This is a genomic window from Burkholderia sp. Ac-20353 (assembly GCF_017104785.1).
Classification (GTDB): domain Bacteria; phylum Pseudomonadota; class Gammaproteobacteria; order Burkholderiales; family Burkholderiaceae; genus Burkholderia.
Genome location: NZ_JAAGPL010000057.1, coordinates 1 through 47,715, shown reverse-complemented (window position 1 = coordinate 47,715; position 47,715 = coordinate 1). Strand labels below are relative to the sequence as shown.

At 59.5% G+C, this 47,715-nt stretch carries 37 protein-coding genes, 2 tRNA genes and 4 pseudogenes; 15 read left to right on the top strand and 28 right to left on the bottom strand.

Annotation, left to right across the window (positions count from 1 at the left end):
* Window positions 1-211, top strand: a 211-nt coding sequence (locus G3N94_RS18365) for a hypothetical protein (RefSeq protein ID WP_205794032.1), incomplete at its 5' end; no start/stop codon positions are given.
* A 239-nt stretch (window positions 212-450) separates the two neighbouring features.
* Here the strand turns inward: G3N94_RS18365 and G3N94_RS18360 are convergent.
* The 7 genes from G3N94_RS18360 to G3N94_RS18330 all read right to left on the bottom strand — a co-directional run bounded on the left by G3N94_RS18360 (window position 451) and on the right by G3N94_RS18330 (window position 7,209).
* The gene (locus G3N94_RS18360; RefSeq protein WP_205794031.1) at window positions 451-1,533 is read right to left on the bottom strand and encodes an IS630 family transposase; all 1,083 of its coding nucleotides are present in this window, start codon (window positions 1,531-1,533) and stop codon (window positions 451-453) included.
* A gap of 74 nt (window positions 1,534-1,607) precedes the next feature.
* Window positions 1,608-2,687 carry a porin gene (locus tag G3N94_RS18355; RefSeq protein ID WP_205794030.1) on the bottom strand — a complete coding sequence of 360 codons (1,080 nt, stop codon included), beginning with the start codon at window positions 2,685-2,687 and terminating at the stop codon, window positions 1,608-1,610.
* Between the two features lie 152 nt (window positions 2,688-2,839).
* Complete coding sequence (locus tag G3N94_RS18350) at window positions 2,840-3,304, bottom strand: nuclear transport factor 2 family protein (RefSeq protein WP_205794029.1); 465 nt, start codon at window positions 3,302-3,304, stop codon at window positions 2,840-2,842.
* A 165-nt stretch (window positions 3,305-3,469) separates the two neighbouring features.
* Complete coding sequence (locus G3N94_RS18345; RefSeq protein WP_205794028.1) at window positions 3,470-4,321, bottom strand: fumarylacetoacetate hydrolase family protein; 852 nt, start codon at window positions 4,319-4,321, stop codon at window positions 3,470-3,472.
* 151 nt (window positions 4,322-4,472) lie between these two features.
* Window positions 4,473-5,213: an SDR family NAD(P)-dependent oxidoreductase gene (locus tag G3N94_RS18340; protein ID WP_205794027.1), complete on the bottom strand. Its 741-nt coding sequence runs from the start codon at window positions 5,211-5,213 to the stop codon at window positions 4,473-4,475.
* Between the two features lie 139 nt (window positions 5,214-5,352).
* The gene (locus tag G3N94_RS18335) at window positions 5,353-6,300 is read right to left on the bottom strand and encodes a catechol 1,2-dioxygenase (RefSeq protein ID WP_205794026.1); all 948 of its coding nucleotides are present in this window, start codon (window positions 6,298-6,300) and stop codon (window positions 5,353-5,355) included.
* A gap of 30 nt (window positions 6,301-6,330) precedes the next feature.
* Entirely contained in the window at window positions 6,331-7,209 is an 879-nt protein-coding gene (locus tag G3N94_RS18330) for an alpha/beta hydrolase (protein WP_205794025.1), read from the bottom strand.
* Between the two features lie 286 nt (window positions 7,210-7,495).
* On the opposite strand from G3N94_RS18330, the pseudogene G3N94_RS18325 reads away from it, so the two are divergent.
* Window positions 7,496-7,867: pseudogene (locus tag G3N94_RS18325) on the top strand (IS5 family transposase); the annotation flags it as partial.
* Window positions 7,868-9,467: 1,600 nt separating this feature from the next.
* On the opposite strand, the gene G3N94_RS18320 reads toward G3N94_RS18325, so the two are convergent.
* Window positions 9,468-11,210 (bottom strand): FAD-dependent monooxygenase, encoded by a 1,743-nt coding sequence (locus tag G3N94_RS18320; RefSeq protein WP_241021927.1) that lies wholly within the window; start codon window positions 11,208-11,210, stop codon window positions 9,468-9,470.
* Window positions 11,211-11,444: 234 nt separating this feature from the next.
* Here G3N94_RS18320 and G3N94_RS18315 point away from each other — a divergent pair, with 234 nt between their 5' ends.
* Entirely contained in the window at window positions 11,445-12,179 is a 735-nt protein-coding gene (locus tag G3N94_RS18315; protein ID WP_205794023.1) for an FCD domain-containing protein, read from the top strand.
* A 180-nt stretch (window positions 12,180-12,359) separates the two neighbouring features.
* Here G3N94_RS18315 and G3N94_RS18310 read toward each other — a convergent pair.
* From G3N94_RS18310 to G3N94_RS18295, 4 genes and pseudogenes are all read right to left on the bottom strand, one after another.
* Window positions 12,360-12,713, bottom strand: a pseudogene (locus tag G3N94_RS18310) (DDE-type integrase/transposase/recombinase); the annotation flags it as partial.
* Between the two features lie 1,609 nt (window positions 12,714-14,322).
* Window positions 14,323-14,592, bottom strand: coding sequence for a hypothetical protein (locus G3N94_RS18305; protein ID WP_205794022.1), 270 nt, complete (start codon window positions 14,590-14,592; stop codon window positions 14,323-14,325).
* Between the two features lie 172 nt (window positions 14,593-14,764).
* A complete protein-coding gene (locus tag G3N94_RS18300; protein ID WP_205794021.1) occupies window positions 14,765-17,545 on the bottom strand; it encodes a hypothetical protein in 2,781 nt (926 codons plus the stop codon).
* A 214-nt stretch (window positions 17,546-17,759) separates the two neighbouring features.
* The gene (locus tag G3N94_RS18295) at window positions 17,760-18,542 is read right to left on the bottom strand and encodes a hypothetical protein (RefSeq protein ID WP_205794020.1); all 783 of its coding nucleotides are present in this window, start codon (window positions 18,540-18,542) and stop codon (window positions 17,760-17,762) included.
* 574 nt (window positions 18,543-19,116) lie between these two features.
* Here G3N94_RS18295 and G3N94_RS18290 point away from each other — a divergent pair.
* The 5 genes from G3N94_RS18290 to G3N94_RS18270 all read left to right on the top strand — a co-directional run bounded on the left by G3N94_RS18290 (window position 19,117) and on the right by G3N94_RS18270 (window position 29,682).
* Window positions 19,117-22,539, top strand: a complete 3,423-nt coding sequence (locus G3N94_RS18290; protein ID WP_205794019.1) for a HEAT repeat domain-containing protein — start codon at window positions 19,117-19,119, stop codon at window positions 22,537-22,539.
* A 472-nt stretch (window positions 22,540-23,011) separates the two neighbouring features.
* Window positions 23,012-26,275: a BTAD domain-containing putative transcriptional regulator gene (locus tag G3N94_RS43240; protein ID WP_205794018.1), complete on the top strand. Its 3,264-nt coding sequence runs from the start codon at window positions 23,012-23,014 to the stop codon at window positions 26,273-26,275.
* 153 nt (window positions 26,276-26,428) lie between these two features.
* Complete coding sequence (locus G3N94_RS18280; protein WP_205794017.1) at window positions 26,429-26,647, top strand: hypothetical protein; 219 nt, start codon at window positions 26,429-26,431, stop codon at window positions 26,645-26,647.
* Window positions 26,648-26,804: 157 nt separating this feature from the next.
* Complete coding sequence (locus tag G3N94_RS18275) at window positions 26,805-28,619, top strand: hypothetical protein (RefSeq protein ID WP_205794016.1); 1,815 nt, start codon at window positions 26,805-26,807, stop codon at window positions 28,617-28,619.
* A 286-nt stretch (window positions 28,620-28,905) separates the two neighbouring features.
* Window positions 28,906-29,682: a hypothetical protein gene (locus tag G3N94_RS18270; protein ID WP_205794015.1), complete on the top strand. Its 777-nt coding sequence runs from the start codon at window positions 28,906-28,908 to the stop codon at window positions 29,680-29,682.
* Window positions 29,683-30,428: 746 nt separating this feature from the next.
* On the opposite strand, the gene G3N94_RS18265 is transcribed toward G3N94_RS18270, so the two are convergent.
* The gene (locus G3N94_RS18265) at window positions 30,429-31,772 is read right to left on the bottom strand and encodes an IS4 family transposase (RefSeq protein ID WP_205794036.1); all 1,344 of its coding nucleotides are present in this window, start codon (window positions 31,770-31,772) and stop codon (window positions 30,429-30,431) included.
* A gap of 350 nt (window positions 31,773-32,122) precedes the next feature.
* Between G3N94_RS18265 and G3N94_RS18260 the strand changes: the two genes are divergently transcribed.
* Both G3N94_RS18260 and G3N94_RS18255 read left to right on the top strand, forming a co-directional pair.
* Entirely contained in the window at window positions 32,123-33,157 is a 1,035-nt protein-coding gene (locus G3N94_RS18260; RefSeq protein ID WP_205794014.1) for a type IV toxin-antitoxin system AbiEi family antitoxin, read from the top strand.
* Complete coding sequence (locus G3N94_RS18255; protein WP_205794013.1) at window positions 33,138-34,028, top strand: nucleotidyl transferase AbiEii/AbiGii toxin family protein; 891 nt, start codon at window positions 33,138-33,140, stop codon at window positions 34,026-34,028. Before G3N94_RS18260 ends, G3N94_RS18255 begins: the two co-directional genes overlap by 20 nt.
* Before the next feature lie 414 nt (window positions 34,029-34,442).
* On the opposite strand, the gene G3N94_RS43235 is transcribed toward G3N94_RS18255, so the two are convergent.
* From G3N94_RS43235 to G3N94_RS18215, 9 genes are all read right to left on the bottom strand, one after another.
* Window positions 34,443-34,949, bottom strand: coding sequence for a DUF6880 family protein (locus G3N94_RS43235; protein WP_346778712.1), 507 nt, complete (start codon window positions 34,947-34,949; stop codon window positions 34,443-34,445).
* Window positions 34,916-35,164, bottom strand: coding sequence for a hypothetical protein (locus tag G3N94_RS42455; RefSeq protein ID WP_241021926.1), 249 nt, complete (start codon window positions 35,162-35,164; stop codon window positions 34,916-34,918). The genes G3N94_RS43235 and G3N94_RS42455 overlap by 34 nt, the downstream gene beginning before the upstream one ends.
* A gap of 443 nt (window positions 35,165-35,607) precedes the next feature.
* The gene (locus G3N94_RS18245; protein WP_346778710.1) at window positions 35,608-38,133 is read right to left on the bottom strand and encodes a DEAD/DEAH box helicase family protein; all 2,526 of its coding nucleotides are present in this window, start codon (window positions 38,131-38,133) and stop codon (window positions 35,608-35,610) included.
* Window positions 38,134-38,313: 180 nt separating this feature from the next.
* On the bottom strand, window positions 38,314-38,667 hold the full coding sequence (locus tag G3N94_RS18240) for a hypothetical protein (RefSeq protein ID WP_205794012.1): 354 nt from the start codon (window positions 38,665-38,667) through the stop codon (window positions 38,314-38,316).
* Between the two features lie 188 nt (window positions 38,668-38,855).
* Window positions 38,856-39,590 carry a type IV toxin-antitoxin system AbiEi family antitoxin domain-containing protein gene (locus G3N94_RS18235; protein ID WP_205794011.1) on the bottom strand — a complete coding sequence of 245 codons (735 nt, stop codon included), beginning with the start codon at window positions 39,588-39,590 and terminating at the stop codon, window positions 38,856-38,858.
* 6 nt (window positions 39,591-39,596) lie between these two features.
* Window positions 39,597-40,055: a hypothetical protein gene (locus tag G3N94_RS18230; RefSeq protein ID WP_205794010.1), complete on the bottom strand. Its 459-nt coding sequence runs from the start codon at window positions 40,053-40,055 to the stop codon at window positions 39,597-39,599.
* Window positions 40,056-40,244: 189 nt separating this feature from the next.
* Window positions 40,245-40,314 (bottom strand) — tRNA-OTHER (locus G3N94_RS18225).
* 4 nt (window positions 40,315-40,318) lie between these two features.
* Window positions 40,319-40,392, bottom strand: a tRNA-Gly gene (locus G3N94_RS18220).
* Window positions 40,393-40,543: 151 nt separating this feature from the next.
* The gene (locus G3N94_RS18215; RefSeq protein WP_205794034.1) at window positions 40,544-40,870 is read right to left on the bottom strand and encodes an H-NS histone family protein; all 327 of its coding nucleotides are present in this window, start codon (window positions 40,868-40,870) and stop codon (window positions 40,544-40,546) included.
* A 377-nt stretch (window positions 40,871-41,247) separates the two neighbouring features.
* On the opposite strand from G3N94_RS18215, the gene G3N94_RS18210 reads away from it, so the two are divergent.
* Both G3N94_RS18210 and G3N94_RS18205 read left to right on the top strand, forming a co-directional pair.
* On the top strand, window positions 41,248-41,523 hold the full coding sequence (locus tag G3N94_RS18210) for an HU family DNA-binding protein (RefSeq protein WP_205794009.1): 276 nt from the start codon (window positions 41,248-41,250) through the stop codon (window positions 41,521-41,523).
* Between the two features lie 63 nt (window positions 41,524-41,586).
* Window positions 41,587-42,081 carry a hypothetical protein gene (locus tag G3N94_RS18205; protein WP_241021925.1) on the top strand — a complete coding sequence of 165 codons (495 nt, stop codon included), beginning with the start codon at window positions 41,587-41,589 and terminating at the stop codon, window positions 42,079-42,081.
* A gap of 127 nt (window positions 42,082-42,208) precedes the next feature.
* On the opposite strand, the gene G3N94_RS43230 is transcribed toward G3N94_RS18205, so the two are convergent.
* Window positions 42,209-42,460: a DUF3331 domain-containing protein gene (locus G3N94_RS43230; RefSeq protein WP_346778711.1), complete on the bottom strand. Its 252-nt coding sequence runs from the start codon at window positions 42,458-42,460 to the stop codon at window positions 42,209-42,211.
* Window positions 42,461-42,529: 69 nt separating this feature from the next.
* Window positions 42,530-43,024 (bottom strand): annotated as a pseudogene (locus G3N94_RS43225) (SET domain-containing protein-lysine N-methyltransferase); the annotation flags it as partial.
* Between the two features lie 37 nt (window positions 43,025-43,061).
* Here G3N94_RS43225 and G3N94_RS18195 point away from each other — a divergent pair.
* A complete protein-coding gene (locus G3N94_RS18195) occupies window positions 43,062-43,310 on the top strand; it encodes a hypothetical protein (RefSeq protein WP_205794007.1) in 249 nt (82 codons plus the stop codon).
* 229 nt (window positions 43,311-43,539) lie between these two features.
* Here the strand turns inward: G3N94_RS18195 and G3N94_RS42450 are convergent.
* Window positions 43,540-43,836: pseudogene (locus tag G3N94_RS42450) on the bottom strand (H-NS histone family protein); the annotation flags it as partial.
* 318 nt (window positions 43,837-44,154) lie between these two features.
* A complete protein-coding gene (locus G3N94_RS18185; RefSeq protein WP_205794005.1) occupies window positions 44,155-44,403 on the bottom strand; it encodes a C-terminal helicase domain-containing protein in 249 nt (82 codons plus the stop codon).
* Between the two features lie 23 nt (window positions 44,404-44,426).
* Between G3N94_RS18185 and G3N94_RS18180 the strand changes: the two genes are divergently transcribed.
* A complete protein-coding gene (locus tag G3N94_RS18180; protein ID WP_205794004.1) occupies window positions 44,427-45,446 on the top strand; it encodes a hypothetical protein in 1,020 nt (339 codons plus the stop codon).
* Window positions 45,443-45,583, top strand: coding sequence for a hypothetical protein (locus G3N94_RS18175; protein ID WP_205794003.1), 141 nt, complete (start codon window positions 45,443-45,445; stop codon window positions 45,581-45,583). The genes G3N94_RS18180 and G3N94_RS18175 overlap by 4 nt, the downstream gene beginning before the upstream one ends.
* A 717-nt stretch (window positions 45,584-46,300) precedes the next feature.
* Here G3N94_RS18175 and G3N94_RS18170 read toward each other — a convergent pair.
* Together G3N94_RS18170 and G3N94_RS18165 are read right to left on the bottom strand one after the other, a co-directional pair.
* Window positions 46,301-46,501 carry a hypothetical protein gene (locus tag G3N94_RS18170; protein ID WP_277398555.1) on the bottom strand — a complete coding sequence of 67 codons (201 nt, stop codon included), beginning with the start codon at window positions 46,499-46,501 and terminating at the stop codon, window positions 46,301-46,303.
* A 251-nt stretch (window positions 46,502-46,752) separates the two neighbouring features.
* Window positions 46,753-47,640: a porin gene (locus tag G3N94_RS18165; protein WP_241021929.1), complete on the bottom strand. Its 888-nt coding sequence runs from the start codon at window positions 47,638-47,640 to the stop codon at window positions 46,753-46,755.
* Between the last annotated feature and the right edge of the window lie 75 nt (window positions 47,641-47,715).

The following is a 47,715-nucleotide window of genomic DNA, read 5'->3' as shown; positions in this document are numbered from 1 at the left end:
TCATCGTGATCCGTTCTGTTGCAGTCATCGAAGCTCCCAGCGCCGGACAACCGGCGGCTGGATAGCTTACGCGGCACAAAAGCGGACATTTGAACTTAGCCAGAAGCGGACATTACAACTTAGCCGCTACATTTTTGACGTTGATAATTGGGGTTATGTAAAATTTATTTGGATGCCGAACTATGTATCAAGCACGGAGTCCCGCGCTTAGCGCTCTGTCCGTTCATCCCCTGACCACCGACCTGCAAGTCCAATCGACCTCACGGAGGTGGCGGTTGTCGATGTTGATTCCGGGCCGAACGGCAGCAATTGAGGTATTGGAAAGGGAAACGTGATCGTTACGGAATCCGTACCCGATGTTTGAACTACGAGTCGGCGTACCGTTAAAAGCAGCGCGCGCGCCCATCCTGCGAACGGAGATTCGCATGCGCTGCATCTCTTGTCACTGACCTAGTGTTCCGTCCCAGAAATAACTTTGCATAGCCTAGCCACTTTCTGAAGGATGGAATCGGCGGTTGCGGTCCACACGAAGGGCCGCTTGTGCTGGTTGTACTGCTCGATATAACGCTCGATGTCAGCAATGAGTTGGCGCACGTTCCTGAACGAGTCTCGACGGATCGCCTGCTGCGTAATCAGGCCAAACCAGCGTTCAACCTGATTCAGCCAGCTCGAGTAGGTCGGCGTGAAGTGCATTTGGTAGCGCGTATGCTTGGCCAACCACGCCCTGACCTTCGGATGCTTGTGTGTCGCGTAGTTGTCGACGATCAGATGCACATCGAGATCAGGCGGTACCGCTTGGTCAATATGCTTGAGAAACGCCAGGAATTCCTGATGCCGGTGGCGCGGCTTACATTGCGCAATGACTTCGCCTGTTGCTGCATTGAGCGGAGCAAACAGGGTCGTGGTGCCATGTCGGACGTAATCATGCGTCACCCCTTCGAGATAGCCCAGCCCCATCGGCAACATCGGCTGCGTGCGCTCCAGCGCCTGACATTGGCTCTTCTCGTCGACACACAGCACGAGGGCATTGGTCGGCGGGCTCAGGTACAGCCCGACGATATCGCGGACCTTCTCGACGAAGTACAGATCGTTAGACAGCTTGAAGCTCTTTGAACGATGGGGCTGCACACCGAACAGCGACAGATACCGGGCCACCGAACTCTTCGAAATCCCTGTCTGCGCGGCAGCAGAACGCACGCTCCAGTGCGTGGCCCCATCCGGTTTTTCATGCAGCACCCGCGCCAGCAGTTCCGCTACCGCTTCGTCGTCATGTGCCCGCGGCCGGCCTGGGCGGGCTTCATCATGTAGACCGGCAAGCCCATGCGCGACGAACCGCTTCTTCCAGTGCGTGATTGCTGGTGATGTCACTTCGCACTGCATCGCAATTTCCTGGTTTGTATGACCATCAGCAGCCATCAAGACAATCTTTGCCCGACGGACCAGAGAATGCGGCAGTGATCGCGAACGGCTCATTGACAGCAATTGTTCTCGCTCCAGTTCCGACACCACAACCTCGATTCCCTTGCGTCCCATGATCGCCTCCGATCTACCATGGCTCGATCATAAAGCAATACAAATTTACGTAAAGTTATTTCTGGGACGGAACACTAGAACATCTTTTTAATACCCAACACTCCACCGAACGTTGTCCCGCGCACTCCATTCAATGCACCAATAATTGACAACCCCGTATTCATTTCCCCGCGGTTATTTACCATGCCAAGCTGAGCATATATCGATGTAGATTTTGATAAAAAGTAGTCCGAACCAATTGCTATCATAATAGAATTATTGGCAGTGCGATTGCGATCACTGACTACCCAAACTCCACCATTCGCAGCGAAAGCAGGCGTGACTAGCCAACTCACACCACCGCTGTATACGTTGTTATTGAAAGAGCCGGCCACCTTGTAATTCACAAACGACATCTTCGCGGTTAGTGAGCCAAACTGATATGCGACGCCAAGCATGCGCCCGGTGAACTCGACGTCCGTCGGTACAGACGTACTCGTAACTCCACCACCGTTTGCACTAAACAGCGCAGCGTTCACCGTGAGCCCTCCCATGTGGTAACGAATGCTCGCGGAATATTGGCGTCCGGCACTGAAATCACCAGCCTTCCCACCAAACGAAAACAATGCACTTACTTTAAATCCATTAAATACCGGCGAGGAATAGGAAATCGAATTTGGCGTAAAAATGCCCGTTCCAAATACAGTCCCAACATAGGGGATTGCACCACTACCAAATAGCGAAAGATCGCGCGCATCAGAGTCGTATACTGCCAAGAAGAATGGCGAAAATTGTAAGCCAAGCTTGATGTCACCTCGCGGCCCAGATAACCCTACCCATGCCTCACAACCAAATAAATTCCCGTTGCAATGAACCAAATCACCATTGTTTGCGGTGAAGGCGCTCTGCAGTCGAAACTTCGCCGAAATCCCTTCCCCCAGATCTTCCGACCCAGTCAAACCGAACTGGGAGTATGAGCTCCCTCCGTCAATCATTGAAAATTGCTCTCCCTCATTTAGGCCAGTTTTCGAGTTTCGCGTCTTGCTTGTATAGAGGAAGGCGACATCAACGGCGCCGAACAGGGTTACGCTGCTTTGTGCATGCACCGGACTACAATAGGCGACCATCGCCACGCAGCAGGCAAGACCCACTGAGGTAATTCGTTTCGCTGACATTCGAATTGTCTCCATTACTCGCCACATTGTTTGCGGCGATATTTTTTATTATGGTGCGCAGAGATACTGCTGAAATCTCGAGCGCGGATAGGCTCTCATTCGGTTTTTGACTATCACGCGAAGAACGATCCGCCCGGATCGATCACGCTAGCTCATGGAAACGATTGACACTCCCGGCTAACGTGCTCACCCGTGAGCCAAGGGTAGCGACTCGTGTCCGCACCGGCATAGTCTGGATCCAGGTAGACGAAGCAACGTTGAATTTTGAAATTGCGAATCTCCAGGACATCACACCACCGTCCGGCCGATTCTGCGGAATATTTCCAATCAGCACCGCTCAACAACACGCCTCGAGACGTGCCTTCCACAACGACGAGATCCCCTTCCTGTATAAAATTCGCATAAGTCAGATCATGTGAAACGGATGCTAGAATTTTTCCGAGATCGGAATAAAGAGCCTGGATTTCGTGCTTCCCGCGAGCCACACCCCATTTTGGGAAAAACACCTCCGCATTATCGTCGAACAGATCAAACACGCTTTCGCCTCGATCGAACCTTCGGAGCAACTCGATCGCAATCGCTTTACGCTGTTCATCTGTCATTGATTCAGTCTTCATGTCTTCCTCCGGTTATTTCATTTATTTAGTGTCACTAAATTATAGGCAATGCTTTTTTCCTATTTCGATATCAATCCAGCCGCTCAAAATTCTCTCTAAGCCAAGCTCCAGAATGGCCGTGGTCGGCGCGGACTTCATCATCCGCGCCTTTCCTCAACTCCCCGCTTACATCTCTGTAATTAAACACTCGTCACGAATCACGTTGGTCAAGACACCTAAACCCTCAATCTCGACCTCACATACATCCCCATCGCGCATGTACAGCTTTGGCTCGCGTGCCCAGCCAATTCCGGCAGGCGTGCCAGTCACAATCACGTCACCCGGCTCCAACGTCACGGCTTCACTGATGATCGAAATAAGCGACGCCACGTCAAAGAGCATGTCGCTTGTATTGGCCGATTGAACGACCGTCCCGTTCAGGCGCGTCTCAAGCTTGAGTCCCGCACCGCCAGCCGGTAGATCGTCGGGGGTAACAAACGTCGGACCGAACGCACCGGTACCATCAAAGTTCTTGCCGATTGTCCACTGGGGAGTTTTGAACTGGTATTCCCGGACTGAGACGTCGTTGAAAACGGAGTAGCCTGCAACGTAGCCCAAAGCCTGATCCTTCCGGATATGCCGACCTCGGCGCCCTATGACGACCGCCATTTCCCCCTCGTAATCAAGGCTGTCCGACACGAGCGGCCGGACGACAGCCGACTTGTGACCGACGAGACTGGTCGAAAATCGGTTGAAGAGAGTTGGATAGTCGGGCTGCTTGTACGGGCTTTCCTTCGTGTGATCAGCGTAATTCAATCCCACGCAGATGATCTTTCCTGGCCGAATGAGGGGCGGCAGCCACTGAATGTCAGTGACGGAATATTCGGTTGATGCGTTCCGCTCAGCGAATGCGGACAGATCGGTATTCGTGGCCAGGAGTTCTTCCAAACTGACGGCACCCAATGACGTAACCGTCTTTCCATCGAGCACGCCCAAAAGGCGCTGATTACCATCTGGAGAGAAATGTACGAGCTTCATGTTACCTCACAAAATAACTGCTCAACCCAGAAACAAGCAGCCAAACATATTTCCGGACTCCGCATAATTCATTGATCCGGCTTCGACGCTTGCTTCAGCTCAGCGGTGAACCGCCACTACTATCAAAAAAAGCAGCCACGTCCAGCGGACTTCAGCAGATCTTCATCATGCCGCCGTCGACAACCAGCAGCTGTCCTGTAACGAATCCTGAATCTTCACTAGTCAGGAACAGCACCGGTCCGGCAATATCGTAGGGCTCTGCGATGCGCTTGATGGACTGCCACTGTATCGCCGCGTCGACACGGTCTTCCGCAAAGCTGTTTGTCCCGGGTGTTTTTGTGAGTGCCGGCGCAACGGCGTTCACGGTGATCCCGAACTTGCCGAGATCGTTCGCGAGACCTCTCGTGAACCCAATCGCCCCCATCTTGCTCGCCATGTAATGGCTCAGCCCCGCAGTAGGCGTTCCAATAGAATTGGACGCAATATTTACAATTCGCCCCCATTTCTGCTTTTTCATGAATGGAACAAATGCCTTTGCCCCAAGATATTGGCTATCCAAATTGATCCGCAAGACACGCGACCACTGCGCGTAATCGAGCTCATCAAATTCCGCCAGCGGATACACCCCAGCGTTATTGACAAGGATATCGGCGCGCCCAAACTTTTCTTCCACCAATTTGGCAGCACGGTCCCAGCTCTTCTCGTCACTGACGTCCGCAACGATCTTCATGCACTCTCCGCCCGCCGCAACAATTTGGTTCTCGGTTTCAAAACTGTCACCGATATCCATCAGGGCTACTTTTGCTCCACGCTCGGCGAGCCTCACCGCAATTTCACGGCCGATGCCTTGTGCAGCGCCCGTAACTACTGCCACGCGTCTGTCATTAAACATTTCTGCACTCCTATGTTTTACTTTAGGTTCACATCTACACGAATACACGACCACATAGATCGGATCACCTCGTGCTCGCGTCAAAATCTCTTCAGGCCGATACTTAGAATTTCGATCGCCGCGTCAATAGCATCTAGCCCTATTTACTTACGCGTCGGAGGAACCTCTCCGGCGGGTGCTCGCCCCACTGAGCAACAAAGCCCTCTTCGACGGAGAACGTTTTGCTGCCGTACTCGACGTTGAGGCGATCGCTATCCGCCCAGTGTTCGTGAATACGTCCCCATGGATCGCTCCAGTAGTCAAACACCTGACTCCCGAGAAGATGCCGCCCAACCCCCCACATGTGTTCGTACTTTCCCAATTCCTTGAGGTGTTGATGGTCGGCCATAACCGCATCGATATCGTTCACCTCGAACGACACGTGGTTAAAACCGCATTCTTCCCCCTTGAAACACATGAACACGTGGTGGTCCACATATTCTGGACCGCGGTCGAGGCGACTAAACGTCGCGATGACATTGGATGGTTCGCCGGCGTAAACGTCATCGGTCGCAAGCAGGCCCAGATTTTCATGGAACCAGCGAGTCGTCTCGCGCCACTTTGCGGACGTGAACACGCAATGACCAATGCGCTTTACCTTCGTCGGACTGGCGGGCAAGCGCTGCAACACACCTGCGCGCCTCAAAGGCTCTTCGCCGGTGTTGTAGATTCGTTGTTCAACGGGAATCGGTTCAAGATGCTCGATGCCGTGTACAAGTTCGATCTGGTAGCCATTGGGCTCCGTGAGAATCACCCTGGAACCACCGCCTGGTTCATCCATCTCATGGACAGTCGAGGCGCCGGCAAGTCGGGCGGCACACTCGAGATCCTCTTCATTAGCGACCTCGAATGCGAAGCCGATGAATTTAGCTTCCCCCTTCTCCGTCACGTGAATATGATGGGCTGAATCTGTACCCCGCATGTACAAGGCACTCGCAGTACGCGCAGAGCAAGACAGACCGAAGTCCTTCAGGAAGGTCTCCGCCAAATCCAGATCTGGCGAGCGTAGCCGCACGTATGCCAGTTCTTTGACAACAACTTTGCTCATCTCTTCCTCCTCGCATTCGCGGCCGCCGGCTCAGTCGGACAATCCCGCAATCCCAAGCGTCGCGCGATGCAACGTTGATCCTTCTTTGCACATTTCCTCGTATGTCGCGAGATGATGGATTCCTGGGAGCTCAACGTAACCCGTCATAATTGCATCCCAATTCTTGGCGAACGCCTGCGACTGCCCGCGGAAAGCCTCGCTCTCGTCGGCTCCTGCGGCAATAAAAAGCGGGGCTCGCGCCGCTGGCGCCATGAGCATCGGGCTCAGACTTTCTGCGGTAGTCTGATCGAGGCTCAAATCCTTGTTCACGAAATGCAGGTCGACCAAAGGCCTCAAGTCGTAGACCCCGCTGACCAAGACCGCGCCGCGAATCAAATCGTGAGGCAAATCAGTGCCGCGCGACGGCCAGTCGGTCGCCAGCATCATTGCGCCGAGATGCGCGCCAGCAGAATGGGCCACGATGGTGACTGATTGCTTCTGCGCGCCCGTCAAAGAAGGGTTACGGTAGACCCACTCGACGGCGCTCCGAACTTGGTCGACGATCCGCGACAATGGCACTTCCGGAGCGTGTCCGTAGTTGACTACGGCTACGGCGGCACCGCGGCTCGTATAGTTCTCCGCAAACCGCGAAAACATGGACTTATCAAGAGAGCGCCAGTAGCCCCCCCGAATGAACACGATCAGCGCGTTTACTATCCCGTTAGGCAAAAAGAAGTCGAGACGTTCGGCGGGCGTTTCGCCGTAGGGCACGTCGAGGTACACCGCCTTCGCCCGGTAAGCGGCCGCATCTTCTTGCCATCGGGAAATAATCTTCTCAAAGTCCGGAATCTGCGCGCGCGTGCTGTATTGCCGCTGCCCTTCTTCCGGACTGAAACCGGCGTAATTCAGGGCGTCACTAACAATTTTCATCTTGCTATCCTGTGATCAATTTTGACTGGGTAATGCCGCTATGTCTTTAGGCGCGGAGAGTCCCGAGCTCAGCGAAATTTAGAGCTCAGTTCAAAAACCCCTGAGGGGGATGTTAGTCAGCAAGCCTCCTATAGGGATGTCCCTGTGCCAGGTTCTTGCAGCGCGGAAAAGAGTGACTCGGTCGCATCGACCGGCGGTGGCAGCTCGTCGAGCACGCCAATCGGCATCCCGGCTGCGTGGTCGATTTGTGCATCCATATTTTCAGACTCCTGATTGTTGAAATGAGATCCTGACCAGCGCCAATGCCCACGACGTCACGCAGTTGCTGCCGCTCGTCGATGCGATCCCGCCGATTCGCGGCGTGCGCGGTCGTCTGCTTCAAACGCCCAAGGTCCTCTACGCCGATCGCGGCTACGATTCCGATTCCCACCGCCAGGAACTGAGACAGCGCGGCATCAAGCCGGTGATCGCGAAGCGCCGCAGTGAACACGGTAGCGGGCTGGGCAAATATCGCTGGGTCGTCGAACGAACTCACTCGTGGCTCCACAACTTTCGTCGTCTTCGTATTCGCTTCGAGCGTCGTGCCGACATACATGAAGCGTTCTTGAAACTCGGCTGCTCTCTCGTCTGCTGGAACATCTTCAGGCGTGCCGAGCAGGATTTAGAGGGTAGCCGCGCCCCCTCTCGGAAACGCGGCCCCCGAAGAACCGTACGTGCGAGTTTCCCCGCATACGGCTCGCGCACGGCGTTAAGCATCACATCGATGCCGGTTGTGTTTGTGCACACACAACCTTCGCTAACGTCACATCGTCGATTCGTCCCACTGCGGGAGAAGGGCGCTGAACCGTAACCCAACCGGTCTCTCTCAAGCTTCCCTTCAGTGAATCCCTGATGTTGGCCAACGAGAGCCGCACCACGCGCACGTCAGCACCCTTTCAGGTCGGGGCAAATCTTGAACCCCTATGCCACCCATTACAGGCAACCCTTCGCTTCTTGCGCGTTCTCACTCCCGCTTCCCAACAGTGTTCCTCGCGGTTCACCTGCCGTCGCTCCAATGACGCGGAGCGAGGGCGGGAAATCGGGGTTCCCGCGTTCCCATCACTGCCGATCCGAGCACTTCCGGGCCTATCCGTTTAGCACCTGTCTATTCCCCGATGGCGCTTTGACGACGTGCACCCAGTTCAAAGAGATGCAACCGGCCATTTACCATTTTGGTCGGAGCCTTTCAGCAGCTTTGGCTCTTTGAGGCTAACGAGGATTCATTCGACAGTTCACATACGTTGTGCATGCGGAACTTGCCTGGCCCCTACACCGCACGGCTGCTGGCAGTGTCGGTTCCTTCCCGGTCGCCCGGGTGAACCGCCGGTAAGGCGGGTACGTTGTCCCCGGAGCTTCGAACCCGACCGTTACCAGTCGCGCACGTCCGGGTAGGCAACTGCTGGTCGTACAGCAGGTCACGGCTTCAATCTCCAATATTTAGGTTGTTGAATGTGACAAGGCAGAGAAGAGCTTTGCCATCCACTACGCTGCCGATTTACGTCCGGCGGACGGCGACACGCGTCGCACTTGAACTGGCCTCTTAGTCAACGCGCATTTCTGGATATTCTCGACGAGGTGGGAACACGCACCATGAGCCATCCTGGTGACGAAAAAACAGCATGGCCGCGAGGCATCCCGCCCTGAGTACCTCGACACGTACGTAGCATTGCCGTTTTGATCGCCGATTCCTGAATTCGGCTACTCGAACTCGCGTTGCAGGATCAGGCGCGAGCCAGTGCTCCACCATCATACGTAGCGACTTGCCTGCAGTAGCCATCATTCTCTCCTTCACAAGGAGCACCATTGCAATCGTGCTCCACACTGAATCCGTCGAACGTGCGCTCCGCCGGTAAACTCGCATCTCGTCAGAAAGGCAGTGCAGCGCATGCCAAAGGCTGGTAGGGAAAACGCCTGACTCACGACATCAGAACCCGCTACACACCGCCCCCATACAACAATGGCTTCGCTGCGGCGCATTGCGACGAGGTCGATCGGAAAGCCGCGTGCCAGACTTCGCCTTAAAATCCTGATGACAGGTTGCCGGCGCTGATCTGACTCCTCGGTGCCATCGCTCACGCGATCGAATACGCTCCTGTCGAAACCATTGTTCCGAGTTGGCACGATTGCCCCCCAGTAAGTCGGTCCCGCCGCAAATCTCACGCGCAATCGGCCAGCAGTTCTCTCCTGACACTCAGACAAGCTCAAATTCACGGCAACGCTTACTTGGCGAGAATCTGCCTGAAGGCGCGCTCGAGATCGCCGTACGCATCGCTTGACAACCGCATTGCTCGATACGCGATATGGAGATCGGGACGCACGAGCAGACAACCGTCTTCCTCGATCTCCCTAAGATCAGCCCATTTTCCATACACATCTTCGACGTCGAGGCCCGGACCTATCGCTACACGGCGAATCACAAGCCCCAGCTCCTTGCCGAGTTGTTCCGCCGCGTCGAGCCAAGGACGGCCACCAATTCCCGAGACCACCGTGAAGCATCCTTGCCCTGCCACATCCAGCGTTGACACGAGTCTCCCTTGCATCTCCACCCGTACGTGCGGCAGATGTGCGCCGGGATGCGTCGTGGGAGAATAGTGAAGTTCAGGATCGCGCTCTGCTGGCGGGCGCGGCGTTCCGTCATCGATGACGGCTCTGGACGAGTAAAACTGCCCCAACTCGACCCCGTGAGCATTGAAGTGATGCTGTTGTACGCGCAGCGCATCACTCAGTTGCTTGCGCCGTTGACGTCCCTCAGGACTGTTGCCGCGCAACTGCTCGACGGAAGCCCAGCCGCTCTCCACGCTTTGACCGTGGCTAAACCCAAATGCTGAAGAAATTGCCTGCAGATTGTCGACGGACTTGTTAGCTCGCTCCACGACTTGCTTGGCAACCGGCTGCCGCTCCACCGTGTAACTTTCCAGCAGCGATTCGCCCGCCTGACCTTTCAGTACCGCCGCAAGCTTCCATGCAAGGTTGAAGCTGTCTTGTATCGAGGTATTAGTACCAAGGCCATTCGCCGGGGGATGACGGTGCGCCGCATCACCGGCGAGGAAAGCGCGCCCCTTTTTCATGGTCTTCGCATGAACGTGGTTGATGGCCCAGGTGGTCACAGCTTTCACGCGAATCGGAATATCCGGGTCACCGATGGTCCGTCGTGCATATTCGATGACGGCTTGCTCACTAAGGTCGGGCGCCCCGTCTGCGGAGTTGAACGCGAACAGCAGCACCCATTCCGTCCACGGCTTGACGCAAATCCAGCAGCCACTACCGATCCAGAAATTGTTCCCCGGTTGCGACACGAGATAGATAACACTGGGTCGATGACTGACATACTTCGACAGATCGACCTCGACCCAACAGTTCACCTGCTCTGCCATCCCGGGACGCCCAATCATCTCAAACTGCAGGTCTTTTGCTACCACACTGTTGGCGCCGTCCGCCCCGATCACATATTGAGAGGTCACCTCGATTATCTCGTTGGTGATGCGATCGCGAAGCGTGGAATACACCGCCGCCTCGTCCTGATAAATCGAAACCAATTCGGTGTCAAAGCGGATGCGCGCGCCGCCCGCCTTAGCCGCGTTGTGGATGACCGGCTCCATGATGTGCTGGGGAAGATTGCAAACGGCGCACGGGCTCGCACTCTCATACTCCATGCGGCGGTCCGGCCCCATTCCCCACGATTCCAGGCGCGCCAACTCGATGCCGGCAAAGCTGGTCATCCACGTCGTGTTTCCCATCAGATGATTCGACGTGGATACCGCCTTCATCTGCCGTTCGATACCTAGATCCCGAAACACTTCCATCGTGCGCTGGTTCGTAATGTGAGCTCGCGGCGAATTCGCGGTTCCCGAATATCGGGACACGGTGAGCGCGTTGATCCCATGTCTTGCGAGCAGCGCGGATGCCGTCAAACCAGCTGGGCCCGCGCCGACGACCAGCACAGGGGTGTCAATCATAGCCATTGCTTCCATCTCCTCTGTCTCAGCTGCGATGCGTCTTAATTTCGAAATTCCAACTTAATTTCGATTTTATTGCAGAAGCACGACGAGTCAAGTACGGGATTACCCTCGGAGCAGAAAGAGGGATGGGGCTATGGGCGCGTCCGCGCTCCATCGGAGAACGACGGCACGGGCAGCCATGCCGTAAAAAATCGATTTTTCTGCTATGATTCGGAGACCATGCCAACGAGAAACGCGATGGACGTGCATACCGAGATAGCCGGGGTTGGTGGCCAACCACAGAGCAGCCAGACCCTGTCGGGTGACCTGTATCAACGACTTCGGCACGACATCCTGAACTGTCGGTGGAAGCCCGGCATGAAGCTGCGCCTAGACGATTTGCGTGCACACTATGAGATCGGTCTAACGCCGTTAAGGGAAGCCCTCATGCGGTTGGCGTCAGAAGGGCTGACCGTATTAGAGGGTCAGCGGGGATTCCATGTTTCGCCGGTATCTAGGGGAGAGTTGCTGGATATCACGATGCTGCGACAAGAGCTCGAAGCCCTCGCGATCCGCAAGTCGATCGAAAATGGAAACGACGAATGGGAGGCTGCGGTTTTGAAAGCCTTCCATCTATTGGCCAAAGTTCCCAAGCAGGACCCATCAAACCCGAAACTGCTGAACGACGAGTGGGAGCTCAAACATAAAGAGTTTCATCGTGCGCTCGTCGCTGCGTGCGGATCACCAATATTGCTCGAAATGCGCAAGTTGCTCTATGACAGGGGGATTCGTTATCGATCGCTGTCGGTTGCGAGTGGAGGGTTCGTACGAGACGATGTCGCTGAGCATCGCGCTCTACTCGAGGCCGCGTTGACTCGCGACGCCACCAGGGCCGTTCAGTTGATCCAAGAACATGTTGCCCAAACGTGCAACTTTATCCTGTCGGCTTCAAACGACCCCTTCCAAGAAGGAACACCTGCCCAGCTTCGATAACGATCGCGGATACGCTGTAAGCTGCTTATATCGCATTGTTGCTCTCCTTGCGGAATACGATTTCGTTGCCAAGCATGCGGGCAAGGCTCCCCCTCCTCTACCCTTGCGTCGGACGCACGGGCCATGGTTCTGTCGCGGTAAGGCGCTTGGGGTGTACGATAGCAATATGATTAGGATTGCTTATATCGCCAGCGAGTAGAATTGCCGGGCGGCAGATGGCTCGATTTTGTCTGCGTCTTTCATCTGCCCCTTGGCGATCATGTGCATGAGTTCAATGCCGCTCAACAAGATGCGGGCACAGCGAAAATCCTTGAATCCCAACATGGGGAGGGTACGGCGCTTGATCGCCCGATGGTCTTGTTCCACGATATTATTGAGATACTTGGCCTGACGGATTTTGATGGGCGTCTCACGCTCGGCGTTCACGGCGTGCAGTCCGGCCAGATTGGCACCACTCTTGTCGATAGTTACGGTTTCGGGCGCGCCATTCTGATCGATGGCCCTCTCGAAGTACCGTCGGGCCGCTTCCTTGTCGGGGTAATCGTCCCTTTCGTGCGAAATCTGGCGGTTTGCCTCTAAAAATCCTTATCGATCAACGATTTGCGTATCCGCCTATTGCACGAAAGCCGCGGCGCCGCCGAGCCTTGCTGCGAGCGGCTCTGCATGCGATCACCGCCAGATTTCGCACGAAAGGGACGATTACCCCTTGACGCGCTGGTGCACATGGCGGGCTTGCTGCCGGCCGGCGGGTATTTCCCGGTGGGGGTTGTCGTACTTTCTATGCAAAAACAAGCGGTTTGATCATAACAATCAATATCAATCAAAGGCTTACAGAATCGCACCTCGCACCAACGTTGAAGAGCCGCGGAGCCTTGCTGCGGGCCGCTCCCCGGTCGTTCACAGGTTAGGGTGCTGGCAAGTCAGAGAGGACTGGAAACCTGACAATACACCGCAGATACTCTGGCTGCGGGCGACCGGAAGAATCGAACGATCGCGGCCCTCTTCGGCATGTGCAAACTGATGGGGGTCGTCGCATTCTCGCGGCCCTTGAATTCCACGGAGAGTTTTGAAGCGGCAGCGGCCAGCGGGCGGTCCAGATGGGGAAAGGCAGCGGTCTCTATGGATGGGAAATCCTTCGACCGTCGGACAGATGTCGTCAGTAGCCCTCCGCATGCACTTCAGTGGGTTGACGGATCCACGCTGATACGTCTGGTACGCAAAACGCCGGAGAACGTACAGCCTGGTGTTGGCGATGGAATCTGGCTCTACATCGATACGGCTATTGCTAACGCTTCGTCTTGCAGTCCGCCGTTGTAGCCTGGTCTCTTTTTTTGGCTCTGCGGACAAGGCGGTTTATCCGACTGCATCCTTGCTCGCTGATCACCATCGCTTACCGTGGTGGGTGCGATGCTTTGCAGGCCCAAGAAAGACAAAACCCCGCGATCGCGGGGTTCTGCTTCCGGCTAACCGGGCCGGACGGGCTATGTGTCATCACCAACAGGAGAGACGTATGAACCGATATCGTCAGCAGGCTTCTGTTCTCTAACGGTCTCGGTGAAGTCAGTATAGGACCATCCTTCCGGTTATTCAACAGGCAATTGCGAGCTTTTACAGCCCCACGTCGCCCGTGAGACGGCTCGTCGTCTTCGATGGCAAGCGTCGTTTGGGAGCGCTGCGCTGGGCCGCGGTTCGTGCCACTTCCGAAAAACCCCCGGCTCCCTTCGGGAGCCGGGTATATCGCGTCTGCGACGCTGGATATCGCGGCTAACGCCGCGGGATATTGCGCTACGCGCGATATATGGCGCTGCGCGCCGTATATGCCGCCTTCGGCGGCAGTAAATCGCGCTGCGCGCGAAAACCCGTGGACCCCGATGCATCGCACGTGCGGCCGTGGTCGAGGAGAATCTCTCGTTCGCGCGAGGTGTATCAGTGTTGAAGAGGGTAGTCCGTACTGCCAGTTTCCTGTCCTCTTCTACTGATACCACGGCGGTCGTTTCCTCCAGGGCCATGGCGGGCCAGCGCGGCTCGTGGTGAAACGTTGCAACTTGGTCCAAGCGGCCAAAGGATCCCTTCACGCTTGCCGGACTTCCTGAATGGGGCCAAGCGTCTCCATGTCGTCAGGATCGGTCTTGCACAATCGGTTCTATAGGTCCCGGGCGCGCAGGTATCGCGGCGAACCGCTGTCGTCGAGGGGAAACTGGCGGGCTACGGCGCTTGCGATACGTTCACGATTCGCTTCGAACGCAATCTGGCTTTGTAGGTCGCTTTGGTCCGCGGCACCGAGCGCGGCGGACATGACAGCGGGCGAGATGGCGAACGAACCGTAACCCTCGCCCACACGGTAGGCGGAAAAGACGATCGTCCCGTCATTCGATACAGTCGGCGCCAAAAGCGTGACAGCATGGGTATCCATGAAATTCTCGATGCTCCTGAAGGGGCGCAGATTCTAAGCTACGCCCGTCCGCCCGTGGAGTCAAAGTCCTGTCTATTCCCGCCGAGAGGCTACCTAAATTGAGCGCAAATATGCGGCTTCGTGGATTTCCTTGCGTGAAGCTTGCCGACGTGCTCGGTCAGCGTGGCAGAACTCAATAACCGCCCCGGACACGGGAAAACAGCTTCTCGCGACCCCGACTATCACCGACGTGGGGGGGTGCAGTGGAGCGGGTCACGCGCACTCGGTCGGCGCGATCTCCATCCCCCAACGCGATAAAGGACTCCATGGTTTGGTCCTCGATTGAGTGGCTTTGCAGAAGAAGCACGAGTCGCTCAAGCTCTTTCCGATAAGAAGGCAGATCCGTGTCTGGATAGTCCTTCTCGCGCGAGTGGATGGCGCTGGCAGCTGAAATCAGCGCTTTCAAAGCCACCGCCCGTCGCGTATTCGCGAGTTGCAGAGCATTGTGTCTTTGGCTAAAGGCAAAGCCCTGGTCAAAGATAGGCAGCCTTCGCTGTCCGGCAACGGCGGCCGTCACTTCCGAGCGGAAGACGCCCTCAAGCTTGCGCGACATCTCGACTTTTCCCGCAAGGGCTGCGGGTCGTGCAATGCGACGTGCAACCGCCTCGCACGACGAGGAATTACAGCGTCCGGGGTGCTTCGCTTCGCGGACCGCTCGCTTTTCTTCCATTCTCAGCCTTGCAGTCATTTCCTCCTGGCGATGAAGTGTGCGAACAAGCTCGACTTGCTGCTGTTTCGAATTGAGGGGCCTTATGCTGGGCTTGATTCCCAGAGCAGCGACAACTCCTGACGCCGTCACCGCCCTTCCCGACGGCGCAATAGTTCTGCACTCCGGATGAAACAGTTGATAGTGGCTTCTGAACTCCGCGTCACTATGAATGCTGTTTTGGCCTGAATCAATCAGAACCTTCGCCATACCCGATCGTCCAACGGTCGGGCACCCTGAAAGGACATCCAGATCCGCAGCTACATTACCCTCGATGGTCATGTCGTCGCTGGCGCAACCTCCAGTGTCCTTCGCCCAGAACTCCGCCCACCCTTCGTTGAATCCGAAGCCATAGTTGGTCGGCCCTCCGCAATGGTCGTGTTTCCTTGCGTAGGTATACAGTGACGCGTCGTTGGTGAAGTGAGTGAAGTCACCGTCCAGACTCTGCCGTATGCAGTGGCCAAACTCATGGAAATTAGTTCGGAAGTCAATGAAGTCTCCGCCCGGCACAGCGCTTGACGACGCACTGGGATCGTACGCATCCGGCCAATTCGTGGATTGCAAATACGAGTAAGGCGTCTCGAATATTAATTTCCATATCATTATCGAGTAGTCGGGAACAGGCCCGTACGAGCCCATTGTTGCTCTATATTCCTCGTGCGCTTTGTGAGCCCCGAGCCAAATCGCACAGTCTGGCGTTCCCGATGTCCGATAGATAACGATGCCGCCATAATCGAGCAACGGAGTTGTGTTGCTAAGATGCTGACTATCGTAGCTCTTGAATGTGTAATCCCAGGAGGTATTCAAATGTGCACCGAGATGGTCGTCGAGGTGAAGCCGCGCGTAATAGTCTCCCTGCTCGGAGGCCCAAAGGTTGATACTGTAGGATCCGTCGTCGTTCGTCACCACTTCACCCACTTTGTCGTCGTACCAGTCACTTCGGTACCTGAAGAACTCGACCTGCGCATGAGGCAACGGGTACGTTCGGCCGTCGTTCTGGCAGTACCAGGCTCCGCGGCCGACAAAATCCATCTGATGACGAGCGCACGTTCCAGTCAGCATGAAATCGAACCGCTCATCGACTTTCGGCCCGACGACATGCAGCGACGCTAGCGTGTCAGGCACTGTGTATCCACCAATGACTGTCAGGGTCAACGTGGTTGTTTGGCCTATAACGTTGCCGGGAAACGTCAGCACGCTCGGCGTCACCTGCGCTTGCACGTTGGCGGGCAGCCCGTCGACAGTGACGTTCATAGGCCCTCCGACGGTCCCGTAGCGCTCAATGAAGAATTGCCTCGTGAGAGTGCTTTGTGGGCCTCCGGAGCTGCATGTCGATACATCGATGAGCGCGGATCCTGATATCGAGACGGGCGCCGCCACCGACAGCCAAAGCGTCAGCGTCCGAAGAGCGGGACCCACGCTTGCCGATGTGGGTATTCCAGTAAAGGTGACGCTCTCTGTCGAGGCGGTTGCGTTCGCATCTGCGGTAAGCGAAACCTGAACCGACGTCGCGCCCGGATTTGGTGTGATAACTGCGGTCACTCCTGGATTGAGGTTCGCGACCGAGAAATCGACCGGTCCTGTCGAGTTGCCAATCCGTCTGATGTTCAATGTGATAATTCTCGCCCGACCGGCGACTATCTCCTCCCCGATTGGCCCGTCGATGGCAAAGTCTGGCGCATTCCCCGCGTCATCAAAGGTGATGTCGCCAATGACCGGGGGAGTGACCTGATCAGTGACAAGGGTAAGAGACGCGATCTGCGGTGTTGGTGTGGTAACCGAAAGTGCAACAGTAGGACTTGCCGACGGCGCAACCGTTGCAGTCGTTGTCGCCACGGTGTTGCCCGTGGTATCAAGCGCGGTAAGGACCATCTTCGTCGTTGCACCGTTCGACGGGATTCCAACGTGCATAGAAATAGTCTGATGCAAGGCCGTGAAATTCGCCTGCGCGCCAAAGGTCGGAAATTCCACCCCGGTAGAGGAGTTGAAGATCGCGACGTTCCCGCTAGGCGAAGCCGCGATTGCCCCGACCACGCCGAAATATGGGACGAAGGCGACACCTTGAGACTTGAGCTGATCGGTCAGTACCGTTCCTTGAGCGAGCGATGCGAACGTGACGGTAGCCGCCTTCACGTGCGTGGAGATCGTTACCAAAACAATCATCAGGAAGACATGCCAGAATCGGCTTACAACCGGGGCCAGCTTCATTTCCGCTCCAATAGTAAGGATATCTTATCGCTTGCTACTCTATCGCTACGAAACCAAACCTTTGAACCAGCCGTGTGGTCTTAGACCGGCGACCGCCGGAGACCGCAGCGGTAGAAGCCCGCCGCGGCCTGAAATGTTGGTGTAGAGCATAGTTGCGACTTGAGCCCTAACCACGAATTGCGATTGACATCCGAGCCCGGCAAGAGATGAGCAATCAACCCTCCTTCACGTTGTATGCCAAGTGGGCCATGCGCCGCCCGGCCCGGGAGCTCCAGTGCGGCTTTGGTCCATGGTGACGTGTGCCTTCAATCTGAAACTCGTGATCGGCGGCGAAAACCGCTTTACTACCTGCAGCTTTGCTGACGATTTGATAGTTCCCGCCGTGGCCTGGCGCAGTCACTAATGGCGCGGGAGGGGACACGGCACCGGCGAGCGATGCCATGGACATGTAGTCATAGGGCGCAGCAGCACCGGGCATGAACCAGGCGCGGAGTAGCCAGTTCGAGACTTGCACGATGGTGCCGTCCTCGCAGGTCTTTGGGTAGGTTTGGATCTCGACGGCGTCGCACATCTCACATGCATGGAGCAAGCCATTATTGTCATTGGCGAATAGGTTAGCTCCCTCGTCGCCTGCAGTCTCGAGGATTTCGTGCGAGGCGTCCACGCTTACCCCGTCCGGGCCGTAGAGGCTACCGCATGTCGTTACTGCGCAGAGGGCAAACGGGATGCCATTGCCGATGTCATGGTATGCGCTCGCCCCGGGTACGTCGGGCAATGACCCGACGAACTGATAGGCCCACTCGCCGGGTTGAATGTCGTTCTCGTTTGCGCCGACACGTATTGACGCACGTGCGCCCCACTCGACCGCAAACTCCTGGTTCACCTGGCTGTTAACCGCCTCGGCGATGTGGGAGAGGACATCGGCGGAGAGGGTCGCGCCGTCTTTCGTCGTAGCACCATTGGTTTTGTCTATAAGGACCCACTTTACTGCGTTCATGCCAGCTCCTTTCGATGAATGAGTTGCTCCTGATTGCTTGTTTCAGGCTATTTATCGACCCAATGATCTAATACTGTGAGTCGGTGCCAGCGCAACTATTTCTGCCATCAGGACTTCGAAACAGTATGGAAATATTCACATGTTAAAACTACAGCGTCGGCGGCGCATACGGCGTGGCTCAGACCTCAGGATATTTTCGTTTCGGTGCCGGCGGCGCTCCTCGACGTCTTCCGTCACGTTCTCTTCGGTCATTGAGCTGTCCAGTTGCCAACTTCTTTACCGCGTCTCCGCAATTGGATGCCCTGTGTAGACGCCCCTACGCAGCCGTCTTTGAATTGTGCGAATGGGCGACGAATGATGGTATGGGGCGCCCGCCTATCAATGCAGCGGGACAGTACTTATCGCCCGGTCGCAGCCCGCCGGCAGACACTACGAACCGCCGTCCGGATATTGGCCTTGGTGATGGAATGCGCGCCGATGCGGCAACGCCGCCCGCTGGGTCGTCGGGTGATCGTCATGTTTGTCGCCTATAAACGAGCAACGTGCGTGTTATGCGCATTCACGGAGCGGCGCCATGCAACCTCTGGCAGACAGGAGTGCGGTCACTGCGAGGTGGAACAGTAGCCGCCATCTTGTGCGGCAGTCCGTGTGCGCCATTGCGCTCGGGACGCTGGAATTGCTGGGCGTGGGCCCGTCAACGGGCGCGCCGAACGATCACGCAGCCCAGCCGCTTACGGTGTGGCAATACCGGGTGACCGAGGAGGCCCTGCAGGATCCTGACGCGGACACCCGAAAGGCGGCGCTTATCTGGTTGGGCTATCACGGCCGGCCCGATCAGGCGAATCCTGCGAACGCAGATCTGATAGCGGATCTGGGACGCAAGCTCGGTGAACCGAGTCAGCGCATCGCCGTATTGTCAGCGCTCGCCGCGATCGGACCGGCGGGCGGCCGGTTCGCCCCCGATGTCGCCGCGTTGCTGCACGATCCAGCGGTCGCCGTGCGCGGAAGTGCAGCATCGACCCTCGGAGCCATGGGTGAGAGCGGCGCACGGTTTGCACCGAACGTGGCAGAACTGCTGTCGGACCGTAGCCAGAACATGATCGAGGTTCATCCAGAAATACATATCGAGGGCCCGGGGGCGAGCGGTCAAGCGGCGGCGGCGCTCGGAGCCATGGGTAGCGCCGCCGCCCGGTACGCCCCCCAAGTGGCCGCGCTGCTGAATGACCACGATTGGGGGGTGCGAGCGGCCGCGGCGACCGCACTGGCCGCCATGGGGGCGACGGACTCTAGGTACGCAAGCGCAGTCGGCGCAATGCTCTTTGACCATCTGAACAAGAAGGTTATTGATCAGCCCGCCGCGAAGGCGCTGGCCGCGATGGGTGAATCCGGCGCGACCGTCACCGCTGAGCACCTTCCGACACTCATCAGCAACCCTGATGTAAATGTGCGCAGGATGACGGCTAATCTCCTTGGCGTATTGGGCGTCTTCGGCACGCGCTTCGCGCCGCAGATGCGAACTCTGCTCACAGACCCGGATCCCGATGTGCGCGATGCAGCGGTGGGGGCGATCGGCCGCATGACGGAAGCCGGCAGCCAGTTCGCGCCTGACCTCGCGCGTCTTCTCAGCGACAGCAGCGAACGGCGCGGAATCAGGATCGCGGCGGGGGAGGCGCTGGGACACATCGGGCAGGCCACTCCCGTCTTTGCGCAGGAGGTTGCCGGCATGCTGACCGACAATGGTGGGAATATGCACGTTCGCCTGTCTGCCGCCGTTGCGCTAGCGGCCATGGGCCATAGTGGAGCCCGATTCACGTCCAGCGTCCTGCCGCTCCTTCATGACCACAGCTCTTTCGTGAGGTCCGTTGCCATCAGCACGCTTGAGGACATGGGCCGCGCGGGAGCTCCCGTAGGTCCGGACATTGCCACGCTGCTTCTAGATGAGAATGCCGAGGTGCGCACCCGCGCGGCTTCTGCGTTGATGGCTATCGGGCCCGGCGGCGTCCGCTACGCGCCTCAGGTAGCGGCGCGACTCGATGATGTCAGCGCTGACGCCCGGAAGGCCGCGTCTGACGCCCTCTCGCGCGCTGCTTGGTGGAACGGGCCGATCAGTACACCGTCGCTCCGAGCCGCATGCCTGCAAGGCGCGGTGCATAACCGGGACCACGCGTCGCAAATCCGGCTCACCTGCCATCTTCTAGGGCCGCTCTCGGGGGCAGAAAAAACTCTGATGCTGTGGGTAAGCGACCAGGCGCCGGATCCCGCGAGCCTGACCAAAAAGGATACCGTGAAGGTCCTCACGGACCTGCTGTCCATGTGGTCCGCAGTCGATGCGAGAAAGTCGGGGAGTAAGGTACCGAGTTACCCAGAACTCCGGGGCCGCGTCGCCGCGCAGTTGGAAGCGCTCGCCGCCACGCACCGGCGCCAATTTAACGTCGGCGATTTGCCGATGCTCGAACGCCTGACCCGGACGCTTGAGAGCGCAGATCTCGGAGAGGCGGCCGCCGTCCGCGACGTGCGCGACGGGGTAGAGAACCTCGGGCGGGCGCTCCGGGTACTGGAAGTCATCGGCGTACATGCAGGGTTGTGGGCCTTGCTGATCTGGGCGTATCCGCGCTGGCGGCCCGTCCAAGGTTTCTTTTTCTGGAACCGCTGGGGCCGGCGGTTTCTCGGGCTCGGCTATGTCGGCCTGTTGATCGCATTCGTCCCGTGGTTGCGTCAGCGCATGTTCTCCCCGTTTAAGGCATCACTGGTGCAGCGCGGCGCCATCGCCGGCTTCGACGAGCCATCGTATTTTCCGGACAGCGAGGTCATCGAACAAGGTCGAAAGGGTGACGAGGGTTTACGTCGGCCGCTGTCGACGGTCCTGCCAGACGTCGATAGTCAGGTCGTGCTGGAGGGCGAGTCCGGACTCGGCAAGACCACCGCGCTGCTGCGACTTGCCAAGACCTCTCGGCGAATCGCGGTCCTGCTGAGGGCGACCGAATGCAGAGAGGGCGTGGTCGCAGCGATCCAGGCTCGCCTGAAAGGCCAGATCAGCGACGAATCCTACCTGCGTACGCTGATCCACGTGGGCGCGATCGATGTTCTGATTGACGGCCTGAACGAAGCCACACCCGAGACGCGCTCGCGCATCGTGCAATTCGTTGAGGAGTTGTTCCGTGGCAACTTCATCGTCACGACTCAGCCGATGGACTGGGAACGGCCACGCACCGCCCGCGTAATGACGCTGCAGCCGTTGCAACCAGAGCAGATCGAGGGCTTTCTGGTCCGGCAATGGCCGGCGATCGCCCGCAGCGCCACGCTCGATGAAGACACCTACGTCATGGCAGTCAGGACCTATGTTGCAGAGCTCATCGGAGATGCGGACGATTTGACGGGACTTAGGATCCTCGGGAATCCGATGGAGGCCAGCATCGTGGCTGAGCTGCTCGCTCGCGGTGAACGCCCCGACCTGCTGCGGTTGGTCGAGCAGCGTTTTGCCACGATGGAAGCCGAGTTTCGTTCGCGGGAGAACCGTCCCTTTCCCTATGTACGATTTGCCGAGGAGGTGTATGCGTGGCGCGCGTCCGGCACGCCCTACTTCGACCCTACGGGTTTTGATGCCGAAGTAAGCATGCTGGTCTCGCAGAAGCTGATGGTCGAACGCACGGTCACTGTGCGCAGCGCCGACGCGAACAAAGATGTCACCCGCTGGTGGTTCCGGCACGACCGGTTCATGGAGTTCTGCCTGTTGCCGGCGTTTATGGGCGAGCACGTCGAGCGGCAGCGGCAGCACGTTGGCAATGAAGCGTTTTTCGGGGTGTACGACCTGCTTGCGTTGCGACTTCCGGACGATGAAGAGCGGGAACTCTGGAAATTCCTCGCCGAAAACGCGGCGGACACACGACGCAACGAACTGCTGAACCGGTACACGATCGCGAGACGCGCGAGAACCGTGGAGTCGAAGGCAGGTGCAGAGTCAAGCGCACAACTCATGGCAAGTAAAAGTGCCACTTGAGTGTCGGCGTGAACTTCTTGCGCGTGAGCATCGGTTCGGCATGCGAAGCAGGCGGAAAGTAAGGATGACGCGGCGGCGGCGAGCGGTCGCATCGCCATGGACGGTGAAACTGCGAGACGGATCGTTGCCCCGCGCCTCATGATCGTTAGCCGGGGGCGCCCCGACCGAGAAAATGAGGGAAGCGCAATAACGCTAACGGTCCGAGACGGTCGATCCCATAAGTAAGTCAGTAAGAACCCGCGTACGACAGTAGGGGGCTGGCCCATAGGCGTCTTTATGCGCGCCCCGCACAATTTCAGTACATCGCCACATGTTCACCGTCTGTCGGCTGGTGGTCGAGGGTTTCTCCAAGAACCGAAGTGTCAGGAACGGGTTAGATTGCGAGGTCGCATCGGTCGATCCCTCCGCAATATGACATCAGTCGTCAACTAACAACCAAGTGCGTCTGCGCTCGGCTGTGAACGGAGGAGTTGTGTCCGACCGGTCCCGTGGCAAAACGGCCCCTTCGTCCATGCCGCCGTCGGCTCGCAGGCGCTCGCACCCAGCGCTCCGGGAGGAAGGTTTCGCCCTTGCCAAACTCGCCCGGCCCCGACTCGCCACGGTCCATCCGCGCGGGCGCCTGTTCGCGCTGCTGGACGCAGCCCGTGCTCATCCGATGGTGTGGATCTGCGGCCCGCCGGGCGCTGGAAAGACGACGCTCGCCGCCAGTTACCTCGAGGCGCGCACGCTGCCCGGCCCCTGGTATCAGGTGGACGCAGGAGATGCCGACCCGGCGGCCTTCTTCTATTACCTCTGCGAGGTCATTCCGTCGCGGCAGCGGGCGGCGCTGCCGCTGCTCACCCCGGAATACCTGCCCGACCTGCCCGGTTTCGCGCGCCGGTTCTTTCGCGCGTTTTTCGCGGGCCTGCCGGCGCCGGCGGCAGTCGTGTTCGACAACTTTCAGGAAGCACCGGCGGCGAGCCCGCTTGGAACGATCATCCGCGAGGCCGTGGCGGAGCTTCCGCGACAGACCAATCTGATCATCATCAGCCGCGCCGAGCCACCGGCCGAATGCGCCCGCCTCCGGGCCAACCGACACCTCGCCGTGCTTGGCTGGGACGAATTACGCCTGACGCTCGCGGAAACCGAGGCCATCGCAGCCCTTTACCGCAATGACCACGTCGGAGATGCCGCGACACTGCACGAACATGCCGGCGGCTGGGCAGCCGGGCTCACCTTGCTCCTCGAAAGCGCGGCGCTGCCGACCGCTGTGACTGAGAGTAGCAGCGTCGATAGTACGCGGGTGATGTTCGATTACTTTGCCACCGAGGTTTTCGACCAGGCGCCCAACGAGTTGCGCACCCTCTGGTTGAGTACGGCCTGGCTGCCTCACTTCACTGCAAGCATGGCGACGGAGCTGAGCGGCATTGACGGCGCGGCACGCCTCCTCGAGCAGTTGTGCCGCGAGCGGTATTTCACCTACGAGCAGGCGGGGACGCCGCCCAGCTACCAATATCACGCGCTGTTTCAGGACTTCCTCCGCAAGAGAGTGTCATCCCGCACGGACGCGGCCGCGCAACGCGACCTCGCTCGCCGCTCTGCAGCCCTCCTCGAAATCCATGGCGACCTCGATGCGGCACTCGCTGCCTACCGACGGGCGGGGGATTGGGAACGCGCTCACCGCCTCATCCTCGCGCAAGCAGCGCGGTTGTTCGCCATTGGCCGGGTCGCCACCATCAAGGAGTGGATCGGGGGCCTGCCGGCAACAGTTTTGGAAGCCTCCCCGTGGCTCAAGTTCTGGTTGGGCTCCTGCTTGGCCCAATCCGGCGACATTGCCGCCGGCCGCCGCGCACTCGAGCAGGCCTATGCCCATTTCTGTCGGAGCAGCGATCTCGTGGGCCAAGCGCAGGCTGCGGCTGCGGTCATCGACACCTACTTCATGGAACTCAACGAACATGCCCCGTTGGATCGTTGGATCGATGTCCTCGAGGCCTTGTTCGCCCGAGATCCCGCGTTTCCGTCACCAGGGACAGAGCTGCGAGTTCGTGCGAGCCTGCTTGTCGCGTTGGCTTACCGTCGCCCCCAAAATCGTCAGGCCGCGCCGACAGTCGAGCGGGTCTGGCAACTTTGCCGCTCCGAGGTGAGCGCTGCGGAGAAGTTGCAAGCAGCAACCCAGCTAGTCAATTACCTGGACGTTGCCGGCAGCGCCGAGCGGACACGGGAGGCCGTGATCGAATTCAGCCCCCTGGCCCGTTCTCCGGAAACGACCCCGCTGCAGCGAATAACATGGGCCTGGGGAGTCGCACTGTCCCACCTGAACACCGCCGACTTCGCTGCCGTTCGGCAGGTGTTGACCGAAGCCCACGAGCTCGCCAATCAGAGTGGTCTCGTTTTTATCCTGGACTTCCTGCGGATGTTCAGGCTTTGGGGAGAACTGCCCGCCGGTGACGTCGACTCGGCATCACAAGTGCTCGATGACATCGGTGGACGCATCGACCGGGCAAGGCACAGCGATGTCGGCCTCTACCATTTCATGCGTTCGTGGGTCGCCTTCCTGCAGGGGCGTCATGACGCCGCGCTCGACCATGCGCAGATCGCCGCCGTGCACGGGCGACATCTGGGCATGGTCGGCCCCGTGATTTGCTGTCTCGGCGGCTATGCGCAGGCGTTGGCCGAGACGGGAGCCGTCGATCATGCGCTCGAAATCGCACGTGAGGCGACCCGCTGGATCGGTGCTCCAGGCACCAGTGTTTACCGGTTCAATGCCCTGCTGGTCGAAGGCGAGATGTTGCGCCGCCTGGGCCGGCAGCAGGAATGTCTCGCCACGCTGCAGGAGGCTTTCACCATCGGCCGCGTCGGCGGTTACTTCAATTGCCCGCAGTGGCGCCCGGAAATGATGTCGCCGCTCTGCGCCGCAGCATTGGAAGCCGGCATCGAAATCGACTATGTCCGCCAGCTGATTCGCTACCGTGGCCTGGCACCGTTAAACGCGTACATCGAGCACTGGCCGTGGCCGATGTCCGTTCACACGCTCGGGCGCTTCGTCGTTCATATCAATGACGAGCGCCTCAAGTTCCCCACCAAAGCGCCGAAGAAGCCGCTCGAACTGCTCAAGGCGGTGATTGCCTGCGGGGGTCGCGACGCGTCCATCGATGCGCTCTGCGCCGAACTCTGGCCTGACCTGAGCGGCGATGCTGCCGCCAATGCATTCCACCTGGCGCTGCACAGGTTGCGCAAGCTTCTCAGGGCCGAGGACACGCTATCCGTCGAGGACGGCAAGCTTTTCTTCGATCCCGGACACATCCGGGTGGACGCGTGGACTTTCGAGCGCCTGGCCGGCCAGGCGGAGACGCTCGCCCGGTCAGCCATTAGGCAGGAGCCGGGTCCCGCGCTGGCACTCGCGTCGCGCATGCTCGAGCTCTATCACGGTCACTTCTTGAGCGATGAGCAAGCGCCTTGGGCCATCGCATACCGCGAACGCCTGCGCAGCAAATTCCAGCGGGCGGGCACCCACCTCGCGCTCGGCCTCGAAGAGGCTCAGCGCTTCAACGACGCGGCTGACCTCTATCGCCGCGGGCTCGAGCTGGACGCGTTGGCGGAGGAATTCCACCGCGGCCTGATGCGCTGTCTGGCCTCGCTCGGGCGCGTGGCCGAGGCGTTGGACGCCTACCGCCACTGCCGCGACATCTTCTCCGTCACGCTCGGCATCGAACCGTCTGCCGAAACGAAAGCAATCTATCGCGCACTCAAGGGCTGAGGTCCAGGCCGCGCGTCCCGCTTCCTCGCCATTTGTCCTCCACAGCGGGTCTCTGCGCATTTTTTTCGCAATCGGAAAGTGATCCGACAGTCGTGTCGAGCCATCCTGCCTTCCATGCGAGCAGTTCGGACAACTCAACCAGCACGGGGCGACATGCAACCGGAAAGCTACGTGGTGCGGCTCTATCGGCGGACGAAAGCCGACCCGCGGGAGATCGTGGGTGTCGTGGAATTGCCGGCAAACGGGCGCCAGGCCGCCTTCCACGGCCTCGCAGAGCTCTGCACCATCCTCACCGCACCACGCCGGCATCTGCGCCGCAACGGCACGAGCCCCAAGCCGATTGTCAGCAAGCGCGGCCAGCGCGAGCCATGACGCACGGGGGACGTTGCCACGCCAGACCGTGATACGGAACCGTCGTCCGGTTGCGTAACGCGGCGCCCATTCGGGCCGAGAGGGCCCGACGAGCAAGGACGGCCAGATTCGACGCGATTCAGCACCCGGGGGAAGTGACCTGTCAAGGAGCGTTGCCATGAAGAAAGCGTACTTTTTGCTAGCGTTGCTATTCGCCATTGTCTGCTGTCCCGTCACCGCGTTCGCCGACTTCGACGCGGCGCTATTCGGGATGGCTGGCATGGTCGCCGGCGAGACCGCGCGCGTGAGTGTCACCAATATCGCCGCGCCGACAACAAGTCCCCTCGACCCGTGCCGTGCGCAATTAAGCTTTTCCGATGCGGCCGGCAACACTATCCTCAGCGCCGACTCACTGCCGGTGGTCGCGCAGGTGACGGTGTCGCCCGGCACGTCCGCGTCGCTCACACTCCCAGCGCCAGCGGCCGCCGTCGGGCTCGCGCAGCGGTTCACGTATCGAGCCGTGGTGAGGCAGGTCACGACACAAACCGCCCCTTCGCCGGGCTGCATCCTTGCTGCGAGCCATGAAATCTTCAACGCGACGACTGGCATCACGCGGGTGAGCATACCGGTCGACCCGTGCACTCCGACTGACCCGTGCCGACGCACCAACGGCTTTCTGATTGCGACGCCGCTCGCGCTTGCAGGCGTCGCACCGGGGCAGACGGTTCGCTTTAGCGCGGTGAACCTGGTGCAGAGGGCGCAGCCGCTGGATCCGTGCAAAGTCGAACTGTCCTTTGTCGGCATCAGCGGCCAAGCCCTGAAAAACGCCGATGGCCTGCCCATCCTGTCGCAGGTCACGCTCGCCCCCGGCGCCTCGACGTCGCTCGACTTTCAGCCGATGGCGGTCGACAGTACCTCGACCTTTGGCGGCAACCTTACCTTCGCGCAGCCGGTGATACGCCAGATTGGCTCGCCGAACCAGACCGCGCCGCAATGTGCGATTGTGACCAGCGCGGAGTTGGTCGACAGCACGAGCGGCATCAATGGTCCGCCGATTTTCCCGGCTGAGGCGAAAGGCCCGCCGATTGCTCCCGCTGCTGCCAATGGCCCGCCCATCAAGCTAGCCGACGCGGCGCTGTTTGGCATGGCAGGCCTCGTCACGGGCCAGACCGCGCAGCTGAACGTCGTCAATCTCGCCGCGCCCGTCACTGTCAATGGTCCGCCCATCGTCCCGTGTCAGGTCCAACTCAGCTTCGTCGACGCAGCGGGCAACACGGTGGTCAACACCGATACGCAGCCCGTGCTCTCGCAGGTGACGGTGCCGCCTGGCACGGCGGCGTCACTGTCGCTCGCGGCACCGGGCACCGCCGTCGGGTTGGCGAACCGGTTCGCGTACCGGCCGGTGGTGCGCTACCTGTCGACGCCACCCAGCCAAGGCTGCAGCATCATTGCGAGCCACGAAATCCATGATGCGACGAGCGGGCTCGTCAAGGTCACGTATCCGACCGACCCGTCTTTCCCGACGGACCCATTGTGGCCGGTTGACCCGACGCGCAACCAGTTTCTCGCCGCGACGCCTATCGGCGCGTTCGGCGTCGTGCCCGGGCAGACCGTGCGCTTTAGTGCGGTGAACCTAGTGCAGACGGCAACCCCCGGCGACCCATGCCGCGCCGAGCTGCGCATGGTTGGCCCGGACGGGCAGACGCTCATCAGTAGCGCCGGCGTACCGCTCACGCAGCAGGTCGTGCTGACGCCCGGCGTGTCGAGCTCGCTGGATTTTGCGCTGGTGCCCAGTGACACCAGCTCGACCTTTGGCAGCAACGTGACGCTCGCACGGGCGGTGATTCGACAAATTGGCACGCCGAACCCGACTGCACCGCAATGCGCGGTGGTGACGAGCACCGAGCTGGTTGACAGCACGAGCGGTCTCACAACGTCGGTGGCTCCCCCGGTGCTGCCCATCTGGCCCGCCGCCCCATTCAAGGTCAATTGAAGTGGTCTGGAGACTGGCGCGTGTCACGCTGGCGATTTTGGCGGGGCCCACGTCAGCAAGCGTGGCTTAGCCGCGTTTGCTTCGAATTCCGATTAGCTTGCGTTAGCGGCGTGGCAATCCATTCAACTCTGCCGAGTCGACACACGAGGTTGTCCTAACGCTAACGACTATGGAGCACATGATGAAAGCAAGAGTCGGGCATCGCGTGGGCCCCTTTTGCTCTTAGAACTTTCTTCCGCGCGATTCGGGCATTCCCATAACCTGATTTGGCTCGTTGGAGGTCGCCATGAAAGACTTGATTTCGTTCCTCAAGAGAACACTGCGCGCCGGCGCGTTCTCGCTCGCGGGACCCTCTGCGTCTGCTCAGCCGGAAGAATCCAATCATGCACCGGCACACGCGCGAAGACTCATAAAGGCTAGCCTATTTAAAACCACCACGATGCGATGGATCGCCACGGTTATTACCGGGGTTGCTGTTCTCAGCTTTCCCGCGTTCGCCTTTGCGCAAACTGACGTGAGTCATTTCAGTGGCTCCGGCGCGACCGCCGCCGCAAGCTTTTCAGACTTGAACTCGACGACAAACCTCACTGTCAACCAAGACGGCTCCGGATCCGGGGCGACCAATTATCTGAACCTGTACACTTCGAAGTGCTACTACTCGGCCAATTCGTATTACTGCTCCGGCGTGACCCTCTATGGGGTCTTTCCCGCCGCGGATTTTGCGGTGAATGGGCGGAATGCGCGCCTCAACACGAGTGGCAGCAGCCTCACGGGTGCGACCTTCTCGTACGGCTGCGATTTAATTACGTGGAACTGCACGTTCAACCAGACGCCCTTCTCGGGCAATGCCGCGATCTCGCTCTCGTGGACGCGGAGTAACGAGTTCAGTTTCACCGCGGCCGGAATGCAACAGCAAAATTACTTGAACTACAAAACTGTCACAAATGGTACGCAGTACTACTCGGCGGCGACCGTGAGCGGTACGATTCTCGGTGCGGCTTTCTCCGGGACAGGATCCTTGGGCTCGTCGAAAAACATCGTGATTTCGATTACCCGTAACTGATCGTTTGCGCATCAAGCCCATTCCTCTTGGGGACGGTCCAGATCTCGCCTCGCGCCGAGTCATAGCATTTCGTTGCCTGCCCAGTGCACAGCGCCGGCGCTGCAGAGGGAACTAAAGTCTGTAGATGCCGGCGCACGGCGGCATGCGGCGGAGCGCGGACATGACTCCGGCGCCGGATCGTCTTCCATGAATTACTTCCCAAATTGCCTCATCTTTAGTTCGCCGCGCGCGCCCGAACCCATTCGCCAGCTCGCCGCAGCACCCCCTGGCTGGAGCGCGCCGTGAAGACCTGCGACTGATGATCGACTGCTTGACGCACGTGGTCGGCCTGCCGCCGCAAGTCGCGCGCGGACAAATAGCCGGTCGATCGTCGCGCTCATCGTCCGCTGCGCATGCGCCGCCTCGGTAGCAGTCAGCTGCAGCACCGCCGCGCCGGCACTGGCCTCCGCGGCGCTCACGCACTGCTCCCACTCGACATTTGCCACAAGCGGCGCCTTTGCAAAGCATTGCCCGCGCCGCATCATGTCCGCGTTGTTCCAGCCGGACCACATGCCACCGTCTGCTAGCGGCTCGGGTCAGCGGCAATAAGTTTTCTTATCGCGTCCATACAGGCTTCAAGACGCCGGCCAGCGCATGCCGTCGCCGGCCGGGGCTCGGTGAAGAGGTGTTGAGGAACGACGGAAAGACCAGTCATGAACTGATTTAATTGGATATTGTTTTAGGGGTGGAACGCTAAGCCCATCGGCTTATACACAATTTCCGGCGTGACCGCCGGCTCGTAACTTCTGCAATGTCTTGGCAGCGACATGAACCTCTTTGAGTCCCAGCCAGATAGCTTTTGCGCCGGGTTCGCCGTCGCCCTTGCGGCCGAGGAATTCGCCCAGGCGCGCGACCAAGCGCAGCACCTCGTTGAGCTTGGGCTTGGCCGGCTGCTTGACGTCGGTCAGCAAATACGCACCGCGAATTTCATCGGCATCGAAGAACAGTTCGGCATCCAGATCGGGGCAACTGCGGCCCATATGCATCAGATGGGTGATCCGCCAAGCCACGACCAGATACAGTGCCAACGCGCGTTCGAGCCGTTCGATTGCGCCCAATTGCAGCGCTTCGACACGGCAACCGTTCTTCAGCACATTGAACAGAATCTCGATTTCCCAGCGCGCCCGATACCAGTCGATCAGTTCTATCGCTTCCTGCAACGTCGTGGCTTCGCGGTTGGTCAGCAGACGCCATTCGATCGGCTTGACGCCGCTTGGCGCATCGAACTCGCGCGCCACCAGACACGTGGCCGCCACGCTTTGACCCACGCCGGCCGGCAGTTCGATGCGCTGCAGCCACACGTGCTGACGCACTTGGCGTGCCTTCACGCCGTGACGCGAGCCCAGCGTAAAGGCAATCTCGCCAAGCGGTACACCTTCTGTCGTCGTCGCCCACAGCTTCGCTCCCTCGGGCAGCGCGCGGTCGTGGGTCGAGCGAATCAGCCAATCCGCCGGCGTACCCAATTCTTGCGCCCGCACCATCAGCGCGATCATGTCTGCCTCGCGATCAGCGACGTACACCAGTCGCGTGTGCGGCAGGCTCGATGCCGTTTCCGCGACCCGCTCGTAACCCTCGATCCAGCGCAGGCTTTCCTTGAGGCCGCCGCGTTTGCCCTGCGCGTCCTTGGGTTCACGCGCCCACATCCACGCGTCCAGTACCCCCAGCGGCAGCCGCTCAGGCGTCACTGCGTAGGTCGAATGCAAATACATTCCGCGCTGCGCTTCGTAAGACAACGGCCCCAGGCCCGTTGCCTGCCGACCGTTGAAATCCAGCTCCGTCGTGTCCTGCAGGCACAACACGACCGACTCAGCGGCCATTCGTTGCTCGGTCTGCCGCCAGTGCGGCTCCAGAATCGCACCCCACTCGATCTCCTCGTTGTCGAAGAAGCGGTACGCCGCCATCGTCTCGCCCCAGCCCCGACACGCCTGCGGTACGCCAGCCGTCGGCTTGGCCGACAATCGTTCCATCAATGTCCTCGCTCGCTTGTTCAAGCGCGCGTCGCCAAGGTCAAGGTCGGCAAATTCGGTTTCCGTCCAGCCGGGTGCTTCCAGAGCCAAGGCGTTCACGCAAAAAGCGAGAGTAAATCGCGACGCGCCGAAAGTTTACAAGCCCCGGCATATCTCATTGATCTCAAACGGCTTGCTCCGAGCGCTTGAGCGACGGACAGCGTTGTGTATAAGCCGATGCGCTAAGCCTTGTCGCATCTAGATCGGCCTACACCGGTAAACTGCATCGAAATCAAAGGCTCCCCATCCCCACCACCCGCACTGGCGAGAGCTTGTTCGATTTTTCTTGTCGTTCACGGTTCGTGAACAGCGTGGATTCTTGAACCATTGGCGTGTTCAACATTTCAATCCGTTCACGGCGCGTGTACACTCAAGAAAACTGAACGGAGTTGTTGATGAACACATCAACGGTTGAGCCACATCCACTGGTCGAGGCGGCCGCGCAGGCTTTCAGTGCAGCCTCGGGCATCGACACGTGTGTGAGCGCGCCGCCCCCCCATACGAGGTACGATGGAACGGTTGAATTCGGGCTGGAACCTCGAATCAGCCGCCTGGCTATGGTGGTCCCGTCAATTGACCGTCAGGAGCGACTCGCGGCCGTCACCGCCACCGCCCGCATGCAAGATGCGGGACATTTTTTGCTCGTCACGTCGTATCTCACGCCGACCCTCATTGACGCCTGCCGCACGCTTGGGATCAATGCGATCGACGCGTCCGGCAACGCATTTCTGCGCGAGCAGAAGAACATCATTCTGGTATCAGGCCGGCCGCGTGCAACGACGGTTGGTCGTTCCAGGCCCAGCCTGTGGTCCAAGCGGTCCTTGCAGGTCATCCTGGCGCTGCTGGTCAAGCCCGCGTTGGTCAACCAGGGCCGACGCGACATCGCTGGATTTGCCAAAGTCAGCACGGGTACCGCGCAGATCACGGTGCAGACCTTATTGCAGCGCAGGGACCTGATCCAGCGCTCCGACGGATCGACGGCCTTCGCCGATTACGACCGGTTGCTTGATGAATGGGTCACCTTGTATCCCTCGCTGCTACGACCTTCTCTGCAACTCGGCCGGTATCGTGCGGCGGCCCCGGACTGGTGGGCCGAGATGGCCTCCCCCAATTCCGACTGGATGTTCGGCGGCGAGTCGGCCGCGGCACTCGTGACGCACTACCTGAAACCCGAGATGATCACGGTGTACAGCCAAAAAGGTATCCCCAAGGAGCTGATCACTCGCGCCCGGCTGCGGCCAGATCCGACGGGCAACGTTGAAGTTCTGACGACACCAGTCGTATTGGGCCCTACTCCAGGTCTCGTCGATAACGTCGTCTATCCCGCGCTCGTCTACGCGGATCTCGTCGCAAGCGGTGATTCGCGCAACCTCGAAACCGCCCGGATGATTCGTGACCAATACATCAAACATGCCAATCAAGCTGCTTGATAGCCACCCTTTTCCCGAGATCTCAGTTGCCGTATTGCGTGGAGTCTCATTCGCAGCGAATGCCGCCGGTGCGCAATGGTTCGTCGGCGGCGCAACGGCGCGCGACATCCTTACCACGCACCGCTTCGGCATCGAACAGTCACGCGCTACCGCCGACGTCGATATTGGCGTGAGCATTGGGAGCTGGCAAGGCGACCGAGCACTGCGCGCCACCCTTGTCGCAACGGGGCGATTTGAGCAAAGCGACGAGGCGCAACGACTGAACTACGTTGTCCCGGGAATCGAGCACCGGATGTGGCTGGACATCGTGCCGTTTGGGGGCATCGAGGAAGACGGTGAGCGAGAGATCGGTTGGCCCCCGGATGGGGCGGTTCGGATGAACGTCGCAGGTTTTGAAGAAGCGCTGCAGGCGGCCCTGGAGATTGAATTAGCCTCCGATCTTGTCGTTCTCGTCGTCTCATTGCCTGCCCTCGCGATGTTAAAGATCATCGCGTGGCGAGACAGACACACGCAACATGCCAGAGATGCTACCGATCTGCGGTTCCTGCTCGCGAAGTATGCTGAGGCCGGTAACCATGATCGCCTTTATGCCGGAGATGCCATGGACCTGCTAGAAGCTCACGGTTTTGATCCCGACATCGCCGGGGCCGCTCTGCTTGCTCGCGACATGGCATCGCTTGTCTCCCCGGCGATTCGCGCGCAGGTAGTGGAAACGCTTTCTCCCGGAGAAGCGTATCCGCGTATTCTCAATCAGATGCTGGGAGGTGGGCATAGACTGCTACTGCTGGACGCCGAAAAACCAGGGATGACCGAACAGTTGTTTGCCGCATTCCGGACAACGCTTGAACAAGAATTTGCAGCACGCTCCTGAGGAATCACACACCGAGCCGCGATATGTATGAGTTCGCGATCGGCCACACGTACCTACGGAATCTGCCTGGCGCTACCCTCAAATTTGAAGACCCGTAATTGGTCACGCTGTTTTAGCGCACGGTCAGGTTGCGGCCACGGTACGAGGAAGCAATGACGAGTGCCGCACGTCTCGATAAGTTCCTTTGGTTGACGCGAGACAGTCACGCAACGTGCGGCCAATCAGGCTAGCGTAGCGGTCGCGGTAGTCGGGCTCGGGCATTGCGCGGGTTGTACACGGCGGCGGCGTGTCGCGCAGGCGCCGACGGGCGGCAAGTTGGCTTTTTCGCCCATCCCCCGAAATCTGGAAATGCTCCTCAAACCCTTTCCGGCCAAGGCATTCTGAGGGGCGTTGCGGCAAAAATCGCCATTCGGTCTATGTTGCAGATGGGGAATCGAGTTCCCCCAATGCACACTGCAAAACATGGTCGCGCTCGCTATTCGGGCTGTCGTACTGTCCGTGCGACTTGCCCAGCAATCGATGGAGCAAGACCTTGAGCTCGGAGACGTACGCAGACGCCTGCGGTTGAGCGGATGCGATAGCCCGAATCAGAGCCCTGTACTCTCCGTACCGGTTGGAGCTGATCGCAGCGACAACTCTCGTGGCGAACACCCCAGGCGCTACGTCTGCGTCGACGTTCACTTTAACGAGATCGGCGCAGGCCAGATCGAAAACTCCGCTGACTTCCCATCCCTCTGCGGTCGTGCGTTCAAATAGGGTTCCGGCTAGCGCGAAGACCTGCCACATCAGATCCGGCGCAAGATCCGACGCAGCCCGGGAAACATTCGAGACAACGGCGACTCGCATCGCGTCGAGTTCCCCGGCCAGCTCACCAACCTGTTCCGCGTCTAGGAACGACGTTTGCTCGCCAAATTCGCTGATCCATTGACGAACGGCGGCGACCGTGTTTCCCCTTTATGTGTGCACAGTTCGAACTGCAGCCGACGCCGCATGCACCGGTTCGTCATAGCCACCTCGGCCAGCAAAGTCGCCAGGCGTTCCGAGCCGACGGCCGCCAAGGCTTTGACGTCAATCGGATTCTCCTCGTTAGACATCGCTCCTCCTGCAGAATGAAAACGTGCGCGCAGCGATTCCATGTACCGCTCAGTTTTGAGCCGTCGCCATTGGATCCCGTGACCGGGCTGATCACGCCCGCTGATTGACGAGCGGCACTTCTCACCGGACGCGAATTCTACAATCGGATGCGACGACCACTACCGTTTCGTCACCGCGCCGCACTCGCCTCTGCCTGTTCGCGCGAACACCGTCACGCGCACAAGATTGACGAAAAAGGGCCCGCGCGAAGCGGGCCAGAGCTCTTAAACAAGGACGCCTTTTCAGGCGCAAAAATAAAGTAGCTGCACTATTCATCCACACATATGCGCGTTAACCCAGTGGCAAACTTCTCATTCTGCGATCGGCTGAAAAGTGCAAATCGCGGACCGAACAATCTTGCCGATCGCGGGGTTCGCGGGTTCAATAACCGCGACGGGTCCGGTTCAAGTCGGGACGCACGGAGGCGCCGTTGCACAATCGGGTTTCAGCCGAGTGCCAGTTGGAGCGCTTCCCCGGACGTATGCACGTGATAGCCCATGGCCCGGTAGCCACGCAGGCGCTTCTCCCACATGCGCAGCAGCGCTGGATGCCCCCCGTCGACGTAATCCAGCACCTGTACGCTGATCTTGGCCACGTGCTCGCGGTGCAACCGCCCGGCATACTGCTGCAGGGTTCCTTTCCACGAGATCGGCATAGCCAGCACCAGCGTGTCCAGCGCCGGATGGTCGAAACCCTCCCCCACCAATCTACCCGTCGCCAACACGACGCGCGGCACATCATCGGCCAGTGCGCCAAGCGCAGCCAGTTGCGCCGCACGCGCCTTCCTGCCCAGGCGCCCATGCAGTACGTACAACGGCTGGACCGCGTCCCCCAACGCCTGCTGCAGGCTCTCCAAATGGTCCGTCCGCTCGGTCAGCACCAACACATTTCGGCCCTGTCCGTATTGCTCGCGGATTGCCTCGGCGATCATGCACGTGCGTGACGCGTCCTGCGCCAGACGCGCAAACACCTCCTGGATCGGCGCGTCGGGCGCGACCTCCACCGCGGCGGTGAGCCGTTGCGGGAGGACCTCGAGCAACTGCGGCGCGTTGGCCGGAGGTCGCGCCACATGGCGCACCGGCCCACACAGCATGAACATCACGGGTTGCTGACTATCGCGCCGAACAGGCGTCGCAGTCAGACCCAACACATAGCGCGCATTAACGGCCTTGAGCACGGCTTCGAATGAGTCGGCGCAAACGTGGTGACATTCATCGACAATGACCTGACCGTAGCGCCGCAACAGCTCACCGCGGGCACCGCTCGGCGCGACCGACTGCAGCATCGCGATGTCGATCAGGCCCGTTGCTTTTGACTTGCCGCCGCCAATCGTCCCGACGGCGCGCGGATCGAGCGCAAGAAATGATTGCAGACGCTCACGCCACTGGTCGAGCAGCTCCCGGCGATGCACGAGCACGAGCGTGTTGACGCCGCGCCGCGCGATCATTGCGGCTGCCGTCACGGTTTTTCCGAAAGCCGTTTGCGCATGCAGGATGCCAATATCGTGTTGCAACAGGTCGGCTACCGCTGCCTGCTGGTCATCACGCAAGGTGCCGACGAACGAAACCGTAACCGGCTCGCCAGCGCAACGCTCGTCCCGAATATCGCAGGCGATGCCGTTGTCGCACAGCAGCGTCATGACGTCGTCGAGGCAACCACGTGGCAATGCAATGTGGCGCGGGCAATTCTCCGCGCGACCGATGATGCGGGGTGTGTCCCAGACACTGAAGCCGCGCGCTTGAGCTCGGTAGTACTCCGGATTCTGGAAGGCCGCGAGTCGAATCAGACGATTGAGCAACGCCTGCGGGAGCGCGGCCTTCTCGAGATACAGCTGGTTCGCGAGCGTCAGCGTCAGTGATGCCGGCATCGGTCCGGCCAGCCGCTTCGGCTGGGTGGGTGGAGGCTTCCACGGTTCGGCCTGATCTTCTTCGGCGATAAACGCAACGTCGAGTGGGTGCGCGCCGCCTGTAGCGCGAAAGATCACACCCTCGATGTCACGTCCGTCCATCCCATGCACGGACGCCAGATAGCCCCATTGGTCAGCGTAGGGCTGGAAATCATCGTCGACGAACACGCTGTATCCGTGTTCTCTCGGCTGCTTCTGCAGCGGCAGCGCAATCAGGTTGCCGAAACCGCCTTTGGGCAGCAGATCCTGATTCGGAAAAAGCCGGTCGTAAGATGAAAGCTCGAGCTGCCGGGTCTGGACACAGGTGTGGCTGATGATTGCCGAGCCCATGCGCCGTGCGTCGCGCGCAGCGATCGCCGACGAAAAGAAAATCCAGGCGTGCGCACCCTGGCCTGAGCGGGAGATTTCAATCGACACCGGGACGCCCAGCTCCCGGCACGATTGGCGGAAGGCTGCCGCATCGTTGCGCCAATCTGCCTCGTCAAAATCGACGGCGAGCAGGTAGCAGGTGCCACCCGGCATCAGCGGATAAAGTCCCACTGTATGATCGCCGGCCAGATGCCCATAGATCACCTGATCATCGAGCGGCAGCAGCATGCGATGACTGCAGTCTGCGCATCGGATGCGGGGTTTTTCGCAGATTCCGGCCCGCCATTCATTTGCGCAGGCCGGCGCGTAGCCCGATTTGCCAGAGGTCCGGCTTTCCCACCGGAGGGGATAGCCATCGGTGCGCCCGCGAAACAGTCGCCGGAAGAGCTGTACCTTCTGCTGCGGCGACAGCATTGGCGTGTCAGGGTTTCGGGCGGCCGCGGATGGCTCGCACGGAGCGATCCGTATTGGTTCGTCCTGCGATCGGAAGTGTGACGGCAGCAATGCGGCGAGCCTCGCGTTTTCTGCCTGAAGACGCGTCAGTTCCGCCAGCAGTTCATCGCGCGTGAGATTGTTCCAGTCATCACGCGGCGGTTTTCCGTCGCCCATCTTCACGTTATCCGTCAGCGCCTTCATCCCGATGGCGCTGGCAGGCAGGTGCGCATGTCCGTTGCCGCATATTGCGATATCCCCCATGCTGATTCGACGATTGTATCGAGCTCGGCCAGGGCATGATGCAGTTTCGATCAATGCGCCCGCGTCCAACGATTGACGTGACGACGCTCACTGTTGCTGAGATGGTGGACTTGGATTGCGGGGCGCTGCGCTGCATTCGGCCGATGTATTCCCGCATCGGCACTCACCACAGCATCGTTATCAAAACAGCGAGGTCTGACGCGGATCCCGTGGGGGTGTGCTGGAATTTCTCACAGGTTTCCCGGACCGCATCAGCTTGCGACGACGGGGGACACGTCGCAGGTGCGCGATAAGACGCGCGGTTTCGCCGTCTGCTGTCAGGCACAGACAGAACCGCCCGATCTCACCCGGGGCGCAGGCTTCGCGCGCACGCAACGAGAGTCGAAGCGCATGGCGACGCGCGCGAGCAATGAGTTGCCCCCGGCTCATGCCGGGCCAGCAGTCGGCGACCATCGACTTCACCGCAGCCGGCAACGCCTCGGGCGCCATGTCGGGCGGCAAGGAGATGGCAACCAGCTCGAAAGTGTCCGACATAGGGGTAGTTCCATGAGGCAAGCGTTGTGTGGCTTCAATCAAGTCGTCGCAGCGTTTTCAGAGGACCGGACCAAGGCCCCGATGTCCGATCAGCGGTCAGTGCGGGGCACTGCAAGCAGCATGCGAGAGCGGCAAGACGTTGGGGGCGATCGCGAGGCGCAACCGGATCGTAGCGAGGTAGGTATCGTTCATTTTGGGTTGAGCGTAAGACGTTCGCCGTCTTTGTTGACGTTGGACCACCGCGTCCCGGCGCCAATCCGGTCGACATACCGCTGCAAGTCTGCCCCCCACGCATAGTCGCTGCTCCTACCCAGATCCCGAACCAGCCGAAGAACCTTGACGCGCTTGCAGTGCATCATGAATCGCTCGAGGACGGAAGGCCGAATGTTTCTCAGCGACGCCATCAGGTTGATCGCTTCCGCCATCGATTGCCCTTTGCCGATATCACTGGCGAGTTCGAGCAGTGCACGTTCCGGAACGGAAACGAGCACATGCGGATTGCCGTTCGGCAGTGGCTCGAGGCCCGCGTCATACGGCAGCTCGTCGTCGAAGATCTGGGTGGTCTGGAACGCGTAGCGCATGTGCTCGTCAACCCACACCGGGATCTCGTAGGATTTCTGTGCCCATAAGATGACCTTCGCACGGAAGTCGATGTTGTCACGTCCGGCTTGCCAGTCGAGTGCGGCCTTGCCCCCCACATGCAGGCCTGGCACTCGTCGACTCAGGTACGCGACGATTCCCTCCCGGCTTGGGCTGTCTCCCGTGAGCAGGTAGGCCCCCTTGGACAGTCGCTGCAGCCATCCCGCCTTGACCATGTAAGTCGCGAGTGCCGAGCTGACGCCCATATCCTTCAGCATTTCCGTGTCGAGCGGTTGCCCGCGCGGTGCCTCCTCCATCAGGCGCTGAAGCGTCTTGCTAGCCATACAACCTCAAATCGCGTGGTTTATTCGGAAATCTTCCGGGAAAGTTTTTAGTTTATCAGAATATTTAACGCGACAAAGACGAACTCGCAGCTCGATGAGCCTGCGTTGCTCCCCTGCCCAGAATCCTGCGTGGAATCGGATGAGGTCCAAGCAAGGCAAGGTCGAGGAATGTGAAATGACCATCGGCTGTCGAGCCGTGCGCGTCGATGTGATGAACGTTCCCCAGCGCGGATTGAGCGCCCGCATAGCACGCCGGCACAAACGGATATTTGAAATCCACTTCGAACTTCTGAACCCGTAGCGCATTGGGCAATACCGCCGGCCGGGAAGCGTGGAATCGGAGGCGTACGGCGTCGACTGCGGCTGAGTCACGCTCGTATTGGTATAGAAGGAGGTGAAACTCCCTCGCGCGAGGCCGAACGTGTCGTTGGTGCCGCCGTCGAACACACACAAACGCATTGCCACGAAGTTCTCGTCACCGCCGTTGGTGATCGCGTCGCTCGACGTCGCGGATAGGTGGTCACAACGAGCAGATCGCCATTCGTATTGCGCGATAGCGCCATATCAACGATTGCTCGCGCCTACGTCCTGTTGGCCTCTACAGGCGCACTTTTGCGCCCGCCGTGTCTTCCGCACTCATCATCCGGGTTCATATGGTGGGCCTGGCCGGACTTGAACCGGCGACTTATGAGTCGACTGCTCTAACCAGCTGAGCTACGGGCCCATGATGGAGCGGGTGAAGGGAATCGAACCCTCGTCGTAAGCTTGGAAGGCTTCTGCTCTACCATTGAGCTACACCCGCGGCGGCACGCATTCTCGCACAATTTAGGGCGCCAACAGGATTCTGGTTTACGTCGAGTGGTCTTGTGGCATCGTGGCCAAACGCGGTGACGGGGGCTTCGCCGAATACGCGCAATCAATCATTTTGCACGCGCAAAGATTGGTCGCGCCTATCAATTTTCTCCTGGCCACCAGGGCTTCGCAGCCGGGAGGATCAGATAGTCATCCAGATTTTTGCCAGCCAGCCACTTTGGGCACGCGCCGCGACCCGTCCACGATTTGCCCGATGACGGATCGTAGTATTTGGCCGGCAGCTTCTTCGGCTTGTCCTTCACAAAGCCGGCCGCACGGAGCAATTCCACCTCCGTGATGCCGTACTCCTTCACCTGCTCGCGAATCGCTGCGAGTACTGCCGCCTTTTCCTTCTTCCGGGCCTCGTCAAGAAGCAAGTTGACGTGGCCGAGTTGCTGGTGCAGCGATTGAATTTTACTAGTCGTCATGAATAATCTGTTCATCGATACCGTGCGCGCAAAGCATGTCGGTCGCGGCGCATTTTCGAGGCCGGTTTCGCCACGGCCAATCATGATGGCACCTTTGCGGCACAACTCGCGCCAATATCTTGGCTCGCATCGCATTCGTCACTGGCACCACCTACCCTTCCTCATTGTCCATCCAGATCGCAGCGTAGCGGTATCATCGGACAGGACGAGCGCTTCGCCCGACATCTGCTCCGTACAACGCGGCGATTCTCCCCTGGTTGACCTCGATTTCGAATGTTACATGTGCAACAAAGAGGCAGAAATTGCGTTCTCCATGATAGATGTTATAGGGTAATGGCCAAATCCGCCTTTAGCGGACATGACTGAGGAATCCACGAATGAACAAGCAAGAACTCATCGACGTTGTTTCGGCCGCAACGGGCGACAGCAAAGCCAGCACTGGCGCTGCAATTGATGCCATTCTCGCGGCCGTGACGCACGCTGTCACGCGCGGCGATACGGTGCAACTGATCGGTTTTGGCTCTTTCTCCACCGGTGCGCGCGCTGAGCGGGCCGGCCGCAATCCGGCGACCGGGGAAGCCATCACAATTGCCGCCGCAAAAACGGTCAAGTTTACCGCCGGCAAAGCATTCAAGGATGCCGTGAACACCTGATCGGTGTTGAGACAAGGAACTAACCCGGCGAGATGTTTCTCCAGCAGGTCGAAGTGACGCAAGATGAGCTCCAAGAAAAGCCGCGGACGGTCCGCCGCGCCCCGACGCACCCTAACAAAAGCCATGTTGTTGCCGCTGGACAAAACGTCGGTGCAGACGCAGTCCTTGTCACATCATCTTGCGCTGGTGGCCTGCCGGGACGGTCACGGGAACGCGTTTCTCTTCAACGAGCTGATACGCACCACGTATATCGCGTGGTTCCTGCAGCAGGCTGGCTACGGAGACGAACCCGTCGAACGCTACAAGGCGGTCGAGCATCCTGTCGAAGCCACGCACTTGCACGCGGATGAATCGAATGAGTGGATCCTCGCAGCGGACGCCGTGTCGGCATTCGAACAACTGCTCGTGCTGCATGATTGGCAACTGAATGTCGCGCCACGTTACAAGGTGATTGACGCCGAGCAGCAGCTGAAGCGATTCCTTGCCGGAACGGCCTCGTCTCCGATTCCCGAGCCCCGTGAGTGCGGCAACGTGGCCACCCGCCCAAGCAATATCTAGGTCGTCCCCGTTGCCGCATGCAGGATCGCCCACGAAGCGCGCATGTGATGGGCGAGCCAAACACGGTGTCACGGCCGTGAAACAGCAAGTTTCGTGTGACTGAGTAAGCTCGTCGGCAACGACATCGTCACGCGACCTCGTCGATGGGAATGTGCGCAACACTGTCCGCGCAGATGCGCTCAGCCTGATTGAGCGGTACAGGTGAACCTGTCGGCTGAAATACCGCATCACCGCGTTCGTAAGCCTGTCCCGACACCGCGCAGATTCCGCCAGCAGTCGCCAGCGATGCAGTCCAAAGCTGCTCGCTGTAACACCCCCGCCCGGCCTGCCGCCACGACACGATGAGGCGGTCGGACCCCGGCCGCTCCAGAATGCGCACCGTTGACCGCACCGCGTCTGGAGGCAAGGCAGATGGTTGATCAACCAGACCTTGCGCCGTATCGACTACGCCGCCCTCATGCGCCTGCTTACGGCGCCTCCGAACGGCCAGCATGGTGCCGCGGCATGTCGACGCGCCACAACGGCACGCATATCGATCGCGCATCGAGCGCGTCACGCGCCCGTCAACCGCGAGCGCGTAATCAATGCTGATTTCGTCACCTGCATCGATCGCATGCAGCGCTCGAATAAAAATCCGGCCGCCTCGATTTTCTGCCTCGCAATTCGGCGCGCACGAATGATTGATCCAACGCGACGAGTTGCCCGCTGCCGCGCCATCGATGACGCGCCCATCGCCGAGATCGAAGAAGAAGGTGTGATCCGGATTGGCGGGATCGGCTGGCGGTCTGGTGATGGCGACCTCCCAATCGATACGCTCACCAACGTACTCGAGGAGCAGCTCACCAAGGGCTAGATCACGACGAGCAAATACGCCGCGGCCATGGATGGGAGAGCGCCGCACCACGATGCGGGGGACGCGACGGGATGCTGGATGCGTGGTCATCTGAGGACGTTGAATCGGGCCATTCGGACTTCGCACCTTGAAGGCGGCAAAACCATCCGAAGATCGCATCGCCAGTGGGCCAGATTCATCCGATAAAACGTTGGCATTCCAAACCCACATGCATAACAGTGGCGACATCCAGGCCCCGGGCCGGATTGACCCGGAGCAGGTGAAAAACGACGCGGCGTCGGCAGGAAGAACCGACAAAAACGAGCGGCAGGGACCAATCCTTTCCTTGCCGCTCGCCTGCCTGATCCGCGCCGTTACTCGCTCGCGGCTTCGGTGACAACTTCCGGCTTGACGGCGCCTGCCGCCTTTTTCACGCGAGGAGCGCGCTGGCTTGTCGTCTTTTTTGCGGCAACATTAGTCGACGGGCGCCCGCTTTTGCGAGCCACCGTCGCGCCCGCCGATTTCACGGATTTCGCGTCGGCCTTTCGGGTCTTTGCGGCGGCTTTCTTTGCTGCCGTCCCGGTCGCGGCATTCCCGGCGGTACTCTGTGCCTCGGCCGCGGCGCCAATGAGAAAGCGAGCGCGGTCCTTCACGTCCTTGATCCACGCCGGAGCACGACCGCGTCCGCTCCAGGTTTCACCCGTCTTCGGGTTCTGGTACTTTGCCGCCACGTGAGCACCGACCTTCTTACCCTTGCCGACGCGTTGACGACCGAAAATCTGCTCGACCGTGATTCCGAATTCGGCGACTTTTTCGCGAATGTCAGCGACCAATGCCTCCAATTCCGCAATGCGTGCTGCTTCCGTTTTCTCCTGCAAAGCATCGAGTTGTGCCTTCAACGTCTTGTAGTCACTATTGGCCATGTTCTGTTCTCCCATAATTGTCGATTGCGATAGGTCGCAACGCTCGAATTATGCCACCCATTGAGATAGACGGAGTCGATAGATTACTCTGCAAGCCACTTGTCAACCAGCGCGTGAGCAATCAAGCCCTATCGGCAGAGCCGTCCAACTCAAACTAAATCAAGGAGTTCAAAACATGCGTTACGAACTCGTTGGCGCAACGCAAGGATAGATGGAGAAAATCCATCGGCCAGGCTGACGCCCGGCTGCAACAAGCGGCCAAAGTCCTGGAACTGCAGCGCGCAACCGCTCATCTCATCGCAGCGCCCCATTTACAACTCAGCGAACACTCATGTCATTGATGCGTTCGTCGAACGTCGCCTCCGTAATCAGGCGATGCACCTGCACATTGCTGCGCTGTCCTATGAGGTAGTCGCGATCGGTCGCCTGGGCCTTGACCGCCGGGTTCCACCAGAGGTCGAAATGGATGACGCTCGAGGCGGCCGTCAGGTTCAGCCCGGTGCCGCCAGCCTTGAGCAAGCGCAGGAATACCCGCTCGGTGCGATCGTGCTGGAAGTGCTCAACCATACCTGCGTCGAGTAGTCCTCGAATTGCTCGACGCCGCCGGCGCGGACGAACCGGCCGCGCCACTGAGCAAGCAACACCCGGCCGTCCTCTGCATGCACGCGGAGGGGGTCGGTTCGATCGTCGAAATGGCACAAATCTCCGATCCTGGCGTGAGGCGCTGGCAGCCCCTCAGCGCCGACGACGGTGGCATCAGCCGCTTGGGTCCGCTGCTTTCGTTTGTGCCGAATATCGCGACAGCGAAGCACGTCGCGTCGACCCGCCATATGGAAGTGGTGATCAATGGCCCGCTCGCGAAGGCGAAAGGCCAGGAGGGCTACCGACTCGTAACGATGGCCGGCGGCAAGCCGAGTCACGGCACCCTGCTCGAACCGTCCGCACTCACACGGATCGTTTGCGCCGATATGCTGTTTCAGATGGCCTCGTTCGCGGTGGGCCAAAAGCACATGGCCGACATCCAGCGCGAACTTGAGGAGATCAAGGCCACGGTGCAGTCCATCGCGGAGTTTCAGCAGAACGAGCGGTTGTCGTCCTTGACCAGCATCATCCGCTACGTCAGCGAAGTGGCGGGCGCCGCTCTCGCGGGTGAGGCGCCGCCCGAGGGGCTCAAAGCGGTGCTCGAAATGCACCACCGCGAGCTTCTCAAATTGGAAGATTTCTTGATGATCGATATCAAGCACGGGATCGACGCGATCCTGAGCGTGCAGGATCCAGACATGTTCGGCACCGATGGTGCCCGCAAGGCCATCGCCGCGCATTTGGCGCGCCTCTCGCGCCACTACGAGGAGGCGTTTCTCGCCATACGCGCCCGTGCGTCGAATCTGCAATTGGCCGCGATGAGCAACTGCGTGGGCGAGCAGTTGAGGACCGAACGAAGCAAGGACATCTGGGCGTCACTGCAGCGGCTGAAGGAGGATGGTCAGTTCGTCACGGAGACCACCACCCGGATGCGCCAGAGAATCGGCCAGCTTTCCGCGATGACCGACTTCGACACGACGATCTCTCAGCGTAAGCTAAACCTTCTGCAGCGGTCGGCGAACTCGTGAGCCAGGTCAAGAACAGCCGCGAAGCTATCGAAAGCGAACTCAATCGCGCCGAGGGCTACTTTCAGTCGCTCGACCAACCCGCGCGGCTGCTGCTCAAGGTGGACGACGGCTATATCGTGGGCATGCAACCCATGTGACGCTGCAGGCGCCAACGTGCGTCATCCGAAACGCTCACTTCCCTTCCAGAACTGGGGCGAGCCACCGCACCGGAAGATGTCCGCTCCCGAAAGGGCTGTTTGCGATGCCGACCGGTGTGCCGAGGCTCCCAGCGATGCGGCACGACGCGAACGCATGTTGCACACATTCCCCAGGAAAACGGACGGCGATTGGCGGCACATCGCGAGGCCGTCGTGCGATCAAAGCGCACACCCTGCGGCACGTCTCGAACGCGGCACAAGCGGGGTGTCGTTCGTAGGGGAGAGGCCGTTATAGTTTTCGAAGCGGCCGTTCAGCCGGCACTGGGTCAAACGGCAGCAGAGGGTCGGACATGTGAGTTCGCTGATGCAGGAAGCTGCCATCCGGCAGCTCGAAGCCGGCACCGTCGGCATTCCGCCGCATTGCCGGCGTAGAACCAGCCCAGCCCCAATGTCGTCAAAGGCCGAACTGTTGTCCCCGAGAAGGCGATTTGGATGACCGGATCACTTCATTACCCGCCCTTGAATAGGCAGCCTCGGGTAATAGCAATTCTCACACCTTAGGCCGCTGCCCCCTGTAAACAAAGGCCCGAGCAGCTATGATGCGGTCCCGCTCCCGCCGTTGCCTCGCCGAGCGACGCGCGTGCGTTTTGCCATTTGGCTCAGCGGGAGCGTTTCGTAGTGCGCGCCGGCGCGTCGGCGCGAGCGATGCACTTCTGTCTACAAACCTGTGTTGGCGACCTGCACGGATTCGAGCCGCGCCGAGGCGGACGCTGTCTCGGCCTCAAGCTCTTCGCTGCGGCGTGCAAAGACTGCTTCCCCGTGGTCGATCGCGAGCGCCCAGACGGACAGCATGGCCTTGGCAACTTCCACAAGCAGTGCTGCTGACAAGGCATCGTTACGCGCCTGCTCGTCTTTCACCGTGTAGGCACACCCTCGACTTCCCTCAGAAAATCAGCACACCCATGCTTCGCTGGCTACACCCATCGTTCATCCCCGGCCAGATAGCCGAAGACTTCAGGCCGTTCATGGATAACACAAATGCCGCCTCGTCAGAATTTGCCGTCCGGCCTGCGTATTGAGTCAAATGCAGCAAATGACATTCGCGGCATGACCCCACACCAGATCGATGTCGAGCGTGGGACCAAGCCGCGGTCATGAAGGTCGTGGACTCAGAACTGGTGACGCATGCCCACCGTGACTGCCACTTGCGTGCCAGTCGAAGACGGCGAGAGGGTGTTGATCATCGCCTCGCCTACCGCAGACCCGGCCGGTGCACCATGCACGTGCTGATATACACCCTCGAGGTAAAGGTCAGTGCGCTTGCTCAGCGAGTAGTCGGTTTGGAGCATGGCCGTATGCCATGCGGGGGAAGCGTTCGTCGCACCATTGCTGTATGCGCCATCCGTGAAGGTGTATGCCCCGGATACACTCCACGCCGGCGTAATCGCGTAGCGTGCGTTTAACTCGTAATTGTCGACCCGTAGGGTACCGCTGATTGGCAGGTAGCTGCCGAGGCCAAGGGAGATAACGCTCGTCATGTTATCGAGCTGCGTATGGCTCCATACCAGGCCAACGGTTGCTGGGCCGAACGTGTAGTTGCCGCCTGCGCCCCAGATACGCTGACGCTCCGCGATAAAGTTGGCGCTGCCATCGCCTTGCGAAATGGCGCCATTTTGATTGGTGCCAACGGCACCGCCCCCCGGATTGTTGAACTGGAGGTAGCCGCCTGCAAGGTTAACCGGACCCTGCGCATACGACACACTAACGCCATATGCACGATTGTTCGCAAAGCTCCCGGCCTTGTTACTGAAGGAGTACATCCCTTCGAATGTGATCCCGCTCCAGGTTGGGCTTACGTACTTGACCGTATTGTTGACGACAACTGAGTCAGCCGCCAGATTGTCGTTCTCGAACGGATGGGCGGCTAGGTTACCCCCCCACGTGTTGCTGCCAGCAGTGAGTGGTCCGAGCACGTCGTTGAGCACGTCAAACTGACGCCCGAATGTGACCTTGCCCTCGAAAAACGTATCCGTTACTGAGAGTGTGTAAAACTTCAGTGACGGAGGATTGAGCAATGGGTAACCCGAGGGCGCGGTACACGCTGGAATTCAAGGTTGAGGCGGTTCGCATGG

Bases quoted from the DNA above. Each gene is read 5' to 3' on its own strand.
- G3N94_RS18360 (WP_205794031.1), bottom strand. From the start codon at position 1,533: ATGGGACGCAAGGGAATCGAGGTTGTGGTGTCGGAACTGGAGCGAGAA.
- G3N94_RS18355 (WP_205794030.1), bottom strand. From the start codon at position 2,687: ATGTCAGCGAAACGAATTACCTCAGTGGGTCTTGCCTGCTGCGTGGCG.
- G3N94_RS18350 (WP_205794029.1), bottom strand. From the start codon at position 3,304: ATGAAGACTGAATCAATGACAGATGAACAGCGTAAAGCGATTGCGATC.
- G3N94_RS18345 (WP_205794028.1), bottom strand. From the start codon at position 4,321: ATGAAGCTCGTACATTTCTCTCCAGATGGTAATCAGCGCCTTTTGGGC.
- G3N94_RS18340 (WP_205794027.1), bottom strand. From the start codon at position 5,213: ATGTTTAATGACAGACGCGTGGCAGTAGTTACGGGCGCTGCACAAGGC.
- G3N94_RS18335 (WP_205794026.1), bottom strand. From the start codon at position 6,300: ATGAGCAAAGTTGTTGTCAAAGAACTGGCATACGTGCGGCTACGCTCG.
- G3N94_RS18330 (WP_205794025.1), bottom strand. From the start codon at position 7,209: ATGAAAATTGTTAGTGACGCCCTGAATTACGCCGGTTTCAGTCCGGAA.
- G3N94_RS18320 (WP_241021927.1), bottom strand. From the start codon at position 11,210: ATGGCTATGATTGACACCCCTGTGCTGGTCGTCGGCGCGGGCCCAGCT.
- G3N94_RS18315 (WP_205794023.1), top strand. From the start codon at position 11,445: ATGGACGTGCATACCGAGATAGCCGGGGTTGGTGGCCAACCACAGAGC.
- G3N94_RS18305 (WP_205794022.1), bottom strand. From the start codon at position 14,592: ATGGATACCCATGCTGTCACGCTTTTGGCGCCGACTGTATCGAATGAC.
- G3N94_RS18300 (WP_205794021.1), bottom strand. From the start codon at position 17,545: ATGAAGCTGGCCCCGGTTGTAAGCCGATTCTGGCATGTCTTCCTGATG.
- G3N94_RS18295 (WP_205794020.1), bottom strand. From the start codon at position 18,542: ATGAACGCAGTAAAGTGGGTCCTTATAGACAAAACCAATGGTGCTACG.
- G3N94_RS18290 (WP_205794019.1), top strand. From the start codon at position 19,117: ATGCAACCTCTGGCAGACAGGAGTGCGGTCACTGCGAGGTGGAACAGT.
- G3N94_RS18280 (WP_205794017.1), top strand. From the start codon at position 26,429: ATGCAACCGGAAAGCTACGTGGTGCGGCTCTATCGGCGGACGAAAGCC.
- G3N94_RS18275 (WP_205794016.1), top strand. From the start codon at position 26,805: ATGAAGAAAGCGTACTTTTTGCTAGCGTTGCTATTCGCCATTGTCTGC.
- G3N94_RS18270 (WP_205794015.1), top strand. From the start codon at position 28,906: ATGAAAGACTTGATTTCGTTCCTCAAGAGAACACTGCGCGCCGGCGCG.
- G3N94_RS18260 (WP_205794014.1), top strand. From the start codon at position 32,123: ATGAACACATCAACGGTTGAGCCACATCCACTGGTCGAGGCGGCCGCG.
- G3N94_RS18255 (WP_205794013.1), top strand. From the start codon at position 33,138: ATGCCAATCAAGCTGCTTGATAGCCACCCTTTTCCCGAGATCTCAGTT.
- G3N94_RS42455 (WP_241021926.1), bottom strand. From the start codon at position 35,164: ATGGAATCGCTGCGCGCACGTTTTCATTCTGCAGGAGGAGCGATGTCT.
- G3N94_RS18245 (WP_346778710.1), bottom strand. From the start codon at position 38,133: ATGGGGGATATCGCAATATGCGGCAACGGACATGCGCACCTGCCTGCC.
- G3N94_RS18240 (WP_205794012.1), bottom strand. From the start codon at position 38,667: ATGTCGGACACTTTCGAGCTGGTTGCCATCTCCTTGCCGCCCGACATG.
- G3N94_RS18235 (WP_205794011.1), bottom strand. From the start codon at position 39,590: ATGGCTAGCAAGACGCTTCAGCGCCTGATGGAGGAGGCACCGCGCGGG.
- G3N94_RS18215 (WP_205794034.1), bottom strand. From the start codon at position 40,870: ATGACGACTAGTAAAATTCAATCGCTGCACCAGCAACTCGGCCACGTC.
- G3N94_RS18210 (WP_205794009.1), top strand. From the start codon at position 41,248: ATGAACAAGCAAGAACTCATCGACGTTGTTTCGGCCGCAACGGGCGAC.
- G3N94_RS18205 (WP_241021925.1), top strand. From the start codon at position 41,587: ATGAGCTCCAAGAAAAGCCGCGGACGGTCCGCCGCGCCCCGACGCACC.
- G3N94_RS18185 (WP_205794005.1), bottom strand. From the start codon at position 44,403: ATGGTTGAGCACTTCCAGCACGATCGCACCGAGCGGGTATTCCTGCGC.